Origin of the sequence: Paenibacillus sp. FSL H3-0286, from assembly GCF_045040705.1 — a bacterium.
In the GTDB taxonomy this organism is placed as follows: Bacteria; Bacillota; Bacilli; order Paenibacillales; family Paenibacillaceae; genus Paenibacillus_AQ; species Paenibacillus_AQ odorifer.
The window spans coordinates 2,479,875-2,537,545 of record NZ_CP150285.1 but is presented as its reverse complement, the minus strand read 5'-3'; the positions used below and the strand labels follow the sequence as shown (position 1 = coordinate 2,537,545).

The window sequence follows — 57,671 nt, the reverse complement described above, 5'->3', positions numbered from 1 at the left end:
TGCTCCCAAATCGTAGTCGCACCTTTCGTCACCTGATACAGCCAGGATGGATAATCCTTTTGAAAAAGAAGCTTATACGCGAGTTCATTATTTCCAATCTCGCTGAGCACAGGATTCAGATATGGTGTGCCCACGAATCCAGTAGTCAGATGATCCTTAGCTTCAGCAATCAGCTCAGTTAGCTTCTGAATTGCACGTTCTTTGGCGACCCCTTCTATAAGATCGAAACGTAGGGCTAATATCTGTGCAGTCTGGGTAGAGACGGACAACCTTCCCGCAGGTGTTATGAACTCATTACTGAATGCTTTTATAATTTTGGCGTGCAGCTCACTATAATAGTCCACGTCCTCCGATTTTTCTAAGGCTATTGCCGCTTTTAAAGTAAGAGAAACGGAATAGGCATAAAAAGCGGTGGCGACATAATCCCGATCTGTAGCTCCCACATAGCTGTCTGGCTTGGAATCAAGCGCTAGCCAATCGCCGAAATGAAAGCCAGTATTCCACAGATAAGGGTTACTTCCCTGTGCATAGATATATGAAATCCATTGCTTCATGCTCTCGTATTGCTCTGCAAGCAGCCTTTTGTCGCCGTACATTTCATAGATTGTCCATGGACAGATCGTAGCTGCATCCCCCCAGGCTGCAGAAGAATGGTTAGTATCTCCGTCGCCAGGAGGCGCTGCTCTCAGCTCTGGAATAAAAAACGGAATGCCGCCCTCAGGGGTTTGGTCTGCCTTCAAATCCCGTAACCATTTCGTAAAGAAAGGTGCCGTATTCATCAAATAGGAGGCTGTTCGGACAAACATCTGAGCATCCCCCGTCCAGCCGAGCCGCTCATCACGCTGTGGACAATCAGTGGGCACATCGAGGAAATTCCCTTTTTGCCCCCACAGGATATTGTGATGCAGTTGATTCACAAGTGGATCTGAGCACTGAAAATCACCCGTACGTTCCATATTAGAGTGCATCACAATTCCTGTGAAATCCTCTAGTTGAAGATCTGCTGAGAACCCACTAAGCTTCACATACCGAAAGCCTTGGAAGGTGAAATGCGGTTCATACGCCTCTTGCTCTCCACCTTTCAGAGTATAGCGGATGCACTGTTTCGCTTTACGCATATTCTCCGTGTAGAAATTTCCGTCCCGGTCTAATATTTCAGCATGCTGAAGTTCTACCGCCTGACCAGATTGACCTTTTACATTAAATTTTAACCACCCTACCATGTTCTGGCCCATGTCCAGCACTCTATCTCCCTGCGGGGTAGTCAGCAGTGCAATCGGCTTCAAGGTTTCAACTTGTGTCACTGGCACATTTTCCTGGGCAACGATGATCGCTTTGGAATAATTAATAATCTCCACTGGATGCCAACCTTCTGATGAAGGATCGGTGATATCCAGCTCCAGCCGAGCATCATAGGTTTCACCATTATAAATTTCAGACATCATAATTGCGCTTTTTGCAGCCTGCCAATTCTGATCTGAGCTAATAAGCTCATTTGAACCGTCTGCGTACCGGATATGAAGCTCCAGCAGAAGTGAAGTCTTTGATCCATAAATCTCCTTTTGATTATCCCAGCCCAAATACCCTCTGTACCAGCCATTGCCCAACAGTGCGCCTAACGCATTCGCACCTTCATGCAGAAGCTTTGTGACATCATAAGTTTGATATTGCAGCCGCTTACTGTAACTGGTCCAGCCTGGAGTAAAATAATGATCTCCCACCCGACTTCCGTTCAGCTGCAGTTCATACAAGCCCAAAGCAGTAGCATAAATCCTTGCACTTTCCACTGGACCTTTTACATCCACGAATGTACGAAGCTGTGGGCAAATCTCAGAATCTTGTGAAAAAGAGGCTGTAGGAGCGCTGATCCACTCCGCCTGCCAATTCCCTGCATCTAATAGTCCGGTTTCAAAAAATGCAACCTCAGACCAACCCGAGTCTATTGCATTCTGATTCCATGCCCGAACCCGATAATAATAACGCGTGCGAGCTTCCAGCAGCAGACCTTCAAGCTCAACATGGATCGATTGAGAAGACTTTACTTCCTCTGTATCCCATAGCTTGCCTTGAAAAAGCATATTCTCCGCCACTTGAATTTGATAAGCAGACTGCATGCAGTCCCTGTCATCTGAAACTAACTGCCAACTGATTCTGGGTCTGATCACATCAATTCCTAGCGGATTTTCTTTGTACTCACAACGAAGCTTAGTCATTGCGAACATATAGATAAAAACCTCCTTCTATAGCGACAAATTAGTCTTTGCCCTATAATTATAGCTGGGTTACCGCTTTCATCACCCGGTAAAAAGGACATCATATCCCTGCAATCATGCCATGAATCTGGAAGGGGGAATTCAATATGCAACGAACCACCGAGTTGTTCAAAAATGAAATTTTTTTTCAAAACGATCTGCATCTGCTCGTTAACCGCTATTCAGAGAACTTCCATGCCCCTTTTCATGCTCATGAATTTATTGAGTATTGCTATGTAGCTGAAGGAAGAGGTTTTCATCACCTTGAAAATGAGATCTTTCCCGTTAGAAAAGGAATGCTGTTCGTGATTCCTGTAGGTGCCCCCCATGTGTTCCGTCCAGCATCTTCTGATACTTTAGGGAATCGCCTGATCGTCTATAACTGCCTTTTTGATATGCAAATGGTGGAGCAATTAAATATCGTCCTTCAAGAGCCATCTATCCGGGAGCACCTAGCCACTCTTGGGAGTAGCAGCTCATCTTACTTTTCCGTCTCAGATCGAGATGGCTCTATTGAGCGCTTAATGCTGAATTTATATCATGAAATGTCGGTATCCGGTATGGGCTCCAAAACAATGCTTTACACCCTCTTAAGTCAATTAATCATAGCAGTGTACAGGCAAAAATACGGAGAAGATGACAAATCTACGATGGATATGGCAGACTTCACGCAAGTCATTCAATACCTAGAGCATAATCTGTCGGAAAAGATTACACTTGCCGAATTAGCCCGTATTTCACAGTGGAGCAGCAGGCATCTTCAGCGCATGTTCCACAAGCATACTGGCCAGTCCTTTGGGACCTACTTGAAGAATCTGCGAATGCATAAAAGCTGTGAATTGCTGCGTACTTCTGGACATAAAATTAATATGATTGCCGAGCTAGTGGGTTACCGTGACATCGACTCCTTTAACGCTGTATTCAAAAAAATAGTCGGCCAGACACCCATCGCGTACCGCAAGCTCTACAGATCATAAAAAGGCCGATGTCGTATGAACATCCATACAACATCGGCCCTATTAATTTATTGATTAGTGATCTGTTTAAGTAAAAACTCAACAAAATCAGTTGATTTAGTCTTACTGTCATCTTGTCCTAACGTTCCGACGATCATCTGATTTGAATGGATAGGGAGTTCTGTAGCAAAATCCGTATCTGTGATATCTATGCCAGTAATCAGCTCTTGACCACTCTCCGGGTTAGTCATACGTTTCAGACGGTTATCATCAAGAGGAAGTCCTGCGGATTTAATAAACGACTCCAGATTTTGCAGTCCCGACTGCTGGCCAATCCATTCAAAAGTAGCATCATCCATAATCAGGATATCCGGATGATCGGCTGCCAGCATCGCCATAGCCCGCTGCATATAGCTCATATCCAAGGCTCCACCGTCCGTCCCACCTGTTGAGGGTAGATAAACGATTTCTGCCTCCACTCTCTTCCAAGCCGGGTAACGTTTGATGATTTCTTGTTTTAGCTCTTCATTCTTACCTGACGAGTCCTGAGATTCATAGTTGCCTAGGAACATGATTCGAACATCTACCGGTGGGAGCGTAGCTTCATATTTTCTTTCCTGCCATTGATCATAGAGCGCTTTCCCTCCAAAGATAACTACCAGCAGCACGATAATAGAAATAATAGTGTGCGTTTTGTAGAGGCGAAAGAAATTCTCCGATTTACGTGCTACGCCGGACATGGCTCCCCACTTCTCCAGCCGCTTGTCCTCTGCTTCCTGAATCTCCTTCTGATCCAAGCCATCTAGGATGGTTTTGTAAGCGCGGAATTCCTCTTCATAAGCTGCAACCTCATCTTCAGTCGAATTCGATCGACGGCGTTTCAAATGCATATCTAACCTTTTGTTCAATTCCTCCCGGGTAACGTCTTCAGGCAAGTTCAAACGCTCATAGGCTTGCTTTAGCTTCTCATTCAAAATGATGTCTCCTTCCTGATGCTTTTCGTCATTTCAGATCGTTAATTTGGTTCTATGTATTGAATTCTTGTGGCAGTAAAAGTATGGGCTAGGCCGCAAAAAAAACATCGCAGGAACTCAAGTAAACTATATCATGTTGTGCTAGACGGTAACAAGTAAGCGTTTATCTAATCCAAACCATGCAGCTGCTTAAATTGCTCAGGACTCATCCCTGTTAATCTTTTAAACACCAAACAAAAGTAACTAGCATTATCAAAACCCACTAGCTGGGCAATTTCATACATTTTTTTATCGCGTCCATTAAACATAAGCTGTTTACTCAAATTGATACGTTGCTTATTGATATAGGTTACAGGTCGATCATGAATTGTTTTTTGAAAAAGCCTGCATAAATACTGTGGCGATACAGAAATAATCTCCGCCAGCTCCTTTAAAGGAAGCGTCCTATGCAGATTGCTCTCAATATAACGCAGCACCGGCTTAATTCGCTCCAATTCATGTGCCTCATTCAGAGGCGATACTAGCTTTCTTTTTAAATCCAGAAGCAATGCATAAAGATGTTTAGATCGTGCCAAATTAGTCTCCAGCTCATTGCTATCTGGCAGCATAAGGATTTGCTTTAGAGGATTGAGCCATTGATCTTCTTTTAATCTAGCAGGACCAGACTCGCGGATGCCCGCATAGAGCAGCATTTGACCAACCTCTCTGCCATTGAACGAGACCCATGATACCTTCCATTCCTTCCCACTGATAGGGGCATACGAATGAGGAATATCCGGGAACAAAAAGAACACATCCCCTGGACCCACGAGATATCGGTTCTCATGAATGATAAGCTCACCCTTGCCTTCGTGAATCTGATGTATTTGATAGTCTGGAAAGCCTGCAGGACGTATAGTTTCTGGCTGATGCTCCCAAAATCCAAGGGTTGTAGCATAAAGCGGCAGCATGATTACATCTTCTGTTTGGCAAAAAATAATTTTGCTCTCCATAAAAAGTCCTCGTTTCATATTTTGTTATCTGGGACTAAAATTCTTTTATTTATCCTAACATTACTTCAACTTATAATATGAATATAATAACATTACAATGATTATAAAGGAGATCAACTCATGCGAGCAAAGTTTGTCTACCAGCCACCTGCTAACGGTTATCCGGAATGGAATAACAACCCAGAGACTTTTGAATTGAATCGATTGGATGCACATGCCTCCATGATCCCTTACCGTAGCTTATCCCAAGCGCTAACTAACGATAAAGAAACCTCACCTTTCTACCAAACCCTCAATGGGCTTTGGAAATTCGCTTTTTCCGAAACACCGGATCAACGAATTGTGGATTTCTATAAAACCGATTTTGATTGCAGTACTTGGGATACAATTCCTGTACCGTCCCACTGGCAGTTCCAAGGTTACGACTACCCACAATATACAAATCTCCGGTATCCTTGGGCGGAATCCGAGCCAGAGCTTAAAGCCCCCTTTGCCCCAACAAAATATAATCCAGTAGGCTCTTACCTACGAACCTTTACTGTACCTGAGTCTTGGAACGGTCAACCGGTGTACCTAAGCTTTCAGGGTGTTGAATCCGCTTTCTACGTCTGGGTAAACGGTGAACTTGTCGGGTACTGTGAAGATACATTTACTCCATCAGAATTCGATATCACCCCATATTTAGTGGCAGGGGACAACAAACTAGCTGTCGAGGTTTATCGTTGGTGTGATGCCAGCTGGCTAGAGGATCAGGATTTCTGGCGCCTGAGCGGTATTTTTCGGGAAGTCTATCTTTATTCGGCTCCTTCCGTTCATATTGCTGATTATTTCGTCCACACAGATCTGGATGAAAACTTCGTACATGCGGATTTAAATGTAGATATCAAGGTGGAAAATTACTTTAACGAGCAAAGCCCATATACACTGCAAATGCAGCTTTACAATAAAGAGGGCCAGCCTGTTTGGGAGACTCCTATCTCCGCTACGGGTTCCTTTGAGCAAGAAGGCGTTCAACAACTCAAGCTTGCTGCCCCGGTTGAGCAGCCTTTTAAATGGAGTGCTGAAACCCCTTATCTTTATACCTTAGTTCTGTCTATAAATGACGGCAACGGGCATACACAAGAAACGGTCAGTTGTAAGGTTGGATTCCGCAAGTTCGAGATTAAAGACGGACTTATGAAGATCAATGGCAAAAGAATCGTACTCAAAGGTGTCAATCGCCACGAATTCTCTTGCGACACAGGTCGTGCTTTAGCCAAAGAAGATATGCTGCGCGACATCCAATTAATGAAAACACATAATATTAATGCCGTTCGAACCTCCCATTACCCGAATCAGTCTGTCTGGTATGAGTTATGTGATGAATACGGATTATATGTAATTGACGAAACCAATCTGGAAACGCACGGCACCTGGGCATACAGCCAAGAAGGATTGAATGACGGGAATGTCCCTGGAAGCAAACCGGAATGGCGGGCCAATGTCATTGACCGCTGCAACTCCATGATGCAAAGGGATAAAAACCACCCTTCAGTCATCATTTGGTCTCTCGGCAATGAATCTTTCGGAGGCGACAATTTTATCGCTATGCACGACTACCTGAGAGAAATCGATCCTTCGCGGCCGGTTCATTATGAGGGAATCTTCCACTGTAGAGAATCGGAAGCAGCAAGTGACATAGAATCTACTATGTACATTAAACCGCAGGATGTTGAAAAATATGCGCTTAATAATCCGAAAAAGCCTTATATCCTCTGCGAATACAGTCATGCCATGGGCAATTCATGCGGTGGGCTGCACTTATACTGTGACTTGTTCGACAAATATGATATTGTTCAAGGTGCATTCATTTGGGATTGGGTAGATCAAGCCATTCGGACCCACACCTCCGAGGGAATTGAATATCTCGCTTATGGCGGGGACTTTGGTGAATCGCCTCATGACGGCAACTTTAGTGGCAACGGATTGCTTTTTGCTGATCGTACGGTTACTCCTAAGCTCTTTGAGGTCAAAAAATGTTATCAAAATATTAAAGTAACGGCTGAAAATATCCTAGAAGGACTCTTCCAGATTCGCAATTCCTTCTTATTTACCAACTTAAAGGAATACGATCTCAAATGGGAAGTTCGTTTAGACGGAGTAACTGCACAAGAAGGCTTGCTGAAGATCTCATGTGCACCAGGTGAGAGCATTTCATGCAAAGTTCCTTACGAGCTGGATTCACTGCGTGGCAATCATGAAGCAGTTCTGAATCTTTCCTTTATTCAGCCTTCAGCAACTATATGGGCAGAAGCTAATCACGAAATCGCTTGGGAACAGTTCATTCTGTCACCCCGTTTTGTAACCAATACCTCAAAGACAATCGCAGAACCACTGCGTGTCAGCGAGCTTGAGAATGTTTTGAATGTACAAGGTGATAATTTCGAACTGAGCTTTAGTACCACTACGGGTGCTCTGAACTCTTATCGTTCCTCAGGCAAAGAACGTCTGCTTGAGCCTGTAAGAGCTAACTTCTGGAGAGCAGTCACTGATAATGATTGTGGCAATAAATTGCCACAGCGGTGTGCAGTATGGAAGCAGGCATCGCATAAACAACACTTAATCAGCTTTACATTTAGAACCGAAGGCTCTCTCTGTTTCGTCTCTGCCAGCTACCTTCTGGCTACAAGTCCGGATTCCACGCTTCGGGTCCAGTACGTGATTCGTGCTGACGGGACTTTAGAGATCACGCAAGAATTGAGTCCGGGCAGCAGCGTTCTGCCAGAAATCCCTGAGTTCGGAATGATGTTCGTTCTAGATGGAAGTCTTGATACCCTGTCATGGTACGGCCGCGGACCTCATGAGAATTATTGGGATAGACAAACCGGAGCCCCACTTGGACGTTACACTGGTAAGGTCAGTGATCAATTCACACCTTATCTCAAACCTCAAGAGTGCGGCAACAAGACTGATGTCAGATTCGCTTCGATTACAGAGGGCAACGATGGAACAGGATTCTATTTTGAAAGTGCAACGCCTATCGAAATTAATGCCCTGCCTTGGAAGCCTGAGGAACTGGAAGCCCATGACCACGTCTATAAATTGCCAGTCTCGAACAAAAGCGTACTAAGAGTTAACTACAAGCAAATGGGTGTTGGCGGGGACGACAGCTGGGGCGCACCAACCCACGAAGAGTTCACTCTGCCGGCTAATCGCCCGTACATCTTCCGTTTCACTGTCTCACTGCTCTAATCTCTTCCACTTATAAAAAAGGCCGTCTCTGGTTGGTTTCTACCACACAGGACGGTCTTCTTTTATTTATTTCACTGCTACTGTTCCTTGTCTGAATTCCGAAGGGCTTAAACCCACATTTTTCTTGAACTGTTTGGAGAAATAATAAAGATCACTAAAACCAAGATCATGGGCAATCTCACCGACAGAACTTTGCGTCCCCCTCAATAGCTCCTTGGCCTTAGTTATCTTTTTTCGGGTGATATACTGTATGGGTGGAACTCCGATTTGCTGTTTAAATAGCCGGATAAAATAGTTGGGATGCATGTACGCAATCTCGGCAAGCTCGTGTATGGTGATATTACGCTCGATATGGGCGTCTATGTACGTTAATATTTTCGTTAATTTTTCGATCGAGCTTAGATTCTTAAAAGTGATTTCGTCTACATCTATGTTCATAATAAAATAAGAAAATAACTCCATTAACTTACTTTTGGCTAATAAATGAGCATACACCGCATCAGATTTCATATGACTCGTTAGGCTGCTGAAAATCTTTTGGATTACATGAGGATCTACTTCTCTGCATACATGACTTAGCTCTAACATTTTGAATAGATTAATGTCTCCGACTTTTGCGCTGAAATGGCACCAATACTTCTCAAAGGGTTGATCGCTTATGCAAGAATAAGATTGCTTAACTCCCTCAGGCATCAAAAAAAGCTGACCAGGCTTCGGATAATATTCTCGATCGCCAATCTTTAACCAACCCTCCCCATCGCAAATAAAATAAAATTTACTATAGTCAGGTGTGTAGTCAAGATCTTTCCAGTCACGGCCACAAAGATTGTAATCAGCCATAAATAAATCAACCTTTAAATTGGATAAATAATTTGTAAGCAAAACATGGTTATCCATCCCTTACTCCGCCTTATCAGGTTAGTTTTGTACATCTAAAAGTTAATGTCCTACATTTTGATTTCCACCTCTAATCACTACAATGAAGAAGAAATAAACGTTTGAAAGGATGATTGCAAAATGGTGGATAAAAGCAAATATTTAAAAGTAATCGAAGATACGATCGCAACTGGAAGATTCAAAGCCAATTGGGATTCACTAAGTCAATTTCAAGTGCCTACGTGGTATGAGAACGCTAAGTTTGGTATTTTCATTCATTGGGGTCTTTATTCTATTCCGGCTTTCGCCAATGAGTGGTATCCCCGAAATATGTATATCCAGGGTTCGCGGGAATATGAACATCATCTTGCTACTTATGGTGAGCATAAAACCTTTGGTTATAAAGACTTCATCCCCTTGTTCAAGGCTGAGCATTTCAATGCTGAGGAATGGGCCAATCTCTTCAAATTATCTGGTGCCAAATACGTGATGCCTGTTGCAGAGCACCATGACGGCTTTCAAATGTATAAGAGCGCTTACTCCCACTATAACACATATGAGATGGGTCCTAAGCGGGATTTAGTCGGGGAAATGAAAGACGCTTTTGAGCAGCAGGGATTAGAGTTTTGTGTATCTTCCCATAGAGCTGAGCACTGGTTCTTCCTGTCTCATGGCAAGGAATTTGATTCCGATATCCATGAACCGCTTGTATGTGGAGATTTCTATTGGCCATCTATGCCCGAACCCGATCATCACGATTTATTCGGCTCCCCACCTAATCAAGAATTTCTGGAGGATTGGTTGATTCGCTGCTGCGAGCTGGTAGACAATTATCAGCCGAAAATCTTTTACTTTGACTGGTGGATTCATACAGCTGCCTTCAAACCCTATCTCAAAAAGTTCGCCGCTTACTATTACAATAAGGGAGAGGAATGGGGAACTCCGGTTGCAATCAATTATAAGCATGATGCCTTCATGTTTGGCTCAGCAATCCCAGATATTGAGAGAGGTCATTTCTCCGGGCTTAAACCTTATTTCTGGCAAACGGATACAGCAGTTGCTAAAAATTCATGGTGTTATACTCCGGAAAATGATTATAAATCTGCCGTAGAAATTATCAGAGATCTAATAGATATCGTAAGCAAAAACGGCAACTTGCTGCTGAATATAGGTCCTAAAGCGGACGGCAGCATTCCAGCTCAGGATCAGGAGATTCTGCTTGGCATCGGAGAATGGCTAAAGGTGAATGGTGAAGCAATCTATGATACGACCTACTGGCGCACCTTCGGGGAAGGCCCTACGGAGATTGTTGAAGGTCAGTTTACAGATGGGATCACAAAAATTTTCACCAATGAAGATATTCGCTTTACGGTAAAAGGCAGTTATCTTTACGCTACTGTTCTTGTCTATCCAAACAACGGAATAGTGCAAATCAAATCCCTTAAAGAAAACTCTGCGCACTTCCATGGGATGATTAAACAGATCAAAATCTTAGGTTTTGAGGAACAACCTGCATGGGAAAGAACCGATGAAGCCTTGGTTATAAAAACGACCTCGGTTCGCAGTGAGACTCCGGTTGTTCTGCGGATTGAATTGGATTAGGGACACTTACAGAACTTCGTAACCTATAAAAAGAGTGTTCTTGCCCATCCAGCAGAGAACACTCTTTTATAGGTTTATAACCATCGTTTTATATTAAAAGTAGGGTACCCTGACGCTTATTGTCTTCATTCTAGTCCTATGAGGATATCTCGCGCGTAATTTGTTGGACTCCAAAATAATGCGACCATGAAGCGGATGCTCCGTGGGGATTTTTAGTTGTGCAGCAATGACTTCACTTAGCCCGTGGTTTCGGATGTCCGCTTGAAGCTGTAAGGCTTCTGGATCTTTTTCATGATCAAAATAAAGTGCAGAAGCAATAGCTGAGACTAAATGTGAAGTCTCAAAACCAAGTTCATGAGCAAGCATTGCCGGTTTTACGAGTCGATCATTAGGTGAAAGCTTGCGAAGCGGGGAGCGGGCGACACGTGTAATTTTATCGTTAAAGTTGGGGTTAGTGAATCGTTCCATCATCTTTTCTATATACCGGTCATGTTCTATGGGCTTGAAGCCATATAAATGCACCAATAAGGCCCCTGTTTCCTTAAGCACCCCGTGAACACGAGCTCTGATTTCGGGATCAGACATCGCTTCTTGAATGCTAGTATAACCTTCCAGGTATCCAAAATAGGCTGCACTGCAATGACCTGTATTCACAGTATATAGCTTCCGTTCGAGGTATGGCGCCAGCGAATCCACATAATGGACGCCTTTAATTTCATTGTAATTACCAATCATTCCACTGCGGGGAATAACCCACTCACTGAAAGGTTCAACGAGGATTTCAAGTGAATCTGTATTTTTCTGCATAGGTACAATCCGGTCAACCATCGCATTGGGAAAAGCTACATTGCGGTCGGCAAGTTCCTTGAAGGATTGCTTCATATGCCGATAAACTGATTTTTTCAACTTCTGACTGCTTCCAATCCCATTCTCACAGGCAATGATATGAAGAGGGTTGAGATTTCTGCTATTTTCAAGCCTTCGTTCGATGCCCTGCGCAATGGTCTCAGCAATATCTTTTAAAGCGGATATTCCGACGGCAGTTGTCACAATTTCAGCTTCTGCTATAGCTCTAGTAACGTCCTCAGTATCATTCAGATTGATTGCTGTAACATTATCAACGATAAAGCTGTCCCTGTTCTTGTTAGCTAGGGTGACAGGATATTGCCCACGTTTTTGCAATTGGGCAATTTTACTCTTATTTCTTCCGACGAAACAAACATTGTAACCGGAGTCCGACAACATAGGCCCAATAAAACCTCTGCCAATATTGCCTGCTCCAAAATGTACGGCTCTCAATTTGGTATCCCCCTTTAATTTGAACTTAGTTTCTCGGTTTCTCTATACGAAGCAACGTTGAGTAACTACATGATCAAATTCAAGAAGACTTAGATTATCAATTTTATGGTGCTGCTTATCGAATTCAAGAAAATTAGTAATTTCGTTAGGCGTCACAATGCAACGGATGCCAGCTGCTGCCGCTGCCTTAGATCCATTCGGTGAATCCTCGATAGCAACCGCCTCATCAGCTGTGATTCCAAGACAAGCTAACGTTTGGTTATATAGCTCCGGATCTGGTTTCACTTTTGCCACATGGTCGGCAGTCCGAACACATTCGAAATACTCGCGAATACCCAATTGATTCAGATATTTTTCCACCCATTCCAGTGAAGAACTTGAGGCCAGCCCTATGCGCAGTCCAGCTGCTTTGGCGGAATCAAGATAATGCTGAATGCCTGGTCGTATTGTTTCAAGCTCCATAAGTTTGCTGTGTCTCTGTTTAACAGCCTTACTGAACTCTTCTTTGTCAATCGCTAGCTTAAGATCAGTCATTAAATATTCATAAGGATTAAAACTGTTCAAGCTCGTGCCGATGCAGGTGGAATATTGTTCAAGCGTCAGATCCACTCCATATTCTGCATAAGCCTCGTTAAATGCGGTGTACCAAGCAGTCTCCGTGTCGATAATCGTTCCGTCAAAATCAAAAATAATTCCTTTGATCACAATCAACCATCTCCCTCGTATTATGTTTGGTTAGAATATCTTACGCAAAACCTTCTGCATATTCTACAAAAAGCTATTTCGGCTTGCGTTTGACTATAAAAACCATAACAAAGCCCTTCTACTGACGTCAAGCACGGTAGATAACATGCCACGTAATGATAACGATTACAATCAATGTGGACAAACCTGGATTTTTTCATCACCTGAACTTCTTAATACATAACAGTAATCAGATTCAAAAAAACACCACAATCCTATGTGCTTCAAGGGATTCCTTTGCCAAGTTTATTATGAAGACAAGCTCCCTCTCTTTCTCTCGATTGCTGTTATTTAGAGTATTTTTCCAAGCAGCTAAAAATAATTCAAAATAATTTTAAACACATCCTTTTTACTTGATTGTACAAATCAAATTACGGGGTTATTTTTTGTCCATTGAGTAAAAAGAGGCTTTAATTTATGATATATTTTAATCGAGAATGATTATCATTATTGGTGGTCGTTACATATAATAGGGAGGCAATAAGATATGAACAAGGTACGACAGTCCTTCGCTGTGGTATGTGTACTATTTTTGCTGAGTACATTGCTACTGGCGTGCGGAAACTCAAAGGAACAATCCTCTGCCAATAGTACGGTGAACGCAACCGGGAACTCTTCCGCTGCAACCGCGGTACCTTCAGCAGAACCCTCAGATAGCAGTACAGATGAAGCAGCAGCGACTACCCGCTTCTATACAGATTACATAGGGCATACTGTAGAGATTCCGGTGAATCCACAGCGAATTATCTATTCTGGAGAAACTTATGGCGATTTGCTCGCACTTGGTGTGCAGGCGGTAGGTTATCCTCTTTCTATGGGTGAAGGCCAGGTTTTTGAAGATCAATTACAAGGTGTGGAGGATGTAGGCTTCCCTATCAATCTGGAAAAAACATTGGAGCTTCAGCCTGACCTGATCATCTATGCGGGCACAGATGAAGCTGATTTCGAGCAGCTCTCCAAAATTGCACCCACTATAATATTTGATACCTTTGCCCCACTCCAGGAACGTATGCTGGACATTGGTGGAATTGTTGGGAAAACGACTGAAGCAGAAGCATGGCTTGCACAGTATAAAACCGCTGAAGAGAACATGTGGAAGCAATTGAAATCCGCAGGCATGAAAGAGGGCGAAACGGCTGCGGTCTTCACTTATTATCCAGGAGACAGACTGTTTATAATGGCAGCAACCGGACTTTCACAGGTACTCTATGGGGAGAATGGCTTCAAGGCAACTCCAGCTATTCAGAAGATCCTTGATGAAGGTAAAGGGTTCCAGGAAGTATCCATGGAAGTCCTGAAAGAATATGCCGGAGACCGGATATTCCTCTTGACTCCAGTGGCAGAAGAAGCAAAACAATCCACAGAGAATCTATTAAAGAGCCCTATCTGGAAGAGCCTTCCTGCCGTCAAGAACGGATATGTCTATACACAAGACATCATGAAGACTTCAAGTGATGCGACAACAAGAGAATGGCTGCTTGGCGAAATTCCACAGCTATTGAATATGAAATAACCTTCTGTGATGAAGAGTTTAACACAAGGCTGATAAAAAACTGCAAGAAGCATGTCAACAGCTGTTGATATGCTTCTTTTTTTTATATACAATGAATTCATTGATAATCATTCTCACCAAATGAACGGAGGCTGAACCCATGCTGCATACATCATCGTCCTGCCCCCCACTCCACTCTCTGCTATTTCAGCTAAACGAGGCCAAACTGATGATTCAAGCTGCCGATTCAAGCTCTATAACGCGTACAACCCAGGACTATACCCTTCTCATATTTACTGGAGGGAACGGACAATTGAACCTCGATGATCAAAGCGTGATACTAAGTACGGATAAATGTTATCTACTATCTCCTGGAATCTCCTATAGTACGAACAACCAGGAGCTGACGTTGTATTATTACCTCATCACCTTTACAGCAATCTATACAACCGAGCATCCTAAACGATATTCTGGAGAGCTGCTTTCCGGCAGACGGGAGTTAATTGTGCACCCGTTCACCAAGGTAATCCGACTAGTCGAAGACCTGCTCATGAACAGGAATAACACCGATGATGTACAACAATTCAAGCGACAATTAAAATTCCAAGAATTGCTGCTGCTACTTTTTGAGCATAATTACCCTTCCAAACACCTGCCAAGTCCTACGGAATCCGTAGAAAAGACCATAACATTCATTCAGGAGCATTATACAGAGAGTATCACCGTGAAGCAGTTAGCTGAACTGGCGGGAATATCAATCTGGCAATATACACCGATTTTTCAGCAGCTTACGGGTAAAAAGCCGCTTGAATACCTGACGGATCTGCGCATTAATCATTCCAAACGATTCCTGCAGGAATCGACTGAACCACTGCGGGAAATCGCCAGACTGGTCGGCTTCTCGGACGAATACTATTTCAGCCGCCGCTTTCGGCAAAAAACCGGAGTTACACCCGGACAATATGCACATCAGAAAGGTCGTAAGCTTACCGTCAAGGATTGGACGGGTCATGAGGTGGAGATTCCAGAGCGAGCGAAACGTATTGTCTATCATGGCGAAACACTTGGCGACCTTCTCGCGTTAGGCGTAAAGCCTATCGGTGGAGATGAAGCGTTCGCCCGGAACAGCGTCTATAAACATCGGCTTAAGAAGCTCGCCAACGTCGGGTTTCCACTGGACCCGCAGTTGACCGCTTCCCTAAACCCAGATTTGATCATTTTGGCAAATAGTGATGAAAGAGCCTACAGAGCAGTTTCTGGTATCGCTCCGACACTCACCTTTGATTCATTTGCATCTCTCGACAAACGAATGCGGACACTAGGCAGTTGGCTAGGTAAACAGCGCGAAGCCGAAGCATGGCTGGAGTCATTCACAATCAAAAACGCTGCCATGTGGCAGCAGCTTTACACGACAACCCTCCAAGTTGGAGAAACCGCCTCTGCTTTGGTCTATGATCATGGAGATCATCTGTATGCTATGGGAATGTCCGGATTCTCCACTGCGCTTTATGCCCCATGTGGATTACAACCGACCGAAGAGATCCAGGCCATATTGGACGAAGAGTTAGGGTTCGCCGAAGTTGATCCAACACGACTGCCTGCCTACGCCGGAGATCATATCTTCATGCTCATTCCGGAACGCAAAGACTCGCGAGCTGCGATGGAACGATTACTAGACAGTTCACTTTGGAACAATCTCCCGGCAGTACGTCAAGGACATGTTTATCTGCTCGACGGAAGCAAATGGAACTCTAGTGATGCGTTAACCCGGGAGAAGCTGCTAACGCTGTTGCCTAAACTACTCGGCGGAAGTAGCGCTAGCAATTGAAAGTGAATCTAGGATTCTCTTTTGACTTTTCAAAACTTGATAGGGTATACTTTATCTACGCTTAATTTCCAACTTTTACAGTTGAAAAGCGGGGGAACCAGTTAATTGGGGCGAATCATTGAGCATTAGAATGTAGGGTACCATCTTACCCGAGTCCGTCAGCTAACCTCGTCAGCAGTGGATGGGTCTGCTTTTCATGTTATTTACATAACCAGAGACCCTTGCTAAGGGTCTCTTTTTGTGCTTTTTTGGACCCTGCTGGCAGTAGATTGGCCTTTGACACTAAGGCTCCCTCATTTCTCACACTACGAGACAAAGGAGAGATGTACGTGCAAAAGGTAAAGTACTTCACGGATATTAACAAAATAGCTATGTTGTCTGAGCTGGAAAAAGAGAATCTGAAAGAAATTACGGACAAATTTGTTTTTCGTGTAAATGACTACTATCTGTCTTTAATTAACTGGGATGATCCAAATGATCCCATCCGTAAGCTGGTTATTCCTAACGAAGGTGAACTGCTGGAGTATGGGCGCTGGGACGCCTCCGATGAGGACACGAATTATGTGGTACCTGGTTGTCAGCACAAGTATAGAACCACTGCACTACTGATTGTATCCGAGGTCTGCGGGGCTTATTGCCGCTACTGTTTCCGTAAGCGTCTGTTCCGAAATGACGTGAAAGAGGCGATGGCTGATGTCTCTCCGGGCTTGGAGTATATCGCAAATAATCCGGAGATTAACAACGTACTTCTTACGGGCGGGGACAGTTTAATTCTCTCCACACCGAAGCTAAGATCCATTATTGAAAATCTAAGAAGCATTGAGCATGTTAAGATTATTAGACTGGGTTCCAAAATTCCCGTATTTAATCCGATGCGGATCTCTGAAGACGAAGAGCTGCTGGAGCTGATTCGTACTTACTCTACCGAAGACAAACGAATCTATGTTATGGCGCACATCAATCATCCTCGTGAAATCACACCTGAAGCCAAAAAAGCATTTAAAGCTCTCCACAACGCAGGGGCAATTGTCGTAAATCAGACCCCCATCCTCAAAGGCATCAACGATGATCCCGTTATTTTAGGGGAACTACTGGACCGGCTTTCATGGGCTGGCGTTACACCCTACTACTTCTTTGTGAACCGGCCCGTAGCCGGAAACCGAGATTTCGTATTACCGCTCGAGCAAGTCTATCAAATTGTAGAAGAAGCCAAAGCCAGAACCTCAGGACTTGGCAAAAGAGTACGCTTATCCATGAGCCACACCTCAGGAAAAATAGAAATTCTCGCCATTGATAACGGAAAAGCCTATCTCAAATACCATCAATCCAGAGATCAGGAATACGGAAAATTTATGATTCTAGATTGTCCAAAGGACGCCGAATGGTTCGATGACCTGCCTGGGAATGAGCAATATTGGACCCCACCTGTGAAAAAAAACGATGCTATTATTTCTGTTAATGATTTATCAGGCGAGCCTGCGGATTTAATCTGTAAATAGATTTAATCGACTCTGTCATAGGATATTTCTTCATCGCCAACAACAAAACTCCTCCCTCCCAAAATTAGCCCGAAAAAATCTATGATATAATCACGCTGTAACACGAAATGGACTAATGGGTGGGAATGCACACATGAAATTGGAACGATTGATTTCTATGATCTACAAGCTATTGAACCACGAAGTTTTATCTGCCTCCAAGCTGGCTGAAGAGTTTCAGGTTTCCCAGCGAACAATCTATAGGGATATCGATGTGATTTGTGCCGCTGGCATCCCGGTCGTATCGTATCAGGGTACTAAAGGTGGATATGGCATCATGGACGGATATAAAATGGATAAAAGCCTGCTCCGTTCGTATGATGTCACTTCTCTGATTACTGTACTTAACAGTCTTTCTTCCGTGTTTGAAGATGAGCATACGCAAGGAACCATTGAACGGCTGCAAACGATTGGAACGGAGCCACAGACCTCTAGTCTCGCGGTGGATCTTGAAACCCGGCGTACGGATCCTGACGCACTTCCTCTTTTACGTGCGGCTATATCGGAACGAAATGTTGTCCGTTTTGATTACATCAGTGTAAAAAATGAACGTACAACCCGTGAAATGGAACCAGTAAAGCTTCATTTTAAATATAGCAACTGGTACATCTATGGTTATTGCCGGACACGGCAGGACTATCGGGAGTTCCGACTTTCCCGGATGCTGAATTTGTTCCTGACGCAGGATACCTTTCATTCGCAACATGAGTTACCCAAAGAGGCTGGCTGTTCAAACGGGGCAGATCAGGTGGAGGAAATAGTGATCCGGGTAGGCCCTGAGGCTTTGGCAGAAGCTTTGGATCAGTTTCATCAAGTCGACAAGGAATTTCATTCCGATAAAAGCATGACGATGCGAATTCCTGTGTATAAGCCATTGGAAGCACGTTGGCTTTGGTCCATTCTGCTGAGTTTTGGCAGCGGCGCCGAAGTCCTCGAACCCCCTGCATTGCGAGGTATTTTAAAAGAGCAGCTTCAAAACACACTCAAACTTTATGAAGAAGTATGACAGTCTGATGTCATACTTCTTCTTTTATATTAACTACAGTAACAAAAAACAAATCCATGACCATTCAAAAGGAGAATGTACGAATGACAAATTATCCAGTAGAAATGTTTAAATACCACACATGGGCAAACCAAACTATCCTGGGGAGAATCAAGGAACTCCCGCCTTCTGTGCTAAGTCAAGAAGTGAACAGCTCATTTCCCACCATCGCTCATGCCCTTAGCCATATCTATGCGGTTGATACGATGTGGTATCTTGTATTAACAGGCACTGCCATGCCAGAGGCTTTTCAACAAAGTATCCCGCTAAATTTGAGCATTCTAGATTCTGTGGATGAATACGTAAATATCTTTGCCCAGCTATCAGAACAATACAAAGCATGGTTACACAACCAATCCGATTTGGAGCAAACCATTCTGCTTGACAATCCATTCGCCGGAATCCGCCAAACACGCCTATCAGAAATTGTGTTGCAAGTCGCCAATCACGGGACTTATCATAGAGGCAATGTATCTACTATGTTACGGCAGTTAGGCCATGCTTCCACCATGAATGACTATGCTCTTTTTTGGTATCAGGTTCCTGCGGAAGCAAATTAATCTCGGATGGGCAAGACGCTCCACTCCATACCTAGAAAGGAAATTGTATTTTAATTATGGAGATTAAAAATCTAATTACAGTAAAAACGAGAGAAGATTTAAGAGTTTGGCTGCAGGAGAATTCTAAGACTGAAAAATCTTGTTGGGTACTCGTTAGTATGACGCCAAACCCAGAAACGTTGCTATATTTGGACGTAGTTGAGGAATGTTTGTGTTTTGGATGGATCGATGGAGTGAAAAAGAAAATTTCGGAAACGGAGCTGGCGCAAAGACTCTCTCCCCGAAGCAACAAAAGCTCTTGGACTGAATTGAATAAAGAGCGTGTCCGCCGCCTCGAAAAGCTGGGGTTAATGAGTGCTGAAGGAAAACGGGTACTTCCTGATATGAACCCTGATTCTTTTATAGTAGATAAGATTATAGAGCAAAGGCTAAAAGAGGACAGTCAAGTATATGAGAATTTCACAGCCTTTCCAGCCCTTTATAAAAGAGTTCGGATCGACACGATCCAAAGCAATAAACATCAGCCAGATTTATTTAAGAGTAAATTAGACAAATTCATTGCAAACACTAAAGAAAATAAAATGTACGGGCAATGGCATGATAATGGACGTCTGCTAGATTATTAAGCTGCGCTAGATGCACGATCTCCTGCTGAGGCTTTCGGACTCCAATGACGCTATTTACTAATTTATCCCCTTTTCAGCAACTCATCGGACACCAGCGCAGCTATTTCTTAGAAACAGGCTCTTATACGGTGATTTTTCCGCCATTAGGAGCTATGCGGTCCGATAATACTCCAAATGGCGGATTTTCCTGCTTATAAGGTCTGCTGAGTCCGATACGCCGAAGAATGATCATTCGCTGGACTTCTGAGTCCAATACGCCGAAGAATGATCATTCGCTGATCTGCTGAGTCCGATACCGCCGAAGTATGGTCATTCGCTGGGTCTACTGCTACCGCTACCACTACTGCTACTGCTACTGCTACTGCTACTGCTACTGCTACCATGATCTCCTGCTGAGGCTTTCGGACTCCAATGACGCTATTTACTAATTTATCGCCTTTTCACCAACTTATCGGACTCCAGCGCAGCTATTCCTTAGAAAGGGGCTCTTATACGGTGATTTTTCCGCCATTAGGAGCTATGCGGTCCGATAATACTCCAAATGGCGGATTTTCTTGCTTATAAGGTCTGCTGAGTCCGATACGCCGAAGAATGATCATTCGCTGGGTCTACTGCTACCGCTACTACTGCTACTGCTACTGTTACTGCTACTGCTACTGCTACTGCTACTGCTACTGCTACTGCTACTGCTACTGCTACTGCTACTGCTACTGCTACTGCTACCATGATCTCCTGCTGAGGCTTTCGGACTCCAATGACGCTATTTACTAATTTATCGCCTTTTCAGTAACTCATCGGACTCCAGCGCAGCTATTTCTTAGAATCAGGCTCTTATACGGTGATTTTTCCGCCATTAGGAGCTATGCGGTCCGATAATACTCCAATTGGCGGATTTTCCTGCTTATAAGGTCTGCTGAGTCCGATACGCCGAAGAATGATCATTCGCTGGACTCCTGAGTCCGACACGCCGAAGAATGATCATTCGCTGGTCTGCTGAGTCCGATACCGCCGAAGCATAGTCTTTCGCTGTCTGATGCTACCGTATCCTAATCATCTGCGGATCAAACACCATTGACTCATGATCATCTGTTATACCCAAAGTGCTAAGTACGCGTGAATGAGATTGGTTCAGACGTTCAGGCAAAGTTTAGAGTTGAGAGCAGAGGTTTGGTTTAAGTTCAAAAAAAGAGAGGTGCCCCAGCCATTTTCATGGCTTTGGGCACCTCTTTTATTAAGTTACAGCCCTTCAGCCAGAATCCGTTTCAGGAACATCCCTGTGTAGGATTCCCGCACTTCAGCAACCTGCTCCGGTGTACCTTCAGCTACAAGCTTACCGCCCACAACGCCACCTTCAGGGCCAATATCAAGCACCCAGTCGGACTCCCGAATCAGCTCTAAGCTGTGCTCCACAACTACGACAGTATTTCCCGTATCAACCAATTTGCTCAATAAGGTATGGAGCTGCTTGATGTCTGACGGATGAAGGCCTGTTGTTGGTTCGTCAAGCAGATAGAGCGTATGGTTTTTGGAAGGTTTGCTCAGCTCTTTAGCCAGTCTAATCCGTTGCCCTTCACCACCGGATAAGGTTTTGACAGATTGTCCCCATTTAAGGTAACCGAGACCCACCTCACACAATGTCTCGATAATCCCCGCCATTTTGGCTTCCGACTTAAGAATCGGCAAGCTTTCCTGTACGGACATGTCCAGCAGATCCGAGATGGAATATCCATCATATTTCACCTGGAGAACCTCATCCGTAAATCTTCTCCCCTTGCATGCGTGGCATTTAACCTCCAGATCGGGTAAGAAATTCATGTCTACAGTCAGCACCCCAAGACCCTGACAGGTTTCGCAACGTCCACCCGGTGTGTTGAAGGAAAAATGCTTGGAGGTCAGTTTTCTTTTTTTCGCCTCTGGCAATGCAGCAAACAGCTGGCGCAGATGTGTGAATACATCTGTATATGTCGCTACATTAGAACGCAACATTCTACCCATGGGCGATTGGTCAAAGATCACTATATTTCCAACCTGATCTAAGCCCGCAATCTCAGCACAGCCTATTTGCTCATGTTCTTTCGCACTGCCTTGCGCAAGAATATCAAAGACTAGTGTCGACTTGCCTGAACCCGAAACCCCAGTTACAGAAACTAGACAATCTAGAGGAAATGAAACCTCCGGGATATCAATATTCCGGTACTGTGCCTGTCGGATGGTGATTTGTTTTCCGTCACCTTTCCGGCGAACGTATGCAGCAGTCTTATTACGCTCTTCTCTAAGATAGGCTCCCGTAACAGAAGTCTCGCTTGCCATCAAATCCTCAATGCTGCCCTCGCCAACAACTTGCCCTCCGTCCAGACCAGCACCCGGACCCATATCAATAATATGATCGGCAGCGCGCATCATCTCAATATCATGCTCGATAACGAGCACCGTATTACCCAAATCGCGCAGCTCCTGAAGCACACGAATGAGGCCAACAGTATCCCGCGGATGAAGCCCGGTCGTCGGTTCATCTAGAATGTATAACACTCCAGTCAGACCTGACCCCAGCAATGAGGCAAGGCGCAGCCGCTGTGCCTCTCCACCAGAGAGGGAGACCGTCTGACGGTTCATGGAAAGATAACCAAGACCAACATCGATAATCCGTTTTAGTCGGGTAGGCATATCGTGAAGGATGGGTTCAAGCAGATGAAGTCCCTCGGCGGGCAAAGCCGCCTCCAAGCCTTTCGTCCACTCGTAAACATCGCTTAATGGCCAATCCGATACCTCCGTAATCGATGCGCCAGCTACCCGAACGAGACGAACTTCTTTTTTTAGGCGAGTGCCAAGGCATTCTGGGCATTGCTGCTCATGAAAAAATCCGCCGTCTTTTTCCTGTGTACCAGCTTCTCCTTCCTTCTCCTTGTATCGCCGCCACAAACCAGGAATGACGCCTTCAAATTTGGTGCCTTGAATCGGCTTAACATTGGGAAAATGGCGCTTAAACGCCTCACTTTCCACTCCGTAATATAACAAGTCGCGCTGAATTTCGCCGTAATTTTTTAAGGGCTGATCTGGGTCAAACTCAAAACCAAAATGCTTGCCAGCGGCCACTAATATACGCATCTGTATATCACGATGAACACCATTCAGCGAGGCCACCCCACCCTCACGCATACTAAGCTCTGGATTAAACACTGCCGCTTCATTTATAGTTGCCACAGATCCAACACCACCGCAGGCTTCACAAGCTCCCTCCGGCTTATTAAAAGAAAAGTGTGACATGCCCAGCTTCTCAAGCTCAGCTCCGCAATGCGGACAACCCATCGTTTGACCATGCATTTCCTCGTCTTCCTCGATCAGCAATCCCCTCGCTTCAAAAGAAGGTGGAATGCTGCCACTACAGGAAGGGCAAACCCGCTCGCCTAATCTGGAAAAGATAAACCGGACAAACGTATAGATGTCGGTGACTGTCCCAACTGTCGAACGGGGATTACGATTGGTGACATGTTGTCCAACACTAATGGACGGAGACAGTCCAATAATAGACTCCACCTTTGGTTTGCTGATCGTATCTGACGTCATGCCCATGGAATCCAAATACTGTCTTTGGCATTCCCGCTGAAGTGTATCCATAGCTAACGTCGATTTCCCTGATCCCGAAGGTCCTGTCAGGACAACTAGCTTATACTTAGGAATCGTGAGCGAGACATTTTTCAGATTATTCTCTCTTGCACCTTTAATAACAATAGTCTCTTTCACATCTATTCCCCTCTCAATTCAACCCACTGGTTCGTAGTTATATCTTCTATCCATATGGTTGCCCAAAGCTGTTGGATTGCAATTATTTTGCAAAACATTTCTAATTTCGATAGAATGTATTTGATAAATCACAAAATTTTCGAATAACTTTATAATCTAATATCTTGACTATCAAGATATAATTATTTTAAAAGGAGCGTTATCTTTTGTCAAGCCACGAACAACCAACACCAGAGCAGGAACAATTCACCTTGCTTATGCGCAGTTTGGGAAACCGAACGGTATTGTACCAACAAAATGTAGCCGCCTCACTCGGGTTATACAATAATGATTTCTTATCTATAGATATTCTACGGGAGAAAGGTCCTATCACTGCTGGAGAACTGTCTAAATTAACCGGTCTGACCACAGGCAGTGTTACGGCATTAATAGACCGGCTAGAAAAAAATGGCTATGTCCGCAGACAAAATGACCCGAATGACCGCCGTAAAGTGATTATTGTGCCATTATATGAGAATAAAGATGATGTCATTAATACGTACCAACCGCTCCATACCGCCATGGTTAAGCTCGCAGCTTCTTATACGGATGAAGAGCTCGCCCTTATTTCGCAGTTTTTAGGCCAAGCAAGTGCAGTTCTGGAAGAGCAGATTGATCAGCTTGGATCCACTGCGCGCGGCAAATCTTCTTCCTAAGATACGCATTTATACAAAAAGGACGATATCCAAAAGTCATACGACTCTCTGGATACCGTCCTTTTTCATTTATTTTCTAATACCAATCGTTACAATTTCGCATGGACCGATCTGTAAGTCAAAGCTACCTTTCTCATCACTAGTGACTGGGTGGCTCTCCTCTTCTAGAATCGTCGTTTTATAGAAATACTGCTGCGGAATAATCGAATGGAAGGCCAGGTTGGTGTTCTGCTGACTCATGTTGTACCAACGCAGCAGTATGTCTCCAGTCTGCTCGTTCATTTTCAGTGAAGAAAATGCGAGTTCCCTACTCTCCCAATCAAATGGAGTATACACCGGCGCAACCACGCCTGCATGTACATCTGTCGGGCATACAATCCACGGAACCTGGAATTGGTAAGCTTCAGCATAAGCACCAGAAGTTATACCCTCACCTGTGTGCGATATTAGCTCCATACGAACAACGTGCTCTCCAAGACACTGCGCTTCTGGAGTTGGGAATAGCCCCCAGTCACCAAGTTCGCCAACAGAACGTAGCAGTGTAATCGCAATAGTGTTACGCCCATCTCGCAGCACTTCATATTCATTTAATCCAAAATTAGCGACGGTTAGACCCGCTTTCCCATCACTAACATCAACAAAGGCTTGCTGATGTTGCGTGTTACTCGGATTCTTCCATTCTGTGGCTGGTTCAATATTCCGCTCAGCAACCTCGAACATCGAATCTACACGATGCGTGGCAGCGTTCAAATCTGTTGGAAACAGTATACGAATCCGGTGATCTTTGGCCTGGTTATCTATTGTCGTTTCGATATGCAATCCCTTTCCGCCCCGCTCCAAGGTGATTACAGTACGAAGTTTTAGAATGACTGTGTCACTACTGCGCTGAGCTTTGCGCTCCGGATAGTAAACCAGTGCACGCTGCTCCTCATCCAGCTTATCATCTGCCGAGGCTGGAATCTCCCAGTTATGGTTAATTTCTATAGCGGCGCGAAACGATGTATTTTCCAGTACACAAATGTTAGCCTTCAGTCCTTTAGTCGTCAAAGCTTGTTCAGCCTCTGGCTGTTTGTACATATATTCATTGCCGATATCCCCGGTGTTTTCATATACACCAAGATCGTTATAGGTCACTCCACTAGTTTTGTCACTTAGCATAAACGAACCATCATCATTAATGACTACCTTGATAACGTCATTTTCCAGCACCCGATCTCCATATAGCAAAGATTCAGCGGCTATTGGCAGTTTTGCATCTGCTCGGCGAACCCAAGCATATGATCGAAGACCTAGCGCAGGAACTTCTACGGCTTCAAAGGTAAGTCTTACCCGGCGGCACATATACGGCTGACGGAACTTATCATCTGGCAAATCATAACCAAACTGAAGACCCAAGTCCTCCAGCTGGGAGGCAATGTTATTCCCTTGATCGTCTACTAACACACGACCGTGCAAGTCAATTCCAGTCATACGGCTAGCCGTTTCTTCCAGAGAGAATCCTTCTCGCAAATATAGACGCGCCACATCAAGTTCTACGCTCACAGTACCCGTGCGACTCCAACCCGTCATATTCATCGCTACTAATGGAAGCACGTCTTCACCATATGTGGTAAACCCGGACGTATCCACAGCTTCTGCAATCACTCGTTTACTATCCTCAACAATGGTCTCTGCCACATGACGGCTTTTGTCAAAACGGGTGACCATCTCACGGTGTACCTCATCCACGCTGCATCCACAAATACTATCATGCGGATGATTCTGCATTAATGTCTTCCATGCATAGGTGAACAGATGATGGGGGTACTCTTTGCCCAGTAAATGTGCGAACGAAGCAAGTGGCTCGGCCAACTTTTCAAGCAAGATTTGCCCTTCCTGATTCATCTGTTTCAAATAGACACGAGCAGACGCGGTATTCACTAACGTACCCCATCCATCGGTATGCTGGCTCCGCAGTTCGCCCTTTACAGTCGACAGATTGCTACGATCCATTACACCCTCTAGGGCCTTAAGGTAATCAGGAAAGTTCGAATGAATGAACTCCATATCTGGATACAACCACTTCGCAGTTTCGATAGCCTCTGGCAAATCCAGTTGAGCCGGCTGATGATCGCAACCATTCATGAACAGCAGCTCACCTGTAGAGGCAAACTTCCGCGCATCTGCCAGCTTTTTCTCCCAGAACACTTTGGCTTCTGCTTCATTTACAGGCACTTCGTTTCCGTTAGAATACCAATTGGCAAATAGAATGCCGAGCACTTTTGATCCATCAGGACCTTCCCAAATCAGCTCCGAGAATGAGGATTCGTAACCTCCATCCGACACCGTATTATTGAATCCAGTGGGCTTCACACCTCTTCCAAAAAAGGCATTATTGATGCCGGATTGCAGCATTAATTGTGGAGTCTGGCCGACTAGACCAAAGGTGTCCGGAAAATAACCGATTTTGGAGGGTTCCCCGTAACGCTTCGAATCCTGATGGCCAATCTGCATATTACGAACATTGGCCTCCCCACTAGTAAGGAACGCATCCTGCAAAATATACCAAGGTCCTATTAGAAGGCGACCTTCCGTAATATATTTCTGTAGCCGCTCTTGATTTTCTGGACGTACCTGAAGATAATCTTCCAGAATAATCGTCTGTCCATCCAGATAGAAACTCTTAAATTCGTTATCCTCATCCAACCGGTTCAGTAATTCATCAACCAGTTTCACTAAGCGTACATGATGCTTCTCATAGGGAAGATACCATTCCCGGTCCCAGTGTGTATGGGAAATGATATGGGCTGTCTGAGGGCTAATAGATTGTTTTGAACTTTCCAAAGTGAAGACCTCCTTATATGCAATGCGTTCTATCTACCAAGATGCTTAATGTAGAAGATGTGGATAATTGACATGAATCTCGACTTCCTGCGGGCGATAAACACCAAGCAAATCTCCTTTACTATCCGTAGCAAAGAGAACAGAACGTTCCTGTTCCAACACGAACGAATAAGTTCGGCCAGTGGCTGAATCCTTCACCTCGATCTTTGCATCTTGGGCATATTCCGACACGAAGGTAAAAAGTGCACCCGTAGCAAAGCTCAGTTTTCGTCCGTAGATACCCGCTAAGTCCCCACCACTAATCCATTCAAAATCACGTTCCACAAAAGCAGCATTAACCGCGTAGCGGTAAAGTGCAGCCGTAGTATCCCTACGCTCACTCAATTCAACTGGCAGTGGACTCCATAGGAGTCGACCCTTGCCCAGCGGAAGGTTCACGACAGTGTCTATAGTAGAACTTCCACCATTTTTTTGAATGATCGTTTCCTTCGTCACCTCAGCTATCCGGCGGTGGCCGAAAGAGACAGGCAGTACTTGACCTTGAAGCATAAGCACTTCTTCGCGGCGCACATTACGCAATTCACGTTTGCCAAGAATATCACTCAACCGATCCGAAGAACGCCAGTAGGCATCAATGCCTAACGGTCCAGTGGCAAGCAATACCGCTCCTGTCTCTTCAACGATATGTAACAACCGTTCCATCGCTGCATCAGCGAAGTTATGCGCGCTTGGCAGTATAATCAGCTTCGCAGGGTTCTTCTCCAAATCATCTAGGTGGTATTCAGAAGCCCCCCGAAAAGACATCTTGAGCTCATAAGACAGAATGCGGGTAAGCTCTGTTGTAGACGCAAAAGCCAACTTTCGATTAGAGAAATCATTCGAATAAGGGAACACCACCGCAATCTCTTCCAATTTCCGATTACCAAATATATCACGGATACCTTCTATAAACTTCCCGAAATCATAAGATACGTCTGCCTCAGGCTTCTCGGTTCCATCCGCTCTCAGCGCTCCGATATGGGACTCATTCGCATTATCCATATAGAAATTCGTATTCCAGATCCAGTGAATAGCTCCCGCACCTGCCGTTCCAAAAGCGTAAGCATATTTGCGTTCCAGCAAATTCCGCAGCTCTTGTTCTGAACGTTTGGCTCGGCCATCTGGAGTTTCTACATACATGACGCCAGTCTCCTGAATTAGGTTTGGCTTATTGGGGGTTTTGGCAAAAATGCCATCCCATATCAAATAGTCGTTAAACCACCAGGAGTGCACAGTAGTGTAATCTACCGCTTCCTCATAGAAAAACGGCGAAGGACGCTGCGCTCCTAGTCCCTCATCCTGGCCAACCGTAACCATCTGAGCTGGACATTGCTCCTTAATGGTATCGTATAATTGCTTCACCCAACGGTTATGCATTTCCATAGAGAACAAACAATAATCCAACCAGCGTGTCCCCCTCTTAGCACTGTGCATATCTTGTACGTCGAAGTTCATCTCTTTTGCTTCAGGCAGCCCTGCCGAAGCAAAGTCCGGAAGCTGTGCGGGCGTCATATTCCAGCGTTCCTGCAGCACTTCGATTACACCATGTCTTTCTTGTAGCCATTCCCTAAAAGCTTGTCGCTCAAAGCGATCATGGCATGAACTCGGGCCGTCCGAGAAAATACGGTCCGGATCAAACATCGACGGTTCATTAATAAGATCCCAGTCTACATTCGAAGAATCTTTATGACGAGATACAATAGACCGAATGAACCGCTTCTGAGCTTCCACACTTTGTGGGTCCAGATAAGGGTTCACCCCTCCCCACGTTTCCGGTGTGAAGGAGAAAAACGTGAACGTCACCTGAAGATCATGCTTTTTCGCCGTCATGATGAAGGCGTCGATCGCCCGCAATACTTCTTCCGAGACATGTCCATCGTCTTGCATCACATTGCGATAAGCTGTCCAGATCCCTGTACGGATCCAGTTAATCCCGGCCTTCCGCATCTGGCCCATATCACGATCCCAAACTCCGACGTTCGGCAGAAAAAGAAATTTTCGCGCCACATCACTCGCCATATAAGTCATGCCGACCACTGGTAGCGGACGCCCATCTTTTATAAAATAATCTCTGCCGCTCGTTACCGGATGGCCTGCTGCCAGCAGCTCAGGAGCATGACCCCAGAACCCTTGGCGCAGAATGCGAACCTCACCATCACTGGCTTCTGCTTCACAGACAATCTGGTAGAGGCCCCTACTTATCTCCAAAGGAATAGGCAGACGCACCATGTTTAGTTCTGCATTCGCCTTCATTTCCAAACTCTGAGACCACTTCAAAGAGGTATCTGATTCATGCTCTACATGAATTGTGAAATTCCATGTATCTTCATTTCGCATAGAAGGTCTCACTCGTTCAAGCTGCTGAATCTGAAGGGTTAGGGAAGCACGTTCTCCTGATTCATAAGACGCGTAATTGGGCTTAACCCACATTTCCGTAACACCCTTGCTGCAGAAACGCGCCCAATTGGATATCGCGGAAGGACCTTTTTGCTCCCAAAAAGAAGCTGTTGCAGGTGTATTTACGAACAGCCAGCGTGAACCTGCATACAAACCGCTCGTATTCTCCCAAAGAACCACTGGGGCAGCGGTTTCTCGACCCTCGGACGTAATTCCCTTTAAGAGCGGGTAAATCCGTGTGCTCATCGGACCTGCCGAGCCCATTTGATGTGGTAAATCACTCGTCTTTGTCGTATGTGGCACGAGGTTCCATGTGTCCGCACTCGTTAGAAAAAGAGATTCTTGACCCTTAAGCAGAGGAATGACATCCAAGGCAAGCAATGAATGGTTGCGTGAGCATTCAACACGAAGTGCCTCATGAATATACAGCTCCTGATGATAGGAAGTCTGCTCCGCTTCGACATGCCATCGGCCATTTTCCCAACGAACAGGTTGTTTGAAGGGTGCGCCTCCAATGCTAATCAACCCGCCACCTCTTTGCAGGTATTCAAGAATGGCTATCCAGGCCGCTTTCGGGAAATAGGGTGCATGCAGATTGATGAAACAGCCGCCTTTCGTTTCGCATAGCGTTTGTGCAAGCTGATTCTCACTTACAATAGATCCGAACTCACTCATGGATGTAATCGCATCGCTAGGAATGGGACTGGAAATTGGAAAATCAGAATCATAAAATATGATTACAGGTCTGCTCAGGCTGCTCATAGTAGTCCTTCCTTCATCATTTTATAGACAAGTTGGGAGAACAGACTATTGGACCAGGCGAACCATTTTCTAGTGAACGTATTCGGATCATTAACATGGAATCCCTCATGCATAAAGCCAGTATCCGCATCCGTAGCTTCTAACATCGCAAGCATCTCCAGCTTTTCTTCCTTAGTTGAAGCCGTCAAACCTTGCATGGATAATGCCATATGCCAGATGTAGTCTTTGGGAGTATGCGGACTGCCGATTCCCTTCGCTGCGGTTCCTTCAAAATAAAAAGGATTCTCCTTGCTCAGAGCAAATCGTCTCGTATTCTGATAAATTTCATCCTCTGCGGTAACATAGCCGAGATAAGGAATCGACAGGAGTCCTGGTGTTCCCGCATCATCCATCAAGCAGTAGTTGCCATAACCATCGGTCTCGTAGGCGTAGATTGGACCGAATTTCGGATGACGATAAATACCATACAATTGAATTCCGTGATCAATCTCAGCTTCTAATGCTTTAAGCTGTTCCAGAAATTCAAGATCACGGAATACCCATTCAGCGAATTCCTGCATATGACGTAATGCAACAACAGCGAACATATTCCCCGGGATGTTGTAATGAAAGTCGCATGCATCATCACTCGAGCGGAATCCCGACCAGACCATACCCGTGTAATTAACAGGCATACCTAGACCGTTATTACGCAGTGTATCTTCAGGAATCCCATTGTTACGCGTAAACCGGTATGGAGATAATTCACTATGGCGCTGTTCAGTTTTGAACAGGTTGAATATTTTGATCATTGCTGCCTTAAATCCGGCGTCGAATATATCAGCCTTTCCGGTTTCTTTCCAATAGGCATAAGCCAGACGCATGGAAAAACAAAGAGAATCGATCTCGAATTTACGCTCCCACACCCAGGGGGACATTTCCGTAATATCGCTAGTGCTCCAATGCCAATCATTCGCTGTCTCATTAAACGCATTGGCGTACGGATCGATATGAATATACTCGATATGACGTTTAATTAACCCGCCAATAATCCGCTGAAGATCGGGATCGTTTTTAGCAAAGGGCACGTAGTGCATAACCTGCTCCACAGAGTCTCGCAACCAAGAAGCTGGGATATCTCCTGTAATTACAAACGTTGTCCCATCATCCATAAGCTTAGTCGTTGTCTCAAGCGTATTGGGAAAACAGTTCTTAAAAAGCTGCAACAGCTTCGGCCGATGAGCTAACTTCTCCTCTGCTTCGTTCAATACTTCTTGAACCGCTTGAGGAAGCGGCAGCTTCGGCATAGAGATGGCGGGAAGTCGGAATTGTTCCATATTCTCACTCCTTCATAATAAATGGGGATAGATAGAGAGACGGGCAGCATAGCTGCCCGTCTCCACTAATCCTATTTGTGTTACCTTTAGTGATTAATCTTAGGCGTGTTACGTTCATTAGCTTATTTCTTTGTCTGGTTCCACTCATCAAGTTGCTTTTGAACTTCTGCAATGACTTTATCAAGTCCAGCTTCTTTAAATTTCTTCGCTGCTTTTGGCAGATATGTTTTAGGATCAACAGAACCTGTGTATAGCGCTGGCATAAATTCTTTAGTTACGTTGTTGATAGCCGCTACTTCTGTTTTTACAGGTGTAGGATCAAATGCAAAACCGAAGGTAGGGGCTTCTTTTGAAGAATCATTAAACTTCTTGAAAGCATCCCATTTATCAGCAGGGTCATCAGCATGCAGATAAGTCAGTAACATGTTCCCAAGTGTGAAGCCTGGCATTGCATAGCTATCTTGCATAGCTGGCAGATCTTCAATGACATTGTCGGAGATTTTCTTATAATGAGTGCCTTCAATACCATAGTTGAGCAAATTGCGTAAGTACTTATCTGTATTCAAAAGATTCAAGAACATCATCGCGCGCTCAGGATCACCTGAGGTTACGGAAATCGCGTGCATCGAACCTGCGGCGGACTGTGTATATACATAAGGCTCATGCATAGGCGAAGTTACAATTTCATAACCTGCTGAACGAGACCAACCTTTTTCTGCATAAGGCTGTGTGATTTCGCGATCGGCAAACCATTTACCGGTCTTAATGTTATCAATACCTTCAAGTGTCGCAACGTCTGGGCGTAAGTAACCTGCTGTGTAAAGTCTACGCATCGTATCTAACGATGTTGCAAGTTCAGGTGTCTCCAGAATATTAACAACCTTGCCATCTGTGGAATCCATATAGACCCCGATAGGTAGCTCATCACCTAGTACATAGTCAAATGGCATGAATGGTTTAAAGCCTTTAGGAACAGCTAGAGGTGTAATATCAGCCGGCTCGTTCTCTTTAATCGTTTTAAGAAGTGGCTCTAGATCATCCAATGTACGGATATTGGAAATGTCCATGTTATATTTATCAACATATTTCTTATTGAAGCGCCATACCCATTGCTGTCCAAGCTCCTTATTTACAGGAACACCATAGATCTCACCTTTAATCTTAGTTCCTTCTAAGAAACGAGGGTCCAAAACTTCTTTCGTTTCCTTACCATACTTATCTAGCAGATCATTCAGACCCAAGAACGTCCCATTAGCAGCGTTACGACGGAAGTCATTTGTCCAAGAAGAGGTAAAGGCAATATCATAAGGCTCACCGGAAGCGGTGATGACTTGCATCTTCTTATCGTAATCGCCCCAATCGAACATCGTAATGTTCAACGTCGCGTTAATTTTTTCTTGGGTATATTTATTAACTTCTTTTAAGACAAGATCTAAATCCTTTTGAGGTCCACCAATTAAATACATCTTCAACTCATATGGCTTTAATTCTGATGTGTTCCCTGCTGAATTCCCTGCTGCCGCTGAATTGTTTGTTTCTTTAGCAGCATTTGTATTATTATTCGAACCACATCCAGCTAGAAGGCCAGAAAAAAGCATTGTCCCTGCAAGAGCGAGTGTTAAGCCTTTTTTCATTTTCATTTCTATTTTCCCCCTTTAGATTAATGAACGCTTTATTTATATCGATTCCTGTCCTAGCGATTCGAATAAATACATCTTAGTAGTGTTACTCCTTTAAAGAGCCCACGGTTAAGCCTTGTACAAAATACTTTTGGAAGAACGGATACGCTAGTGCTATAGGTAAGGTCGCCAGTACAACCATCGCCATACGAACGGTTTCTGTTGGCAAGGTTGCAGCAATCTCAAAGCTTGATCCCATCTGCATACTGTTCTGAATGACAAACTCCATATTATTCTGAATTCGCATCAGCATCGCTTGGAGTGGAACAAGACTCGCATCATCTATATACAGCAGGGCATTAAACCAATCATTCCAATAGCCCAGCGTACAGAACAATCCAATCGTTGCAATCCCCGGTAAAGAGATTGGAAGTACAATTTGCAGGAAGGTCCGAAACTCACCAGACCCATCAATTTTGGCAGCCTCAATGAGTGCATCAGGTACGCTAGTCTGGAAGAAGGTCCGCATTACTAGAATAAAGAATGCATTCATCGCTATGGGCAATATTAAAGCCCATATCGTGTTGTACAAATGTAAAAACTGCGTAGCCACGATATAGTTGGGAACCATTCCGCCTGAGAATAACATCGTGAAGAAGGCGAAGAAGCTGAAATAATTACGATAGCGAAATGATCTTCGAGAGAGAACATACGCATAAGTTGTTATTAAAAATAAACTAATGAGCGTACCTAGTACAGTAACCATCAAAGTAACTCCAAAGGAACGAAGCAATTGATCACCTGTGTTAAAAACAAACTGATAAGCTGCTAAACTATATTTTTCGGGTAACAAGCTAAATCCATTTAGAGCAAGTACTTTCTCATCTGTAAAAGAAATGGCTATGACAAACAAGAACGGAAACACACAAGTAAAAGCGAAGATGCCAATTATAATATTGAGTACCACATTCCATAAAGGAGTAATGGCGTTGTTGTCGATTTCTTTTGGCTTACGTTTGAATACTGCCATAACGTCACTAACTCCTTTCTAGAATATCGCATTCTCTTTGCTGATCTTTTTCACAATAGAATTCGTTACAAGCACCATGATAAATCCAACAATCGATTGATATAGACCCGCTGCTGTACTCATCCCTAGATTACCTGTCGTACTCATGCTGCGATAAATATAAGTATCGATAACATTCGTTACGGAGTATAGAACACCTGAATCCCGAGGGATTTGATAGAATAAACCGAAGTCCGATCTAAAAATACCACCAATCGCTAAAATCGTTAGCGTTACCATTAAAGGTTTAAGCAAAGGAAGTGTAATAAACTTAATCTGCTGCCATTTGCTGGCCCCATCAATCATAGCTGCTTCATAGTAGGACTTGTCGATACCCGCTATAGCCGCTAAGTAAACAACACTTGAATAACCAATTGATTTCCAAATCCCCATGAAAATTAGGATATATGGCCAAAAGCGAGTATCCCCATACCAGGAAATAGGATTGCCTCCGAAGTAAACAACCACTTGATTCAATATTCCTTTATCTACACTCAGAAAGCTGAAGGTAAAGAAACTAATAATGACCCAAGAAAGGAAGTAAGGCATAAACATCGCCGTTTGATAAACTTTAGCCATCCGTTTGTTCACAAGTTCATTTAAGGTGATCGCAATACCCACCGCAAGAACTAAACCGAGAGAGATCAACGCCAAGTTATAAAGAATCGTATTTCTTGTAATGATATAGGCGTCCTCCGTCGAGAACAAAAAGTTGAAATTTTCAAGGCCAACCCACTTACTGTTTAAAACGCTTGCAAAGAATCCATCCCGATGAATCTTGAAATCCTTGAATGCAATTACTGTTCCAAACATCGGTAAGTAGCAAAAGATCAGGAACCATAATGTCCCTGGTAATACCATAAACCAGAGTACTTTATCCTTAATTAAACTTTTGAAAAATGCAGGCATTATTCCACATCCCCCTTCTCTCTATCCCCAAACAACCCCTATATATCCCTTCGATCTTTTTCCCTCGCCCCTTTAACTACCCTTAATTCTGCGCTATAAAAGCGGTTTCATAAAGTTGAAAAACTCCAGAATCAGATGTAAAAATTAAAGATCCACAGCAGAAGGGACATTTAAAAAGTCTATTTCCCCTTAAATTTGAGCAAAAAAAAGGAAACATTCTCGTTATCAACGTCCATGAAGCCCGTACTTGAACGTGATACTCAGGAACATTTCCTTTATTTTAGGATTTTGCTTTTTTGTACATATTCCGAAGCTCTGTCGGCGATACACCTACTGATTTTTTAAACTGGCGATAGAAATATGCTGGATCCGGATATCCTACTTCAGCTGCAATTTCGTTGGTTAGTAACGTAGTTTGAAGCAGCAATTGTCTTGCCTTTTCAATTCGAAATTGATTAACATAATCAGAGAAACTACGGCCCATTTCCTTCTGAAATAGCTGGCCCAAATAATTAGGATGCATTTCCATACGCTGACTGAGCGTTTTCAGGGATAGCTCTTCTCTATAGTGTTTGCTTACTTGATCAACCATATATCTCATATTCGGACTGAGCTCATCATTTACTAATGATAATTGGTCCAGTGTTTCTTTCACACTTTCCTGCACATGGTGCACCAATTGCTCAATAGTATGTATGCGCAGCAATGGATTAAACACGGCACTAAAATTAGAGTTTTTCTCCATTTTCTTAGCAATCAACATTAACTCAATCGCTACGTTGTAATTATCAATGCGGGTAATCATGCCACAGCCAAACAGCTTTTCGAACGTTTCTGCGATAAATTGGTTCGTAGCCTCCCGGTCTCCAGATAATAATAATTTGGTGAATTCCTCATAATCAATTTCGAGCTTCTCCTCATGCAGAACCATCTTTGATAGTTGTTCCACATCTATAATCGGGTAACCCGGAAGCATAAGATGATCAACATATAAACTCTTCGCCTTTTTATAACTATTTGGGACTTCCTGAAAAGCATGCTCCTTACTTCCTATCGTTATCCAGACAGACTTTTCTAACTCATGCATAATCTCACATTGCACTTGCTCCAGTACACAATAAAGCTCTTCTTTGTTCTCAGCTTCAGCCCGCTCAGCAATAATAAGAACAAGATCACCTTCCATATCTATAAATACAATAACGGTTCCAAGTTGCTCTAATGACTTCACAGCGATACGATAACATTCATCCATAAGCTGATTCCTATGGAGTTTATCCTGGCCCTCATCGTCATCCTGTTCGGTGATAAGCCGAATCGCAGCCACCGTAAAAAATGAACAGTCCAGTGAGATATTTAAGACTTTTGAACGGTGCTGTAGCTCCTGCCGGCCTATATTGCCAGTTACCCAGCGGTTTAGAATATTGTTACGTAGAACTTGCCAATCCTCTTTAGCATGAAATTGTTCAACATCCTCTTGATTCAGCACTTCAACAATTTGTTCAATGGTTGATTCCAACTCATGTATATTAATGGGTTTGAGAATATAATTTTCAATGCCTAGACTCATTCCAGCTTTTAAATACTCAAATTGCTCATACCCGCTCAAGATTATAAACCTCATTTTTGAATCAAAAACCTTTATTTGTTGAATCAGTTCAAGTCCCGTAAGTTTTGGCATCGTAATATCAGTAATTAATATGTCGATCCCTTCGTTCTGATTGCGCAGAAATTCTAAAGCTTCTTCCCCATTAGACGCTTGTCCCGCGATTCTCAATCCATATTTTTCCCATTCAATCACTGAACGTAATCCTTCAAGAATAAGAGGTTCATCATCCACGATAAGTATATTGTGCATTATTAGTACTCTCCCTTACTACTGGTATATTCATGATGACTATTGTTCCTTTATTTACTTCACTAGCGATCGTTAATCCATATTCAGTCCCATAATAAAGTTTAATTCGTTCATTCACATTACATAGGCCTACCGAAGAAGGAGGTTCATCCATTCTCATACTGACTTGAAGCATTTGCTGTAGCTCTGTCAGCTTGCTGGCAGTAATTCCATTCCCGTTATCACTTATAGCAATTTGAATTTCCCCGCCAGATTCAGTAACTTCAATACGGATGAGATTGCCAAAACGGTCAGGTCTAAATCCGTGAACAATATAATTTTCAATGACCGGTTGGATGAGCAATTTAACGATAGAACAATTCATGGCAACTGGACTTATTTGTGATATGATTTGGAGCCTATCTTTATGTCTAATCTGAAACAGCTCCAGATACAAATTGCAGTATTCAATCTCATCAGATATTGTAACGACCATGCTTTTCTTAATCATCGTTCGAAATAATGTCGATAAAATGTAAATCATCTGACCTACATCCTTCGCTCCTTGCGTAATTGCCCGCATCCTAATCGCCTCAAGTGTGTTATATAAAAAGTGTGGATTAATCTGCGATTGAAGTGCAACTAGCTCTGCATTTTTCTGCGTAAGCTCCGAAATGTACACTTTATTAATATAGAGTTCTAACCTTTCACACATATAGTTAAAGTTGTTGGCAATTAGCTGCAATTCATCTTCTCGATTTAGGTGAATACGTGTGCTTAAATCACCTTCCTGTAAGCGCTTCATAGATTTGATAATGACCTTCACTTTTTTAGAAAAACGTAAAATAATTCCGTATGTAAAAGACATTGCAGTAATAATAAGCGCTGTGGTAATCCCGATAATCCAAGTTCGAACCGTTTTCATTTCGTTGTTGACCTGTGACTTCTGAATGATCCCTGCCATAATAAGACCTGAGCTATTCGTTGTATTTAAGTTAACCTTGGAGATCCCATCCAGTGTTGTCCAGCCATCCGCATGAAGCGCATCGAGATGTGGATATCGCTGTCCCATATACCTTCCCAATGAATCATATATAACGTCACCGCTTGGGGTTAAGACCAACAATTGACCATTATTTTCTGCAACTTTTGTGCCAAGCCATTTTGAAATAAGTTCTGCGTCAAAATCTACTATGAGCATCCCGATCGTTTTCAGTGTAATCGGATCTTTAATTTCCCTAGTCATTGTATACAAATTGTTATTGTCTTCTCTTATTTCCTTAAGCACTAATTTGGTTTCATGCGAGACCCAGCCATTCTTCGGTAAGGATAACTTTTGCTTAGAACCGTCCATGTCGCTCAAGTAGAATTGTCGGGTATTATTTTTATATAAATAATAAAATTCTTTCTCTGTACTGTATAAAATAACGTCATAAATCCCGTTTTTCTGATTCAAATAGGTTTTGAAATAAGTATCGAACGTATGAGGAACGGAGCTCCCTATGTCTGCATATTGATCTAAACGGTATTTAAGATAATCCCCATAATCATTTTGCAAAAAGTAGGACAAATCCTCACTGACAGAGGCATCGCTATAAATTTGCTGGATAGCCACTTGGATGCTTTCGTACTGCTGATTCATATACAAACTTACATAATCCAGCACCTCCCGATTGGCATCTACATGTTGGCGAGTGATCGTCTGTTCATAGTATTTATATACGGTAATGGATGAGGCAATTAACGTAATTATAATGATCGAAGAGTATATAGCTAAAATTTTATTGAACAGTTTTTTCTGCAAATGGTTTTGATAAAATTTCTTTACATTCAACAAAGCCACCTTCTTTCTGAATATCACCTTTAGGATTAGAAGCTTAACATCACACTTCTTTTTCTGCAATGGAAGCGCATGCATTTTTTTTATTTATATATTCTAGCGCTCCACCTTTTCTCTCCACCGAGAGTTTACAACTCACACAAAATCGTCTATAGTTGATTTCTACCCCCCAAACAAACCTATAATAACCCAAATAGATCTTAATTTCCTCGTCCCCCATCAACATATTGGAGGGGCTATTACTCATGTTTCTAACCAAACGCAAACTCAACTCCCAACTAAACGAAATTTCCGAATATCGTTACAGGGATCGTATACACATTCCTTTTTTCAACTCAATGATTGACGAACAAGGTGAAATTGCAGCCGAACCGCCCGTGGATGGAGAATGGTCTAAGCTACGAGTTGGAGATACCTGGAAAGGCCGCGATTTGTATTTATGGCTAACGACAAATATAGACGTGCCTGCCTCTTGGGCAGGCCGTAGAGTACTGGGTCGATTTGATTTTGGCGAGACGGGTGCTGGAAATAACTCCGGATTTGAATCCTTATTCTTTTTCAACGGCAAACCCTATCAAGGTGTGGATTCCAATCATACCGAAGTGTTCTTGCCAAATGAAACGACAGGCACTCAGCTTCCACTGACCTTCCGGTTATGGTCGGGACTCGAAGGTGGCGGCCCTAAAAAAGATCAGACACATGGCATTCGCATGGCTGAAATTTGTTGGCTGGATGAAGCAACGGATGATTTCTATTTTACCGCGCTTGCTGTAGTTGAGACGCTGAACGTACTCGATGCCAAAACTCCAGAATATACACAACTTATGAGTACAGTAGACCGCTCCTTTCTTCTGATCGACTGGTCTCGTCCAGGTTCAGACAACTTCTACGCTTCGATCGGGGAAGCCCGCAATTATTTGCGTGATGAAATTAACAAAATGGAGAAATCCTCACCCGTCACAGTTACCTGTATTGGCCATACCCATATTGATGTGGCTTGGTTGTGGCAATTGAAACACACCCGTGAGAAATGTGCGCGTTCCTTCTCAACCGTACTACGTCTGATGGAAATGTTCCCGGACTATACCTTTTTACAGACTCAGCCGCAACTCTATGAATATATCAAAAATGACTATCCAGAAATCTATGAAAATATTCGTGAACGTGTAGCTGAAGGACGCTGGGAAGCTGGCGGCGGCATGTGGCTTGAGGCAGATTGCAACTTGACCTCAGGGGAGTCTCTAGTCCGTCAATTACTCTATGGAACTCGCTTCTTACGTAATGAATTTGGGGTTGAATGTGACTATTTATGGCTGCCGGACGTATTTGGCTACAGCTGGTCCTTGCCACAAATTCTAAAAAAATCAGGAATTAATACCTTCATGACCACAAAAATTAGCTGGAATCAATATAACCGGATGCCACATGATACCTTTCAATGGCGTGGGATTGATGGCACAGAGGTGTTAACACACTTTATTACAACGCCTGAGCCTTGGTCCGAAGAAGATTCTTGGTTCTACACTTATAATGGCCGGATTATTCCTAAGACTGTGAAAGGAATTTGGGATACTTACCGGGATAAAGAAGTGAATCGCAATCTGTTACTTTCTTACGGATATGGCGATGGTGGCGGGGGTGTGAACCGTGAAATGCTAGAGATGCGCCGTCGGCTAAACGATCTTCCCGGTCTGCCGAAGATTGAAACAGGAACAGCGGGAGACTACTTCCGTACCCTGCAAGAAACTGTTGCAAATACAGATCGTTATGTCCATGTATGGGATGGCGAGCTTTACTTAGAATATCACCGCGGCACCTACACAAGCCAAGCCTACAATAAGCGGATGAACCGTAAGCTTGAGCTGCTATACCGTGAGGCGGAATGGCTAAATACACTGCAAAGTGTGATGACAGGTGACTGGTCGAACTATCGTCAGACCGATTTAGACGAGGGCTGGAGAATTATTTTGCGCAACCAATTCCATGATATTATTCCGGGCTCTTCGATTCGTGAAGTATATGAAGACAGTACTATTGAATATGCACAAGCAGAAGCAATAGGTCAGTCTGTCTGGGAGCAATCCAGTAAGGCACTTGTGAGCGGAAATGAAGCCGGTAAATATACGATCTGGAACAATGCTGCTTGGGAGCTGACAGAACTCGTAGAAATTACTGTTGAAGCCGGGATGGAAACAGGACATTGGATAAGCTCAGAAGGAAAACAACTACAAGCTCAGCGTGAAGGTGACCGCTGGATCGTTGAAGTATCTAACATTCCTTCTCTTGGATACACAACGATCTCCTTCGTAGAAGATGTGAATTCTAAGTCACTAAGCGCTCCATTCAAGCTAAATGCATCAGGAATCTCAACGCCTCACTTCGAAATTGAATGGAACGAACAAGGTCAATTAGTATCCATCTATGATATAAATGAACAAAGACAAGTATTAGCTAACGGAAGTCACGGTAACGTGTTCCAAGTGTTTGAAGATAAACCCCTAGCCCATGAAGCTTGGGACATTGACATCTACTATCAGCAAAAGAAACGTGAAGTCACCGACTGCCGCAGCATTGAAGTCATAGAAAAGGGTTCACTGCGATGTGTTGTACAATTCACATGGAGTTATATGGATTCCACGATTAAGCAGCAAATGATCTTACATGCACACCATCGTCGTATCGATTTCGTGACAAAGGTAGACTGGCATGAGCGACAACAGCTAATGAAAGTAGCTTTCCCTGTTGCAATACGAGCTACCGAAGCCACTTATGATATCCAGTTCGGTAATGTTACGCGTCCAACACATTGGAACACTAGCTGGGATTACGCTAGATTCGAGACTGTGGGGCATCAGTGGGCAGATTTATCAGATCGTGGTTATGGCGTTAGCTTGCTGAACGACTGCAAATACGGTTATGACATCAAGGATAATGTGATGCGTCTATCCTTAATCAAATCGGCAACGCACCCTGACCCTGAAGCGGATCAAGGTGAACATACTTTCACCTACTCTATCCTGCCTCATACTGGGGATTGGTTACAGGGTGACACCGTCCGTCAAGCTTGGTCCGTCAACAACCCTCTACGGAGCACCATGGGGCAAGCAGAAGGAGCATCCAAGTCGCTTATTCGCCTTTCTACTCAGACGGTTATGGTTTCTGCGATCAAGAAGTCTGAGGATGGTCAAAAATTAATCGTACGTGTGCACGACTATTCCGGAAGCCGTCAGCAAATTGATATGACTAGCGACTTGAATATTATTTCGTGGCAAGAGTGTAATCTAATGGAGCGTCCTGAAGGGGAAGTCCACACTGAACCTGTCATTACTTTTATACTTGAACCTTACGAACTAAAAACATTTGAAATTGAAGCAGCAAAATTAATAAAGTAACATACAAATAAAGTAACATACAAAAATCGGGGTGTCCCTGTAGCCATGGATCAAAGGCTGCGAGGACACCTCTTTATATATTTTCTCACGATTGTTTTATGATTTTAGGTATACACCTTGTGTAATGAGTGATCTTGACGTATACTCCGAGTAAGGGAGAGATGGATATGAGAAAAATGAGGAAAATCACAATATTCACAGGTATTGGATTATTCAGCCTTGTTTTGATTGCCATGTTTGCAATCAGCGCTTTTGTAATCAAAAGACCGGCGACTACCACCCCTGTAATTGCGGAAGTGAAGCCTTACAAGTGGAATAAAGTCACGCTAGACGGAAATGTCATATCAAGTGATGGATCAGAGTATTTTTTGTGGAATAAAAAGGGTGAAAATAATAACTGGATCATCTTTTTTTCCGGTGGCGGAGCCAGCTGGGATGCCCAAAGTGCCGCACACCCCATCAAGCTTATGAACTTTATTAAAGGTGGAGATACAGGCAACTATTTCCAGAACATCCCCTTCTATATGTTGACATTGCTGAGAGGCATGATGGATACGGATAACCCTGCCAATCCTTTTCATGGCTGGAATGTGGTCTACCTTCCCTATTCAACCGGTGACTTCCATATCGGCAACCGCACAGTTGAATATAAAAAAGATGACGGCAGCCCCTTTACTATGCGTTATAACGGCAGCAATAATGTGCGAAGCAGCCTCGATTGGATATATGCCAACGTGGATAAACCCGGCAAACTACTGATTGCTGGCGAAAGTGCTGGTGGCTTCGGGTCCGCTTTTTGGGCTCCCGAGATCGCCTCTCATTACAAGAACTCCGAGATTTTCCAATATTCAGACAGTTCCTTCTTGAAATCAGACAAGTGGCCAAATGTTGTGAAGCAGGAATGGCAGGCAGACTTCGTGAAGAACTTCGGATATGCCCCTGAAGCGGATATCATCGGGGCAGCTTTTAAAGCGAACGGCCATCTACTTCCTGCGAATGCGATAATATTGCAATCCTACTCGGTATTTGACGAGATTCTAATCCACTTTCAGAACAATATCAACGATTACAAGGGGCCAAGAGATCAAAGCATCATTTATGAGTGGTCACAGGAAATGCGGCAATCTGTTTCTTCATTGGCAGCCACTTTACCTAATTATTATTACTATCTCACCGACTATGGACTGAACGCTAAGACGGGTACAACTCCGCACACTTTTGCCACCAGAGAGACCTTCTTTCAGGCTGAACAGGATGGTGTGAAGCTTCTGAATTGGTTAGGTGATGCGATCAACCGGCAGAACCCCTATTCAGTGGGCAGCAAATTCCTCATGAATTCGAAGCCAGCTCAGAAATAGTGCTAGAAGCAGCGGAAGAGTTGCAACAAGACAGGAGAGAAAATCAATGAATTTGCGGGAAAAGCAAATGCAAATGACAAGGGAGATCATTAAGGATAGAGCGCTTAGCTTATTCTGTGCTCAAGGTATTGAGCGCACGGATATGGCACAGATTGCGGAACAAGCCGGCATCTCCCGGCGTACTTTGTATCATCATTATAAAGACAAGGAAGAGTTAGCCGCTCAAATCTATGTCCTTAATCTGGAGCGGATGTTTGGACAGCTGCTGTTTGATTTTGATTTTGAACACCCTGTACAGTCATTGGAGAACATTCTCGATAAATATCTGGCATTAAGAGATCAGCAGGAAGCCCTGATCTACTATGATGCCATTTTTGGAGTTTACTACAGCACGCTTTCCAAAAATCCCGCGGAACTTCCTGACTTTAAGCAGGCTATGGAAGGCTGGTATTCACGGTTAATTCTCCTTGAGTCCATATCAGTCGCTCCGGAGGAAAAAAATAAGTGGCTGGACATTCTGCACAAGTCCACCCACCTGTATTTCATGTATTTACAAAAAGCCGTCATTATTACTCATCAGCGGGGGGGTGTGGTTACGGAGGAAGATCGGGTTATGGACCGGCAATTCAAGGATTTCATTATGTTTGGCGTACGGCAATCCAAGAATCAGACAAACCCTTAATTTCACTTATGGGGCAACCTGACGATAATCGTCGTTCCCGCTCCAACCGCACCGTCCACTTCTATGTTTCCCTGATGCAGGGAGACAATTTTTTTAACGATTGCAAGTCCCAAGCCATTGCCATTGTTGTTTCCATTCCGTGACTTGTCTATTTTATAAAATCTTTGGAATACGGCGTTGAACTCTTCCGGGGAAATCCCGATCCCGTTATCACTGATGGTGACCGATACATCTGCTGCACTGTCATCTATACTAATGCGGATGTTCCCGCCTTCAGGTGTGAACTTGATGCTGTTGCTCAGCAAATTCATCCATACTTGTTTCAGCTGATCTTCATCACCCTTAATTTTGACAGCTTCCGGCAGCTCAAGATCGATAACGATGCCTTTGGCTGACCATTGTGGCTCACAGGTCACAACGATGGTTCTAATCTGCTCGTCAAGATTGAAGGAACCTGCATTAAAGGGATGATGTTCAGAATCCAGGGAAGCGAGCTTCAGCAAATTATCACTTAACCTCGACAGACGTTCACTCTCTGCAATGATGATATCAAGATATTCAGAACGTTCCTCTTCCACAATTAGATCATTGTTCTGCAATGCCTTGGCAAAGCCGGAAATAGACGTAAGCGGTGTCTGAATTTCATGAGAAACGTTGGATACGAAATCCTGCCTCATCTGTTCCAGCTGCTTCAGCTCCCCGGCCATCTCCACATAGCTTTGTGTCAGTTCCCCTATTTCGTCTACTCGGTTTACTTTAAGCTCTACCTCGAAATCACCCTTGGCCAGCCTTCTTGTCGCATTCGTCAAAGCTTTGATCGGCTCCACCAAATATCTGGCGGCAATAAGAATGCATAGACTACCCAGTAAAAGCACGAGTAAAAGCACAAAGAGCAGCATCCGATTGACGATATTTTCGTTCTCGGCAGAATACTGCAAGAACATTGCTTGCCACTCCCCGTTAAACATAAAGGGCATCCCGATAAAGGTATCCTTATCTTTCGCGGAGGAACGATAGAGTTTTCCTTGCAGCACTTGTTTCACAGCCTCGGGGGTGATAGTGACGGCCGGACTATCCTTGAGCCCATAAAAGGTATATTCCCCGGAATGATTATACAAGTGGATAGGGTATGCAGATACCTTAACCATACTATTCAAGAACTCGTCTGTATCCTCAGGCTTGGCGTCATCATAACGGTGAATGATCTCCTTCCCCACTGTGATCATTTCATTCTGTCCCTCGTAACTTATTTGTTTCTGAAAGACATACAAACCAATGAAAAAGGAACAAATCAGACTAAAGATAATGATGCCTAAAAACGTGAGAACGACGCGTACATACAATGTCTTGATCATAGCGCAGGGATCAGCCGGTATCCTAGGCCGCGGGCCGTTTCGATTTGAAATTGCTCGTCGTTACCGCAGAATTTCTCCCTCAACCGGCTTATATGCACATCTACAGTCCGGCCGTCTCCTTCATAGTTCAATCCCCAGATTTGAGAAATCAACTGTTCTCTTGTGAAGATTTGCCTAGGGTGACTAGCCAGCAGAAACAGTAGCTCAAATTCCTTCAAAGGAATCGTTACCGGTTCTTCATCACGCGTAACCTGGAAAGTGCGGCGGTTAAGCACCACATTGCCCAACTGCACAGACTGGGAAGAAACAACCAGCGAGCGTTTAAGCAAAGCTTTTACTCGCATCACCAGTTCAAGCGGATCAAACGGTTTGGTCAAATAGTCATCCGTGCCGAGTTGAAAACCTTTCACTTTATGTGCAGATTCTCCTTTAGCCGTCACCATGAGGAGGGGAATGTTGGCATCAGAGCGCCTGATTTCTCTGCACAGATCCCAACCATCCAATCCTGGCATCATAATATCTAGGATGACGAGATCGACTCGCGAGTTCTCTATAATGGACAGCGCTTTGGTGCCATCCCTGGCTTCTTTGAGGTCAAAACCATCTTTTCGCAAAAACAAAGACATTAGCTTTCGGATGTTATCATCATCATCAGCAATAAGTATAGTAGCCACGATTGTCCTCCTCTCTTAAGCTTACATTATATATGATATATTCTTGACAAGAAACGAAGTTATCCGAACTGCCAACCCAACAGGTTCCAATAGTAGAAAAACAGAGTCATCACTACAGCCGAAAGTGCCACTAGTGTATAATGCACACGCTTGAAAGCTGTCCAGTATTTATTCTTCCAAACCAGTATAGCCGAGATTAGCAAAGCTAAAGTCAGTCCAACCAAAAGGATTGGCATAACTAAACTGAGAGAAAGCGAAAGACTGATACCGCTGAACTTCTGCATCGTATCCATGGACATAACCACCATAAATATCGTAACGAAAGATAGCAGCGCCCACCCAGCAGTTCCCGCAGATAAGCGGATGGCCCACTTTTCCGGAGGCGTCATCGCCTTGATCTTGCGTCTGGAGAAGATTAGTCCAAGCAATGCAGTGATGAAAATCAACCCCGAGCCGCCAAGTACGATAAGCCAAAACTTATTCTGATTCAAGAGTGGCGTACGCTCCAGTGGCATTTCCGGTGCCATACCTAAGAGCATATGTGTAACCTTACCGGTATCATTTGTGCGGAAGCCGATTTGTTCGGTGCCTCCCTCGAGCTGGAACAGATTCGGAGCGATTTCTCTATACAACTGTTGTTCACTACCACTTCCCAAAGATAGCTTATTGTCCTTTACCTTAACATTTAGCTGGGCAAAAAAATTGAAAAATTTATCAATATCACTGTGGTTACGGCGTGTGAATTGATAGGTTCCCGCATATTTCTGAACAGATTCTGCAGAAGTGGAGAATTCAGGCTGCTTCGCTTCAGGATCGGGATAATAGCGCTCAAAAAAGGCATGGACTAGGCCTGCCGCGAAATCACCGCCCTGACCGCCGTTATAGGAAACAAAGATACCTACATGCTTGGCAGGCACAAGATAAAACTCTGTATTAAACATGGGGTCGGAACCACCATGAGTGATTAGTCTAAGACCATTGATGCGTTTCTCAGAGAACCCCAGATCTACTCCCGGCATACGTTTATCGAATTGGTACGCCGTTGAATGCATTAGTTCTGCAGTCTCCGTTCTAAGAATCTGCTGGTCACCATATTTCCCGTTCTGCAGATGGGCAATCATAAAGTGCGCCATGTCTACTGCTGATACTGTACCCGAGCCGGCAGGACGAAAGCCGCCCTCGAAGGTAGGTGTGCCAGGAATAAAGCTACCGTTCTCACTCGTGTACCCTACAACTTGATTGGGTATGAATGACTCCGGCAAAGGCTCTACCACCGTCGAATATTTCATGTCGAGCGGATCGAAAATATACTTTTGTATATAGTCATTGTAAGGAACACCGCTGACTTCCTCCACAATCAGACCCGCGAGAGTAGCCCCGAAGTTCGAATAAGAACTCATCTCTCCGGGGGGTCTTACCCGTGCCAGCATATGCTTATTGAGTGTTTCCGAGATTGATCCCGGCAATTTGGCAGGGTCGGTAGTGATTTGATAACCCACTCCACCCTCTTCAAACCCCGCTGTATGTGTCATCAAATGGCGCATCGTGATCGGCTCAGGATAAGTAACAGGGATCTTCACTGATTTCAGGTAGGTGTTAATATCAGTGTCCAGATCTATCTTACCTTGTTCGACCATTTGCATCACCGCTGTCCAGGTGAACAGCTTTGTTGTTGAAGCGATTCGAAACATGCTGGTTGTCGGATTAACCGGTGCCGCTTCTTCCAGATTGGAACTGCCATAACCTTTGGCCAAAATAATCTTGCCGTCTTTTACAATGGAGATAACCGCTCCCGGAATTTGCAGCCGGTTCATATCTTTTTCCATAATTCCATCAACGTAGCTAGTCAGTCCCGCGGTATCATCGAGATTGGCAAATGCTTCAATTTGCGCTGCCGGCAGTCCGGTTTGACCCGTTTGGTTCTCAGCCGAGGCCTGTTTCCCAGGAAATACCAAGCTTGCGCCAAAGCCGGCACTAATCACAGCCAATAGGGTCAGACCAGCGATCAGCCTTTTTTTCATAGGTGTCAACATTATTATCCTCCGAGTCATCATTTATTGGGGTGGATGATCATCCGCCTAACACTTATAGAGATTATCAGAGTATTATGAATGGAACGTTAACAAGACAATAAAAAAACTAGACAGCAATCCACCCTTAAAAGTGACGGATCATAGTCTAGTTACATCAGAAAAATCTATAAAAAATCCCATAGCGAACGTATGCCTACAACCTTACTGTAGCTCAGTCCCGATCCCTTTTTCTCTAGCCTTCTTCACGAAGTATACCGCTGTTGCGATATCAAAAACCGCCATCCCCATCGGACAAAAGAAAATCGGCTCATCTGCTCTGAGTTCATTCAGGCAATGGCGCGAGACGACATCGGTAATCATTCGGGTATCGGCACGAGTTAACCCATGTTTCAGATGGAGCTGCTGTATGTCAGTATTCTCGCGGCACACCTCATCCCAGTCGTCGACGATTATGGCCTTCACCGAAGCTAATGCCTCAGGCTTATAATCACGCAGTGAAATATTCAGTAGAAGACTACCTTCCGCCGGAAGCATATCGATATATCTATGATTGGATACGGTACAGGTGATAAAGATATTGGACTTTCGATAAACGTCCGCCCACGTCTCCTCCACTTCTATCCTATCCTTATATATAGATGAGATGTCTGACAAATCTACTTCCCTTATATCAAAGATGCGGACACGTTCAACTCGATCTCCGTACAATGCCATAACCATTTGAAAATGATATTGCCCGATTGGTCCCCAGCCGATAATGCCAAGATAAATCCGTTCAAGTGAACGTGCCTGCAAAAAGTAGCCAATCATCAGTCCACTGATGGAAGCTGTCCTTACGATGCTGGGGAGCGGAGAGCTTAGGACGGATATAGGCTCGCCCGTAATGGGATCATTCAAGACAATGATGCTATGCGCGCGGGGAAGACCAACCTGGATATTATCCGGGAAGCTGGAAATCCATTTGATCCCTGCTGCGTTCACGTTCCCCCCTACGTATGCGGGCATTGCAATAATACGATTTTGAGGATTTTTATACCTTAGATAAGGTTTTACGGGCTGCGCGTAATCTCCAGAATCAAGTATGCGCACCGTAGTTTCTATCGATTCCACGAGAGAAGGCCAATCAAGCCCCACCTCCCGGATGTCCCGATCGTTTAAATACAGCATTCCACAACCTCCTTTTGCCGTTCGTTAAGCAAGGACATCTCCACCGTCAGCCGAGAACTCCTGCCCAAATTCATTCTGAATCCATGGGTCAGAGTATACCGTATCGAGGTAACGCTCCCCTTTGTCATGCAGGATCACCGCACAGACAGATCCTGGAGCCACTTCTTGCTCCATACGCCTAACAGCGGCAAGGTTAGCCCCTGAGGATGCACCGGCCAGAATCGATTCATTCTGAGCGAGTGCTCGGCATCCTTTTACGATATCCAAGTCTGAGACATGCACGATACGGTCGATTAAATCCGTTCTGCAGAAAGGGGGTACGATGCCAGCACCCAGTCCCGGGAACCGCCGTTTCTCTTTGTTGCCACCAAAAATAGTACTTCCCTCCGCATCGACGGCAACAATCTTAGTCTTCAGACCATGATCCCTTACATATTCCGCGAGACCTCGAATCGTGCCGCATGTACTTACGCTGCAAAACAAATAATCTACTTCGCCAAGCTCAGTCACGATTTCTTTCATGGTCGTATGGTAGTGGGACAAATAGTTATTTGCGTTTGCATATTGATTCGGCCAGTAGCTGCCCGGTATTTCCTCCAAGAGTCGCTGCACTCGATTCAGTCTGGCAGGTAGATATTCACCGGTATCAGGGTCAGGATCGCTAACAAAGTCAATTTTTGCAGTTAATGTTTTCAGAATCTGCAGATTTGTTGTGGTGGTTCTTGGATCAACCACGCTAATAAACCGCAGCCCTAAATATTGGCAAATCATCGCCAAGCTAATCGCCATATTTCCCGAACTTGACTCAATAATAGTAGTTCCCGGCCCGATTTTCCCTTCCTTCCATGCCTCATGGATCATCCGCAGAGCTGGACGGTCTTTCACACTTCCTCCCGGATTTAGCAGTTCCATTTTTGCGTAGACTTCGAACTCACTGTTCTGGAACAAATTATTCAGCTTGATTAATGGCGTTTTTCCGATAGTCGACAAGATACCGCCTTGGATATTTATGTCCACCTTAGCTTTGTCCTTCTGATAATATAACTTCTTGTTCTTGACCTGCCCGCTGGCCAGCGACTCCCCTTTAGCTACTATAATGATCTCAATATCATCAAGCAGATGGTTGCGAATCATCATCCCGATTTCCGGAATACACTCCCTGATTTCCTCTTTGATTACCGGGATAATAGAGGGCTTCACAGATTTACTCTTGATATAAATAGAGAGCGCATTGTTTTTTACCTTGACCCGAATGATCGCATCTTCAATATGACGGTATACGACCTGCTCGATATCGTACAGGCTGATCTTCTCACCGTGCTTCAGTTCTTGACCCACTCTTTTTACAATGGACTCAAAGCTTTGTTGTTCAACCCCGTCTATCATCACAGGCCTAAAATCCCTTACAACGTCATAAGTAACAAAACGAAGAGCTGGCAGCATCTTGCGGACAGTTGAGGTAAGCACCAGAATACTTTCATTGTTTCGAAGCGGCCTTACTTCTTCGTCTAACTCCTGAACCCCGATTCCTTCCGCAAAAATTCCGTCGGCAAAAATGTACCTGCCATGATCATGGGAGTAATAAGCGATCGTACCGATTTCAATGGAGCCGTAAGTATCGATGATATCTCTAGGATCAATACCAAACAAGCCAGCCATATTCCGCTGCCACTCAGGCGGAGCAATTTCCCCTACCAAAATAATCTTGCGAATTCCGAATTCACGCGGGTTTCCGGCAGCATATACGATATGGTCAAGGATGGACGGCATCGTATAGAGCAAGTCAGGTTTAAAAGCTTTAAGCTGTTCAATATGCTGTTCGATTGGCAGTTCAAAGGGTATTGAACTTTTCTCCAATCCTAACCTTTCAAAAATGGTCAGCGCAGTATTTGCTGCATGTCCAGTGCCCATATCCGCCAACGCTCTGTTACATCCGCTTCCCGCAATAAGCTCGCCGAATAGCTTCGTTTTAATATCCACATAGTGTTTGTCATCTTCCTCAGAGTAAAGGATTGCTTTTCTACGGCCTGAGCTTGTACCAGACGTCCTATAGACAGTCCAAGAAGGATCGATGGGTTGGTTATAATAGAAGGTTTCAAGTGTTTTCGAAGACATAAGAGGTAAGTTCTGCAGGTTATAATTCGTTTTCTCCCCATCGATCAGCCCCTTGTACCAAGGGTATTCGTCCATTACTTCTTGCACCTTATTCTGCAATTTCCCGAGCAGCATCATAGCCGCCTCCCGTTGACCGCATGCTGCAGCCCAAGTTTAATAAATGCCTCCAATATTCATATGTAGAATTCTTTGCATGTGTTCTATTATTCTGTGGTTGCCCAAGCAAAAACTGCGTATTCCCGTAATATAGCCTATAGATATATAGAACGGAGGAACAAAATGAAGGAGCCAATACGGCGGATATCCAATAAGCTGACGAAAACAAGGGTACTGCTTAGAAAACAAGAGCTAAGGAAGTATATCCCGGTAACGAAAAAAATGAATAAAAACGTACTCTATGAGATGTTGCAAAAACATAAAATGGTGTACATTAAGCCCTGCTGTGGATCTTTGGGACAGGGTGTAATCCGGATTGAAAGATCGCAAGATCATTCCTCCAAAAAACGACCAGCCTACAGCTATCAGTCCGGTACGCATAAACATACATTTTCTGATTACGAGATGGCTTATCGGGCAATCTCTAGCGAGACCCAAGGAAAGTCCTATTTGGTGCAAAAAGGGATTTGGCTTTTGGTTTATGAGGGAAGGCCATTTGATATCCGGGTTATGGTGCAAAGAAATCTTAAGGGTGGGTGGGAAGCTACAGGCATTGCGGGTCGCGTAGCTCATCCTCGCAAAGTGGTTACGAATGGGAGCCAAGGGGGAACGATTTATCCGGTAGAGGCATTATTAGAATCCTACACAAACGTAGAGAATAGTAGCGCGTTGATCCGGTCCATGCAACAAATCGGAGTGAACTCCGCCAGACAGCTGAGCACAGCCTATCCCGGCCTGCAGGAAATCGGTGTGGATATTGCTTTGGATCGACGCCTTAAACCATGGATCTTGGAAGTAAATACTGCCCCCGATCCGTGCCCGTTTACCAAACTGAATGACACCAGCATGATTGAGCGAATCGTCAAATATGCAAAAGCCTATGGCCGCACATACAATCTTAAATGCATGAAGTCCAAACAGGGTATGGTCTGAACGGATTTGATTGGTAATAATACAAACAGCCCTGATATATAAAAATCTCTACCAGAGCTGTTTGTGTTGTTTTAGAATTCGGAGTCGCTCACCTTAACAAGCATCTTCCCGAGGTTCGCACCTTGGAACAATTGCAGGAATGCTTCAACCACATTATCAAATCCTTCAACAACTGTTTCTTCATATTTTAATTTACCTTCTGTTAGCCATTTTCCAAGCTCTTGAAGTCCTTCTGACTGGCGGGCTGCGTAATCACTAAGAACGAATCCTTTGATAAGGGAGCGGGTTTTGATCAATCTGCTCTGAATACGTGGACCCATATCTCCATCTGTACTATTATAGGAAGAAATAGCGCCACATAGGGGAATACGTGCATAATCATTAAGCAAGCTCATCACAGCATCTGAAATTGATCCACCCACGTTGTCAAAATAAACATCAACACCCTTTGGACATGCTTCTTCCAAAGCCTGGCCTAAATTTTCCGTTGTTTTATAATTAATGGTTGCATCAAAGCCAAGTTCTTTTTTCAAATAGTCACATTTATCATCGCTACCTGCGATCCCAACGACACGAGCGCCTTTGATTTTGGCAATCTGTCCAACAAACATCCCCACTGAACCCGCTGCTCCAGACACTACGACAGTCTCTCCTTCTTTCGGCTGCCCGATATCAAGTAAACCGAAATATGCAGTGAGCCCTGTTAAACCTAGAACACTTAAGTAAGCCGATACAGGTGCAATCGAATCATCGATTTTGGTTACTGCTTTAGCATCTACAGTATTATATAACTGCCAGCCCAGCATACCGATGACTTTATCTCCAGCTTTGAATAGCTGCGATTTGGATTCTACGATCTCTCCCACAAGTCCTCCAGCGATGACTTCATTAAGCTGATACGGAGGAATATACGATTTAGAATCATTCATTCTTCCGCGCATATAAGGATCCACTGACAAATACAACGTACGTACAACAACTTGTCCTTCTTTTGCTTCAACTACAGGAATATCTTTGAACTCGAAATTTTGCTGGGTTGGCATGCCTACAGGACGTGAAATTAACAGGACCTGTTTATTTTTCAACTGATTCATAGATCACTACTCCATTAATATTTATTTTTGCTGCTACCTATAACTATTAACCAAACCCTGTACATGATTATCAAATAGTTATAAAACTATCAAACTATCAAGAAAAAATTATAGGTTTCCGGACATATTATAAACTGTCCAAGAAACCCGGTAATAATTCGCTAAACGTATCCTCTCGAAGCTGGCTAATCTTATTCTGCCCCATACGTGTGACACTTACTAAATCAGCTTCATACAAAATCTTCAGATGGTACGACACATTGGATTTGTCCATTCCCATAGATTCACCAATGGACCCACATGTATTGTTCTCCTTATGGAGATGAAGATAACGAATCATTTCAATTCGTTTCACTTCTGCTAATGCTTTAAAAATCTTCACTCGCTTTTCATCATCTTTTAAGGAATATTGTTCGATAGTCATAAAACTATTGTATTCTTCTGATTGCGCAAAGTCAATTTACAATCCCATTTCTTAATCGGATTCATTTTTGTATAATATACCAATCGGCATTAGCGCGGATCTATTTATAAGGACAGAGGGGTGGTAGAAATGGACATTACCAAATACGAAAATCTTGTTCCCCGTGTTTTTTTGTTCGTTGATCGCCGATCCTTCCCGGATTGGGAGATTACGAGGAGTAAAATTGATTTCCATGATCTTACCTTCATCGTAGAAGGAAAGTCTGACTATTTTATTAATGGAGAGAAATTCACGGTTGAAGCCGGGGATATGCTCTATGCCCCTTCTGGCAGCATTCGGGAAGCTCAGACTTTCAAGGAGGCACCCATGCGTTCCTTTGCCTTCAATTTCTTCTGGGAGGGTGAGGACAATCATGTGCAGCTCCCTTTTGAGACTGTAACTAGGAATTGGAGAACTAAAGAGATTCTAGAGGATATTAAAGAATTCTCACATGTCTGGATGGGCAAACAACCTTTCTACAAAATGAAGGCCCGGGCCATCTTTCAACTGATTGTGTACCGCTTATTAAGTATCGCCCACCATCAAGAAACACCTCTGATAGATCTAAGAATCCAAAAAGTGATGACCTATATCATGGATCATTATTCGGAGGAAGTTACGATCAAGGAGCTGGCAGATTGGGTTGCCCTAAATCCCGTATATCTTGGTAAGCTGTTTAAGCAGAACACTGGCTCCACCTGTAAAGAATTTATAAACAAGGTGCGGGTGAACAATGCTGAGATGATTCTATCGGCAGGTGGTTTTAATGTGTCCGAAGTGGCAGCGCACTGTGGTTATCAAGATGTTGCCTACTTCAGCAACGTTTTCAAAAATATAAAGGGTTATCCTCCGTCATCTGCCCTGAAATAACGGAGGATCCGAAGCAACCCAGTTGTTCGCCCTATTAATTCAACCTAACTAAGAATGGACGCCGTCCCGCTAGTATAAAAGCTCTCCTCCGGCCCTAAATAGGAATAAGGAAGCTGGGCAGCGGACAATACAAGCTTTTGCAGAACCAGACCCGCATCCAATCCGTAAAAGCGGAGGGTATGAAGACCCCTCGTTAAAGCATGGCTGGTGGTTACAGCATGAATATTGTCCATAACCGCACGGCACCACGGTTCATTATCATGATTGCCGCCTTCAAAGTTCGTTGGTAAAGCATCCTTAATCACGGGTGCCTGATCATCGAAACCTATCGCATATTTTAACCCGCTAGTTTGTGACAGATTGTTTGTCGGCGCAATATACGCGGTTAAGCTATAATCGGTGTCCTGCTGCACTAGAATCCGATATTCCAGACAAGGTGCATCCTCCGGTTGTTCAAAAGATACAGCATCCGGAAACATTTTAACCGAGGATAAAGAACGTCCATAGCTGTCAATGGTCTTCCATACCACCCCTGATTTCGAAACACGAGTTATGGTATGCTCCGCTTCAATGGACACGATATTATGGGTCTCGATGAATGTCATCGGTGGCATATCCGGAATGTCTATCCAATCCACGGCTGCCTTCACCTTAACTATATTCCCGGCACCGGAGATCGTAATTTCGCCCGTCGATGCTTCTTTGACCTTCTCCCAATCTACGGAAACCTGAAGCGTCTCCCCTGCCTCAATCCAGCCGCGTATTTTCTCAAGCTTGATCCAATCTACGGTGCTCCGCACCTGATATTCAAAACCCGCTTCTCCACCGTTACTGATTGTGATGCGATAGTTTTCTTTTTGGAGATTTGTAAATACCCGAAGATTAGCTGTGCCGGAAACATACGCTTGTTCCGTTCCTTCCACATCGACAATCATTAAAGAACCTCTGGCGGGCGTCAAGGTGTTTACATCCGGATATTTCCACCCTTCTGCATTCCAATGTATATACCCTACATGAGGGGAACTCATCATTCCCTGCCATTTTCCATCCGAAATTCCGCTATTATAAACCAGCTCCAGATACTTATCCCGTTCGATGGTTTCGCGGGTCAGAGCAGCGTAAGTATTTGCCAACATACTATTTCGCTTAGCGTATAGATGGTTCAGTCCAGCATAAATTTGCATTTTGACCACATTGGCCGAGGCAACAGCAGGGAAATATACGAGCTGGAAGTAAGCATCCTTTAGTTGTTCCGGGATTAGCTCATCGTATTTGCCGGCAGCCTTCTCGATCATCACCGCTTGCTCCAGAACTCTGTGCGCCTCATTGTAATGGATAGGACTGAAGGTGGACGGATAAATAATTTCAGGCTTGCGCCGACCGTTCATCCGGATATAATCCCCTAACAATTGTGCGATTCCCAGACATGTCTCTTGTTCCAGCACATATCCGAATTGCTGCTCTACCCAACGGTTGGTGTATTCCACAGTCCGATTGATTGCACCTGTCCCCCAAGCCTCAAAATCGTAGGCCAAATCCAGAAAGTAGGAAATGGGCAATTCCATAGGCTTCAAATCCCCGACGTTCACAATCCATACATCACGGATGCCATAATCGTATGCCATACACATTTGCTCCCAGACTTTTTCAAGCGGGGTCGTATTTAACCATTCATAGGAATGCGGACCACCATGATAGTCAAAATGATAATACATCCCCCATCCTGCGCTGCGGTTACGTTCGTTTTTTGTCGGGATTTTGCGGAGATTGCCAAAGTTATCGTCAGCAAGCAGGATCGTAACGTCATTCAGAACATCCCAGTCCTTCAACCCTTCCACCCCGGCAGTGCCATACCAGTACTTCTCAACTTCCTTATAAACGGCCAAAATTTGCGGCGCATGTTCAAGATTGTATTTCTTCAATAGTTCTTTTTGCGTAAGTATAATGTCCTTCAGCAGATCAATATTCTCCTGGTCGGAGCCCTCCAGCGCAGAGTCACTTTCCCCCCGCATGCCTAGGGTAATCAAGTTATCAAAGTCCTGATTGCGCTTGATTCCGTCTTCCCAGAAATCTGTAATCGCCTGTTTATTACGGGCGAAATCCCATAGGTTACTTGTTCCGTGTTGGCTGTATACCTTCTGCCATTCACTGCCTGCCCGGAATAAGGGTTCATGATGGGAGGTCCCCATAATAATTCCGTATTCTTGTGCATGCTTGGCGTTGGCAATCGGGCTGCTTTTACCATTCAGGCTGAATTCGGCGCTCCACATCGCCGGCCATAAATAATTCCCCTTCAAGCGAAGAATGAGTTCAAATACCT

At 44.1% G+C, this 57,671-nt stretch carries 40 protein-coding genes and 1 riboswitch (2 of these 41 cut by a window edge); of the genes, 15 read left to right on the top strand and 25 right to left on the bottom strand.

Annotation, left to right across the window (positions count from 1 at the left end):
• Positions 1 to 2,222 carry the 5' portion of a family 78 glycoside hydrolase catalytic domain gene (locus MHB37_RS10850; RefSeq protein ID WP_339247915.1) on the bottom strand. The gene continues 445 nt to the left of window position 1, outside the view, so 2,222 of the gene's 2,667 nt are visible here — the first part of the coding sequence; the start codon lies at positions 2,220 to 2,222; its stop codon lies off the left edge, out of view.
• A gap of 137 nt (positions 2,223 to 2,359) precedes the next feature.
• On the opposite strand from MHB37_RS10850, the gene MHB37_RS10845 reads away from it, so the two are divergent.
• A complete protein-coding gene (locus MHB37_RS10845; RefSeq protein ID WP_076130584.1) occupies positions 2,360 to 3,229 on the top strand; it encodes an AraC family transcriptional regulator in 870 nt (289 codons plus the stop codon).
• Positions 3,230 to 3,276: 47 nt separating this feature from the next.
• Here the strand turns inward: MHB37_RS10845 and MHB37_RS10840 are convergent, their stop codons facing one another.
• Positions 3,277 to 4,182 carry a hypothetical protein gene (locus MHB37_RS10840; protein WP_076130585.1) on the bottom strand — a complete coding sequence of 302 codons (906 nt, stop codon included), beginning with the start codon at positions 4,180 to 4,182 and terminating at the stop codon, positions 3,277 to 3,279.
• 167 nt (positions 4,183 to 4,349) lie between these two features.
• Entirely contained in the window at positions 4,350 to 5,174 is an 825-nt protein-coding gene (locus MHB37_RS10835; RefSeq protein WP_076143215.1) for an AraC family transcriptional regulator, read from the bottom strand.
• A gap of 120 nt (positions 5,175 to 5,294) precedes the next feature.
• Between MHB37_RS10835 and MHB37_RS10830 the strand changes: the two genes are divergently transcribed.
• Complete coding sequence (locus MHB37_RS10830) at positions 5,295 to 8,405, top strand: glycoside hydrolase family 2 TIM barrel-domain containing protein (protein ID WP_405169238.1); 3,111 nt, start codon at positions 5,295 to 5,297, stop codon at positions 8,403 to 8,405.
• A 66-nt stretch (positions 8,406 to 8,471) separates the two neighbouring features.
• Here the strand turns inward: MHB37_RS10830 and MHB37_RS10825 are convergent, their stop codons facing one another.
• Complete coding sequence (locus MHB37_RS10825) at positions 8,472 to 9,302, bottom strand: AraC family transcriptional regulator (RefSeq protein WP_405169237.1); 831 nt, start codon at positions 9,300 to 9,302, stop codon at positions 8,472 to 8,474.
• A 123-nt stretch (positions 9,303 to 9,425) separates the two neighbouring features.
• Between MHB37_RS10825 and MHB37_RS10820 the strand changes: the two genes are divergently transcribed.
• Positions 9,426 to 10,883 (top strand): alpha-L-fucosidase, encoded by a 1,458-nt coding sequence (locus MHB37_RS10820; RefSeq protein ID WP_405169592.1) that lies wholly within the window; start codon positions 9,426 to 9,428, stop codon positions 10,881 to 10,883.
• 93 nt (positions 10,884 to 10,976) lie between these two features.
• On the opposite strand, the gene MHB37_RS10815 is transcribed toward MHB37_RS10820, so the two are convergent.
• Together MHB37_RS10815 and MHB37_RS10810 are read right to left on the bottom strand one after the other, a co-directional pair.
• On the bottom strand, positions 10,977 to 12,182 hold the full coding sequence (locus tag MHB37_RS10815; RefSeq protein ID WP_076305555.1) for a mannitol-1-phosphate 5-dehydrogenase: 1,206 nt from the start codon (positions 12,180 to 12,182) through the stop codon (positions 10,977 to 10,979).
• 42 nt (positions 12,183 to 12,224) lie between these two features.
• A complete protein-coding gene (locus tag MHB37_RS10810) occupies positions 12,225 to 12,887 on the bottom strand; it encodes an HAD family phosphatase (protein WP_036689719.1) in 663 nt (220 codons plus the stop codon).
• 526 nt (positions 12,888 to 13,413) lie between these two features.
• On the opposite strand from MHB37_RS10810, the gene MHB37_RS10805 reads away from it, so the two are divergent.
• From MHB37_RS10805 to MHB37_RS10780, 6 genes are all read left to right on the top strand, one after another.
• Positions 13,414 to 14,439 (top strand): ABC transporter substrate-binding protein, encoded by a 1,026-nt coding sequence (locus MHB37_RS10805; protein WP_405169236.1) that lies wholly within the window; start codon positions 13,414 to 13,416, stop codon positions 14,437 to 14,439.
• A 139-nt stretch (positions 14,440 to 14,578) separates the two neighbouring features.
• Positions 14,579 to 16,246, top strand: coding sequence for a helix-turn-helix domain-containing protein (locus MHB37_RS10800; protein ID WP_405169235.1), 1,668 nt, complete (start codon positions 14,579 to 14,581; stop codon positions 16,244 to 16,246).
• A gap of 48 nt (positions 16,247 to 16,294) precedes the next feature.
• A riboswitch (cyclic di-AMP (ydaO/yuaA leader) is annotated at positions 16,295 to 16,436 on the top strand.
• A 133-nt stretch (positions 16,437 to 16,569) separates the two neighbouring features.
• Positions 16,570 to 17,745 carry a KamA family radical SAM protein gene (locus tag MHB37_RS10795; RefSeq protein WP_370510815.1) on the top strand — a complete coding sequence of 392 codons (1,176 nt, stop codon included), beginning with the start codon at positions 16,570 to 16,572 and terminating at the stop codon, positions 17,743 to 17,745.
• Between the two features lie 133 nt (positions 17,746 to 17,878).
• Entirely contained in the window at positions 17,879 to 18,790 is a 912-nt protein-coding gene (locus tag MHB37_RS10790; RefSeq protein ID WP_405169234.1) for a helix-turn-helix transcriptional regulator, read from the top strand.
• 83 nt (positions 18,791 to 18,873) lie between these two features.
• A complete protein-coding gene (locus MHB37_RS10785) occupies positions 18,874 to 19,389 on the top strand; it encodes a DinB family protein (RefSeq protein ID WP_076280442.1) in 516 nt (171 codons plus the stop codon).
• A gap of 56 nt (positions 19,390 to 19,445) precedes the next feature.
• Positions 19,446 to 20,015: a YdeI family protein gene (locus tag MHB37_RS10780; protein ID WP_405169233.1), complete on the top strand. Its 570-nt coding sequence runs from the start codon at positions 19,446 to 19,448 to the stop codon at positions 20,013 to 20,015.
• Between the two features lie 191 nt (positions 20,016 to 20,206).
• On the opposite strand, the gene MHB37_RS10775 is transcribed toward MHB37_RS10780, so the two are convergent.
• The 3 genes from MHB37_RS10775 to uvrA all read right to left on the bottom strand — a co-directional run bounded on the left by MHB37_RS10775 (position 20,207) and on the right by uvrA (position 23,756).
• Complete coding sequence (locus tag MHB37_RS10775) at positions 20,207 to 20,398, bottom strand: hypothetical protein (RefSeq protein ID WP_340397928.1); 192 nt, start codon at positions 20,396 to 20,398, stop codon at positions 20,207 to 20,209.
• Between the two features lie 175 nt (positions 20,399 to 20,573).
• The gene (locus MHB37_RS10770) at positions 20,574 to 20,741 is read right to left on the bottom strand and encodes a hypothetical protein (protein ID WP_405169232.1); all 168 of its coding nucleotides are present in this window, start codon (positions 20,739 to 20,741) and stop codon (positions 20,574 to 20,576) included.
• Positions 20,742 to 21,251: 510 nt separating this feature from the next.
• Positions 21,252 to 23,756, bottom strand: coding sequence for an excinuclease ABC subunit UvrA (uvrA, locus tag MHB37_RS10765; protein ID WP_405169231.1), 2,505 nt, complete (start codon positions 23,754 to 23,756; stop codon positions 21,252 to 21,254).
• Positions 23,757 to 24,013: 257 nt separating this feature from the next.
• On the opposite strand from uvrA, the gene MHB37_RS10760 reads away from it, so the two are divergent.
• Positions 24,014 to 24,451: a MarR family transcriptional regulator gene (locus MHB37_RS10760; protein WP_076130010.1), complete on the top strand. Its 438-nt coding sequence runs from the start codon at positions 24,014 to 24,016 to the stop codon at positions 24,449 to 24,451.
• 69 nt (positions 24,452 to 24,520) lie between these two features.
• On the opposite strand, the gene MHB37_RS10755 is transcribed toward MHB37_RS10760, so the two are convergent.
• From MHB37_RS10755 to MHB37_RS10720, 8 genes are all read right to left on the bottom strand, one after another.
• Positions 24,521 to 27,274 carry an alpha-mannosidase gene (locus MHB37_RS10755; RefSeq protein WP_405169230.1) on the bottom strand — a complete coding sequence of 918 codons (2,754 nt, stop codon included), beginning with the start codon at positions 27,272 to 27,274 and terminating at the stop codon, positions 24,521 to 24,523.
• 45 nt (positions 27,275 to 27,319) lie between these two features.
• A complete protein-coding gene (locus MHB37_RS10750; protein WP_405169229.1) occupies positions 27,320 to 30,472 on the bottom strand; it encodes a beta-galactosidase in 3,153 nt (1,050 codons plus the stop codon).
• Positions 30,469 to 31,788 carry a glycoside hydrolase family 125 protein gene (locus MHB37_RS10745; RefSeq protein WP_405169228.1) on the bottom strand — a complete coding sequence of 440 codons (1,320 nt, stop codon included), beginning with the start codon at positions 31,786 to 31,788 and terminating at the stop codon, positions 30,469 to 30,471. The genes MHB37_RS10750 and MHB37_RS10745 overlap by 4 nt, the downstream gene beginning before the upstream one ends.
• Positions 31,789 to 31,910: 122 nt before the next feature.
• Positions 31,911 to 33,428, bottom strand: coding sequence for an ABC transporter substrate-binding protein (locus MHB37_RS10740; RefSeq protein ID WP_076129999.1), 1,518 nt, complete (start codon positions 33,426 to 33,428; stop codon positions 31,911 to 31,913).
• Positions 33,429 to 33,513: 85 nt separating this feature from the next.
• The gene (locus MHB37_RS10735; RefSeq protein WP_038569957.1) at positions 33,514 to 34,437 is read right to left on the bottom strand and encodes a carbohydrate ABC transporter permease; all 924 of its coding nucleotides are present in this window, start codon (positions 34,435 to 34,437) and stop codon (positions 33,514 to 33,516) included.
• An 18-nt stretch (positions 34,438 to 34,455) separates the two neighbouring features.
• Positions 34,456 to 35,385 (bottom strand): ABC transporter permease, encoded by a 930-nt coding sequence (locus MHB37_RS10730; protein WP_405169227.1) that lies wholly within the window; start codon positions 35,383 to 35,385, stop codon positions 34,456 to 34,458.
• Between the two features lie 280 nt (positions 35,386 to 35,665).
• Entirely contained in the window at positions 35,666 to 37,240 is a 1,575-nt protein-coding gene (locus MHB37_RS10725) for a response regulator (RefSeq protein WP_405169226.1), read from the bottom strand.
• The gene (locus MHB37_RS10720; RefSeq protein WP_340939891.1) at positions 37,215 to 39,053 is read right to left on the bottom strand and encodes a sensor histidine kinase; all 1,839 of its coding nucleotides are present in this window, start codon (positions 39,051 to 39,053) and stop codon (positions 37,215 to 37,217) included. Before MHB37_RS10720 ends, MHB37_RS10725 begins: the two co-directional genes overlap by 26 nt.
• Positions 39,054 to 39,304: 251 nt before the next feature.
• On the opposite strand from MHB37_RS10720, the gene MHB37_RS10715 reads away from it, so the two are divergent.
• From MHB37_RS10715 to MHB37_RS10705, 3 genes are all read left to right on the top strand, one after another.
• Positions 39,305 to 42,451: an alpha-mannosidase gene (locus tag MHB37_RS10715; protein ID WP_340939889.1), complete on the top strand. Its 3,147-nt coding sequence runs from the start codon at positions 39,305 to 39,307 to the stop codon at positions 42,449 to 42,451.
• A 167-nt stretch (positions 42,452 to 42,618) separates the two neighbouring features.
• A complete protein-coding gene (locus MHB37_RS10710) occupies positions 42,619 to 43,809 on the top strand; it encodes a pectin acetylesterase-family hydrolase (RefSeq protein WP_340975643.1) in 1,191 nt (396 codons plus the stop codon).
• A 46-nt stretch (positions 43,810 to 43,855) separates the two neighbouring features.
• Positions 43,856 to 44,491, top strand: a complete 636-nt coding sequence (locus MHB37_RS10705; protein ID WP_340975642.1) for a helix-turn-helix domain-containing protein — start codon at positions 43,856 to 43,858, stop codon at positions 44,489 to 44,491.
• A 2-nt stretch (positions 44,492 to 44,493) separates the two neighbouring features.
• On the opposite strand, the gene MHB37_RS10700 is transcribed toward MHB37_RS10705, so the two are convergent.
• The 5 genes from MHB37_RS10700 to sbnA all read right to left on the bottom strand — a co-directional run bounded on the left by MHB37_RS10700 (position 44,494) and on the right by sbnA (position 51,952).
• Positions 44,494 to 45,846, bottom strand: coding sequence for a HAMP domain-containing sensor histidine kinase (locus tag MHB37_RS10700; RefSeq protein WP_076129993.1), 1,353 nt, complete (start codon positions 45,844 to 45,846; stop codon positions 44,494 to 44,496).
• The gene (locus MHB37_RS10695) at positions 45,843 to 46,520 is read right to left on the bottom strand and encodes a response regulator transcription factor (protein WP_405169225.1); all 678 of its coding nucleotides are present in this window, start codon (positions 46,518 to 46,520) and stop codon (positions 45,843 to 45,845) included. Before MHB37_RS10695 ends, MHB37_RS10700 begins: the two co-directional genes overlap by 4 nt.
• Positions 46,521 to 46,579: 59 nt before the next feature.
• On the bottom strand, positions 46,580 to 48,553 hold the full coding sequence (locus MHB37_RS10690) for a serine hydrolase domain-containing protein (protein ID WP_405169224.1): 1,974 nt from the start codon (positions 48,551 to 48,553) through the stop codon (positions 46,580 to 46,582).
• A gap of 201 nt (positions 48,554 to 48,754) precedes the next feature.
• Positions 48,755 to 49,720 carry a 2,3-diaminopropionate biosynthesis protein SbnB gene (locus MHB37_RS10685; protein ID WP_339281938.1) on the bottom strand — a complete coding sequence of 322 codons (966 nt, stop codon included), beginning with the start codon at positions 49,718 to 49,720 and terminating at the stop codon, positions 48,755 to 48,757.
• 24 nt (positions 49,721 to 49,744) lie between these two features.
• Positions 49,745 to 51,952 (bottom strand): 2,3-diaminopropionate biosynthesis protein SbnA, encoded by a 2,208-nt coding sequence (gene sbnA / locus MHB37_RS10680; protein WP_405169223.1) that lies wholly within the window; start codon positions 51,950 to 51,952, stop codon positions 49,745 to 49,747.
• A 162-nt stretch (positions 51,953 to 52,114) separates the two neighbouring features.
• On the opposite strand from sbnA, the gene MHB37_RS10675 reads away from it, so the two are divergent.
• A complete protein-coding gene (locus MHB37_RS10675) occupies positions 52,115 to 52,924 on the top strand; it encodes a YheC/YheD family protein (RefSeq protein WP_076129991.1) in 810 nt (269 codons plus the stop codon).
• 71 nt (positions 52,925 to 52,995) lie between these two features.
• On the opposite strand, the gene MHB37_RS10670 is transcribed toward MHB37_RS10675, so the two are convergent.
• On the bottom strand, positions 52,996 to 54,018 hold the full coding sequence (locus MHB37_RS10670) for an NADP-dependent oxidoreductase (RefSeq protein ID WP_405169222.1): 1,023 nt from the start codon (positions 54,016 to 54,018) through the stop codon (positions 52,996 to 52,998).
• A gap of 127 nt (positions 54,019 to 54,145) precedes the next feature.
• Positions 54,146 to 54,442, bottom strand: a complete 297-nt coding sequence (locus MHB37_RS10665; protein WP_038569940.1) for a helix-turn-helix transcriptional regulator — start codon at positions 54,440 to 54,442, stop codon at positions 54,146 to 54,148.
• A 129-nt stretch (positions 54,443 to 54,571) separates the two neighbouring features.
• Between MHB37_RS10665 and MHB37_RS10660 the strand changes: the two genes are divergently transcribed.
• The gene (locus tag MHB37_RS10660; protein ID WP_076195012.1) at positions 54,572 to 55,351 is read left to right on the top strand and encodes an AraC family transcriptional regulator; all 780 of its coding nucleotides are present in this window, start codon (positions 54,572 to 54,574) and stop codon (positions 55,349 to 55,351) included.
• Between the two features lie 44 nt (positions 55,352 to 55,395).
• On the opposite strand, the gene MHB37_RS10655 is transcribed toward MHB37_RS10660, so the two are convergent.
• Positions 55,396 to 57,671 carry the 3' portion of a glycosyl hydrolase 115 family protein gene (locus tag MHB37_RS10655; protein ID WP_405169221.1) on the bottom strand. 592 nt of this gene lie beyond the right edge of the window, so only the last 2,276 of its 2,868 coding nucleotides appear in the window; its start codon lies beyond the right edge, outside the window; it ends in the stop codon at positions 55,396 to 55,398.

What these genes read in the sequence shown, in the direction of transcription:
- MHB37_RS10800 (WP_405169235.1), top strand. Translation starts at nt 14,579, where the DNA reads ATGCTGCATACATCATCGTCCTGCCCCCCACTCCACTCTCTGCTATTT.
- MHB37_RS10730 (WP_405169227.1), bottom strand. Translation starts at nt 35,385, where the DNA reads ATGCCTGCATTTTTCAAAAGTTTAATTAAGGATAAAGTACTCTGGTTT.
- MHB37_RS10670 (WP_405169222.1), bottom strand. Translation starts at nt 54,018, where the DNA reads ATGAATCAGTTGAAAAATAAACAGGTCCTGTTAATTTCACGTCCTGTA.
- MHB37_RS10685 (WP_339281938.1), bottom strand. Translation starts at nt 49,720, where the DNA reads ATGCTGTATTTAAACGATCGGGACATCCGGGAGGTGGGGCTTGATTGG.
- MHB37_RS10825 (WP_405169237.1), bottom strand. Translation starts at nt 9,302, where the DNA reads ATGGATAACCATGTTTTGCTTACAAATTATTTATCCAATTTAAAGGTT.
- MHB37_RS10845 (WP_076130584.1), top strand. Translation starts at nt 2,360, where the DNA reads ATGCAACGAACCACCGAGTTGTTCAAAAATGAAATTTTTTTTCAAAAC.
- MHB37_RS10665 (WP_038569940.1), bottom strand. Translation starts at nt 54,442, where the DNA reads ATGACTATCGAACAATATTCCTTAAAAGATGATGAAAAGCGAGTGAAG.
- MHB37_RS10750 (WP_405169229.1), bottom strand. Translation starts at nt 30,472, where the DNA reads ATGAGCAGCCTGAGCAGACCTGTAATCATATTTTATGATTCTGATTTT.
- MHB37_RS10660 (WP_076195012.1), top strand. Translation starts at nt 54,572, where the DNA reads ATGGACATTACCAAATACGAAAATCTTGTTCCCCGTGTTTTTTTGTTC.
- MHB37_RS10795 (WP_370510815.1), top strand. Translation starts at nt 16,570, where the DNA reads ATGTACGTGCAAAAGGTAAAGTACTTCACGGATATTAACAAAATAGCT.
- MHB37_RS10745 (WP_405169228.1), bottom strand. Translation starts at nt 31,788, where the DNA reads ATGGAACAATTCCGACTTCCCGCCATCTCTATGCCGAAGCTGCCGCTT.
- MHB37_RS10805 (WP_405169236.1), top strand. Translation starts at nt 13,414, where the DNA reads ATGAACAAGGTACGACAGTCCTTCGCTGTGGTATGTGTACTATTTTTG.
- MHB37_RS10690 (WP_405169224.1), bottom strand. Translation starts at nt 48,553, where the DNA reads ATGTTGACACCTATGAAAAAAAGGCTGATCGCTGGTCTGACCCTATTG.
- MHB37_RS10775 (WP_340397928.1), bottom strand. Translation starts at nt 20,398, where the DNA reads ATGGTAGCAGTAGCAGTAGCAGTAGCAGTAGCAGTAGCAGTAGTGGTA.
- MHB37_RS10770 (WP_405169232.1), bottom strand. Translation starts at nt 20,741, where the DNA reads ATGGTAGCAGTAGCAGTAGCAGTAGCAGTAGCAGTAGCAGTAGCAGTA.
- MHB37_RS10760 (WP_076130010.1), top strand. Translation starts at nt 24,014, where the DNA reads ATGCGCAGTTTGGGAAACCGAACGGTATTGTACCAACAAAATGTAGCC.
- MHB37_RS10780 (WP_405169233.1), top strand. Translation starts at nt 19,446, where the DNA reads ATGGAGATTAAAAATCTAATTACAGTAAAAACGAGAGAAGATTTAAGA.
- MHB37_RS10835 (WP_076143215.1), bottom strand. Translation starts at nt 5,174, where the DNA reads ATGGAGAGCAAAATTATTTTTTGCCAAACAGAAGATGTAATCATGCTG.
- MHB37_RS10785 (WP_076280442.1), top strand. Translation starts at nt 18,874, where the DNA reads ATGACAAATTATCCAGTAGAAATGTTTAAATACCACACATGGGCAAAC.
- MHB37_RS10675 (WP_076129991.1), top strand. Translation starts at nt 52,115, where the DNA reads ATGAAGGAGCCAATACGGCGGATATCCAATAAGCTGACGAAAACAAGG.
- MHB37_RS10710 (WP_340975643.1), top strand. Translation starts at nt 42,619, where the DNA reads ATGAGAAAAATGAGGAAAATCACAATATTCACAGGTATTGGATTATTC.
- MHB37_RS10830 (WP_405169238.1), top strand. Translation starts at nt 5,295, where the DNA reads ATGCGAGCAAAGTTTGTCTACCAGCCACCTGCTAACGGTTATCCGGAA.
- MHB37_RS10740 (WP_076129999.1), bottom strand. Translation starts at nt 33,428, where the DNA reads ATGAAAATGAAAAAAGGCTTAACACTCGCTCTTGCAGGGACAATGCTT.
- MHB37_RS10705 (WP_340975642.1), top strand. Translation starts at nt 43,856, where the DNA reads ATGAATTTGCGGGAAAAGCAAATGCAAATGACAAGGGAGATCATTAAG.
- MHB37_RS10735 (WP_038569957.1), bottom strand. Translation starts at nt 34,437, where the DNA reads ATGGCAGTATTCAAACGTAAGCCAAAAGAAATCGACAACAACGCCATT.
- MHB37_RS10725 (WP_405169226.1), bottom strand. Translation starts at nt 37,240, where the DNA reads ATGCACAATATACTTATCGTGGATGATGAACCTCTTATTCTTGAAGGA.
- sbnA (WP_405169223.1), bottom strand. Translation starts at nt 51,952, where the DNA reads ATGATGCTGCTCGGGAAATTGCAGAATAAGGTGCAAGAAGTAATGGAC.
- MHB37_RS10715 (WP_340939889.1), top strand. Translation starts at nt 39,305, where the DNA reads ATGTTTCTAACCAAACGCAAACTCAACTCCCAACTAAACGAAATTTCC.
- MHB37_RS10700 (WP_076129993.1), bottom strand. Translation starts at nt 45,846, where the DNA reads ATGATCAAGACATTGTATGTACGCGTCGTTCTCACGTTTTTAGGCATC.
- MHB37_RS10790 (WP_405169234.1), top strand. Translation starts at nt 17,879, where the DNA reads ATGAAATTGGAACGATTGATTTCTATGATCTACAAGCTATTGAACCAC.